This is a genomic window from Stenotrophomonas sp. YJH_SMC_120, from assembly GCF_059368675.1.
The window spans coordinates 57,672-103,257 of record NZ_JCAFRY010000016.1 but is presented as its reverse complement, the minus strand read 5'-3'; the positions used below and the strand labels follow the sequence as shown (position 1 = coordinate 103,257).

At 66.1% G+C, this 45,586-nt stretch carries 37 protein-coding genes (1 of these 37 running past the window's edge); 17 read left to right on the top strand and 20 right to left on the bottom strand.

All coding sequences use genetic code 11. The annotated features are described in order from the left end of the window. Positions 1-283: 283 nt before the first annotated feature. Entirely contained in the window at positions 284-1,261 is a 978-nt protein-coding gene (locus tag AC5P60_RS16820) for an isopenicillin N synthase family dioxygenase (protein ID WP_005410467.1), read from the bottom strand. Positions 1,262-1,414: 153 nt separating this feature from the next. Here AC5P60_RS16820 and AC5P60_RS16815 point away from each other — a divergent pair, with 153 nt between their 5' ends. From AC5P60_RS16815 to galE, 4 genes are all read left to right on the top strand, one after another. Continuing rightward, positions 1,415-3,295, top strand: coding sequence for a DUF3413 domain-containing protein (locus AC5P60_RS16815; RefSeq protein ID WP_483693302.1), 1,881 nt, complete (start codon positions 1,415-1,417; stop codon positions 3,293-3,295). Between the two features lie 18 nt (positions 3,296-3,313). Beyond that, a complete protein-coding gene (locus AC5P60_RS16810) occupies positions 3,314-4,459 on the top strand; it encodes a glycosyltransferase family 4 protein (protein WP_005410469.1) in 1,146 nt (381 codons plus the stop codon). Then, a complete protein-coding gene (locus AC5P60_RS16805) occupies positions 4,452-5,309 on the top strand; it encodes a polysaccharide deacetylase family protein (protein WP_005410470.1) in 858 nt (285 codons plus the stop codon). The genes AC5P60_RS16810 and AC5P60_RS16805 overlap by 8 nt, the downstream gene beginning before the upstream one ends. Positions 5,310-5,377: 68 nt before the next feature. Then, a complete protein-coding gene (gene galE / locus AC5P60_RS16800; protein ID WP_033834842.1) occupies positions 5,378-6,418 on the top strand; it encodes a UDP-glucose 4-epimerase GalE in 1,041 nt (346 codons plus the stop codon). Positions 6,419-6,586: 168 nt separating this feature from the next. Here the strand turns inward: galE and glmM are convergent, their stop codons facing one another. The 5 genes from glmM to trpB all read right to left on the bottom strand — a co-directional run bounded on the left by glmM (position 6,587) and on the right by trpB (position 11,834). Beyond that, positions 6,587-7,948, bottom strand: a complete 1,362-nt coding sequence (gene glmM / locus AC5P60_RS16795; protein WP_049432023.1) for a phosphoglucosamine mutase — start codon at positions 7,946-7,948, stop codon at positions 6,587-6,589. After that, positions 7,948-8,823: an acetyl-CoA carboxylase, carboxyltransferase subunit beta gene (gene accD, locus AC5P60_RS16790; RefSeq protein WP_033834844.1), complete on the bottom strand. Its 876-nt coding sequence runs from the start codon at positions 8,821-8,823 to the stop codon at positions 7,948-7,950. The genes glmM and accD overlap by 1 nt, the downstream gene beginning before the upstream one ends. A 305-nt stretch (positions 8,824-9,128) precedes the next feature. Continuing rightward, positions 9,129-9,938 (bottom strand): tryptophan synthase subunit alpha, encoded by an 810-nt coding sequence (gene trpA / locus AC5P60_RS16785; RefSeq protein ID WP_483693301.1) that lies wholly within the window; start codon positions 9,936-9,938, stop codon positions 9,129-9,131. Between the two features lies 1 nt (position 9,939). Then, entirely contained in the window at positions 9,940-10,620 is a 681-nt protein-coding gene (locus AC5P60_RS16780) for a hypothetical protein (protein ID WP_005417951.1), read from the bottom strand. Next, complete coding sequence (gene trpB, locus AC5P60_RS16775; RefSeq protein WP_005410476.1) at positions 10,617-11,834, bottom strand: tryptophan synthase subunit beta; 1,218 nt, start codon at positions 11,832-11,834, stop codon at positions 10,617-10,619. Before trpB ends, AC5P60_RS16780 begins: the two co-directional genes overlap by 4 nt. Before the next feature lie 96 nt (positions 11,835-11,930). Between trpB and AC5P60_RS16770 the strand changes: the two genes are divergently transcribed. Continuing rightward, positions 11,931-12,818 carry a LysR family transcriptional regulator gene (locus AC5P60_RS16770; RefSeq protein WP_483693300.1) on the top strand — a complete coding sequence of 296 codons (888 nt, stop codon included), beginning with the start codon at positions 11,931-11,933 and terminating at the stop codon, positions 12,816-12,818. A gap of 23 nt (positions 12,819-12,841) precedes the next feature. Here the strand turns inward: AC5P60_RS16770 and AC5P60_RS16765 are convergent, their stop codons facing one another. From AC5P60_RS16765 to prmB, 8 genes are all read right to left on the bottom strand, one after another. Continuing rightward, entirely contained in the window at positions 12,842-13,498 is a 657-nt protein-coding gene (locus AC5P60_RS16765) for a phosphoribosylanthranilate isomerase (protein ID WP_495201784.1), read from the bottom strand. Continuing rightward, on the bottom strand, positions 13,495-14,265 hold the full coding sequence (truA, locus tag AC5P60_RS16760) for a tRNA pseudouridine(38-40) synthase TruA (RefSeq protein ID WP_483693299.1): 771 nt from the start codon (positions 14,263-14,265) through the stop codon (positions 13,495-13,497). The genes AC5P60_RS16765 and truA overlap by 4 nt, the downstream gene beginning before the upstream one ends. A gap of 32 nt (positions 14,266-14,297) precedes the next feature. Further along, the gene (locus tag AC5P60_RS16755) at positions 14,298-14,660 is read right to left on the bottom strand and encodes a VOC family protein (protein ID WP_483693298.1); all 363 of its coding nucleotides are present in this window, start codon (positions 14,658-14,660) and stop codon (positions 14,298-14,300) included. A gap of 26 nt (positions 14,661-14,686) precedes the next feature. Beyond that, positions 14,687-16,747, bottom strand: coding sequence for a FimV/HubP family polar landmark protein (locus tag AC5P60_RS16750; RefSeq protein ID WP_483693297.1), 2,061 nt, complete (start codon positions 16,745-16,747; stop codon positions 14,687-14,689). A 150-nt stretch (positions 16,748-16,897) separates the two neighbouring features. After that, on the bottom strand, positions 16,898-17,926 hold the full coding sequence (locus AC5P60_RS16745) for an aspartate-semialdehyde dehydrogenase (protein ID WP_005410484.1): 1,029 nt from the start codon (positions 17,924-17,926) through the stop codon (positions 16,898-16,900). A gap of 97 nt (positions 17,927-18,023) precedes the next feature. Further along, the gene (locus AC5P60_RS16740; RefSeq protein WP_495201783.1) at positions 18,024-19,055 is read right to left on the bottom strand and encodes a 2-hydroxyacid dehydrogenase; all 1,032 of its coding nucleotides are present in this window, start codon (positions 19,053-19,055) and stop codon (positions 18,024-18,026) included. Next, a complete protein-coding gene (aroC, locus tag AC5P60_RS16735) occupies positions 19,048-20,151 on the bottom strand; it encodes a chorismate synthase (RefSeq protein ID WP_033834534.1) in 1,104 nt (367 codons plus the stop codon). Before aroC ends, AC5P60_RS16740 begins: the two co-directional genes overlap by 8 nt. Continuing rightward, a complete protein-coding gene (gene prmB, locus AC5P60_RS16730) occupies positions 20,148-21,077 on the bottom strand; it encodes a 50S ribosomal protein L3 N(5)-glutamine methyltransferase (RefSeq protein ID WP_005410487.1) in 930 nt (309 codons plus the stop codon). Before prmB ends, aroC begins: the two co-directional genes overlap by 4 nt. 123 nt (positions 21,078-21,200) lie before the next feature. Here prmB and AC5P60_RS16725 point away from each other — a divergent pair, with 123 nt between their 5' ends. Continuing rightward, positions 21,201-21,851 (top strand): SCO family protein, encoded by a 651-nt coding sequence (locus AC5P60_RS16725; RefSeq protein WP_005410488.1) that lies wholly within the window; start codon positions 21,201-21,203, stop codon positions 21,849-21,851. Further along, the gene (gene asd, locus AC5P60_RS16720; protein ID WP_033834535.1) at positions 21,848-22,690 is read left to right on the top strand and encodes an archaetidylserine decarboxylase; all 843 of its coding nucleotides are present in this window, start codon (positions 21,848-21,850) and stop codon (positions 22,688-22,690) included. Before AC5P60_RS16725 ends, asd begins: the two co-directional genes overlap by 4 nt. A 91-nt stretch (positions 22,691-22,781) precedes the next feature. Here the strand turns inward: asd and AC5P60_RS16715 are convergent, their stop codons facing one another. Next, positions 22,782-23,129: a ribonuclease E inhibitor RraB gene (locus AC5P60_RS16715; RefSeq protein ID WP_005410490.1), complete on the bottom strand. Its 348-nt coding sequence runs from the start codon at positions 23,127-23,129 to the stop codon at positions 22,782-22,784. 21 nt (positions 23,130-23,150) lie between these two features. Next, positions 23,151-24,755: a transglycosylase SLT domain-containing protein gene (locus AC5P60_RS16710; protein ID WP_033834536.1), complete on the bottom strand. Its 1,605-nt coding sequence runs from the start codon at positions 24,753-24,755 to the stop codon at positions 23,151-23,153. 121 nt (positions 24,756-24,876) lie between these two features. Between AC5P60_RS16710 and AC5P60_RS16705 the strand changes: the two genes are divergently transcribed. Both AC5P60_RS16705 and greB read left to right on the top strand, forming a co-directional pair. Continuing rightward, complete coding sequence (locus AC5P60_RS16705; RefSeq protein ID WP_495201782.1) at positions 24,877-26,379, top strand: helicase HerA-like domain-containing protein; 1,503 nt, start codon at positions 24,877-24,879, stop codon at positions 26,377-26,379. A gap of 78 nt (positions 26,380-26,457) precedes the next feature. Next, positions 26,458-26,964: a transcription elongation factor GreB gene (gene greB / locus AC5P60_RS16700; RefSeq protein ID WP_012480898.1), complete on the top strand. Its 507-nt coding sequence runs from the start codon at positions 26,458-26,460 to the stop codon at positions 26,962-26,964. Between the two features lie 157 nt (positions 26,965-27,121). Here greB and AC5P60_RS16695 read toward each other — a convergent pair whose 3' ends face one another. Continuing rightward, positions 27,122-27,958 carry a DUF3025 domain-containing protein gene (locus AC5P60_RS16695; RefSeq protein WP_483693296.1) on the bottom strand — a complete coding sequence of 279 codons (837 nt, stop codon included), beginning with the start codon at positions 27,956-27,958 and terminating at the stop codon, positions 27,122-27,124. Then, on the bottom strand, positions 27,955-29,316 hold the full coding sequence (gene rimO / locus AC5P60_RS16690; protein WP_033834538.1) for a 30S ribosomal protein S12 methylthiotransferase RimO: 1,362 nt from the start codon (positions 29,314-29,316) through the stop codon (positions 27,955-27,957). The genes AC5P60_RS16695 and rimO overlap by 4 nt, the downstream gene beginning before the upstream one ends. Positions 29,317-29,520: 204 nt before the next feature. On the opposite strand from rimO, the gene AC5P60_RS16685 reads away from it, so the two are divergent. The 3 genes from AC5P60_RS16685 to AC5P60_RS16675 are packed head-to-tail and all read left to right on the top strand — an operon-like array spanning position 29,521 to position 30,794. Next, positions 29,521-30,192, top strand: a complete 672-nt coding sequence (locus AC5P60_RS16685) for a dienelactone hydrolase family protein (protein ID WP_483693344.1) — start codon at positions 29,521-29,523, stop codon at positions 30,190-30,192. Beyond that, a complete protein-coding gene (locus AC5P60_RS16680; RefSeq protein ID WP_005410497.1) occupies positions 30,189-30,611 on the top strand; it encodes an HIT domain-containing protein in 423 nt (140 codons plus the stop codon). The genes AC5P60_RS16685 and AC5P60_RS16680 overlap by 4 nt, the downstream gene beginning before the upstream one ends. Positions 30,612-30,626: 15 nt before the next feature. Next, entirely contained in the window at positions 30,627-30,794 is a 168-nt protein-coding gene (locus AC5P60_RS16675) for a LiaI-LiaF-like domain-containing protein (RefSeq protein ID WP_005410498.1), read from the top strand. Between the two features lie 106 nt (positions 30,795-30,900). Here AC5P60_RS16675 and dcd read toward each other — a convergent pair whose 3' ends face one another. Beyond that, the gene (gene dcd / locus AC5P60_RS16670) at positions 30,901-31,473 is read right to left on the bottom strand and encodes a dCTP deaminase (RefSeq protein WP_010483020.1); all 573 of its coding nucleotides are present in this window, start codon (positions 31,471-31,473) and stop codon (positions 30,901-30,903) included. 82 nt (positions 31,474-31,555) lie between these two features. Then, positions 31,556-32,410: an iron-sulfur cluster carrier protein ApbC gene (gene apbC, locus AC5P60_RS16665; RefSeq protein ID WP_033834539.1), complete on the bottom strand. Its 855-nt coding sequence runs from the start codon at positions 32,408-32,410 to the stop codon at positions 31,556-31,558. A gap of 213 nt (positions 32,411-32,623) precedes the next feature. Between apbC and AC5P60_RS16660 the strand changes: the two genes are divergently transcribed. The 5 genes from AC5P60_RS16660 to AC5P60_RS16640 form a co-directional block, all read left to right on the top strand. Then, complete coding sequence (locus tag AC5P60_RS16660) at positions 32,624-35,431, top strand: TonB-dependent receptor plug domain-containing protein (protein ID WP_483693295.1); 2,808 nt, start codon at positions 32,624-32,626, stop codon at positions 35,429-35,431. Between the two features lie 361 nt (positions 35,432-35,792). After that, a complete protein-coding gene (locus AC5P60_RS16655; RefSeq protein ID WP_005410502.1) occupies positions 35,793-38,615 on the top strand; it encodes a TonB-dependent receptor domain-containing protein in 2,823 nt (940 codons plus the stop codon). Between the two features lie 296 nt (positions 38,616-38,911). Beyond that, positions 38,912-41,014, top strand: coding sequence for a M13 family metallopeptidase (locus AC5P60_RS16650; protein ID WP_043034822.1), 2,103 nt, complete (start codon positions 38,912-38,914; stop codon positions 41,012-41,014). A 272-nt stretch (positions 41,015-41,286) separates the two neighbouring features. Then, complete coding sequence (locus tag AC5P60_RS16645) at positions 41,287-44,382, top strand: TonB-dependent receptor (protein WP_012480906.1); 3,096 nt, start codon at positions 41,287-41,289, stop codon at positions 44,380-44,382. Between the two features lie 187 nt (positions 44,383-44,569). Beyond that, a protein-coding gene (locus AC5P60_RS16640) for a M13 family metallopeptidase (protein ID WP_049430122.1) crosses the window boundary here: on the top strand, positions 44,570-45,586 show its 5' portion. It continues 993 nt past the right edge of the window; the window shows 1,017 of its 2,010 coding nt (coding positions 1-1,017); it begins with the start codon at positions 44,570-44,572; its stop codon lies off the right edge, out of view.

The window sequence follows — 45,586 nt, the reverse complement described above, 5'->3', positions numbered from 1 at the left end:
TGGCAGGACCGTTGGCGCCATGGATGGCGCCATCGAGCCCCCAGGGGTGAGGGCGCTTTGCTTGCGAAGCACTGCTTCGCAAGCGCCCGAACGCACAGCCGCCAGCGGCTGGGCCGGTCTGGGGGTTCACGGCGTGTCCTGCCAACCCACACCGCCCCGCCCAACACGCAGAAACCCAGAGCCGCTTTGGCTTTGGACTTGCCGGCCAGCGGCCGGCACTACCGCGGGTGCAGGGTGCAACCCTGCAAAGACAAAGGCCGCCTTTCGGCGGCCTCACTTTTCTTTACTTCAGCTTGATCTCGCGCAGGCGCTCCTCGAGGAAGCCGTGGGCGGTGATCGGCTCCGGGTACCGGCTCGGATTCTCCGGGGTGATGCACGAGGGCAGCACGTCGATCAGGAAATCCGGGTTCGGGTGCAGGAAGAACGGCACCGAGTAACGCGGCTGGCGGGCCAGCTCGCCCGGGGGGTTGACCACGCGATGGATCGTCGACGGGTACACATGGTTGGTCAGGCGCTGCAGCATGTCGCCGATGTTGACCACGATGGTGTCCGCGTCCGAGGTGAACGGCACCCACTCGCCCTCATGCGACTGCACCTCCAGGCCCGCGGCGCTGGCGCCGACCAGCAGGGTGATGAAGTTGATGTCGCCATGCGCGCCGGCACGCACGTTCGGGATGTCGTCGGTGGTGATCGGCGGGTAGTGGATCGGGCGCAGGATCGAGTTGCCGAAGTTGGTCTTGTCGGCGAAGAAGTCTTCCGGCAGGCCGATGTGCAGGGCCAGCGCGGACAGCACGCGCGAACCCAGGTTGTCCAGCGCCTGGTACAGGCCGTAGCCGCGCTCACGGAAGCCCTCGACCTCGGTCGGCCACAGGTTCGGTGCCATCACGTCGCGGTACTTGGAGTCGTCGGCGATTTCACGACCGATGTGCCAGAACTCCTTCAGGTCGAAGTGCTTGGAGCCCTTGGCGGTTTCCACGCCGAACGGGGTATAGCCGCGGGCGCCGCCGCTGCCGGCCACGTGGTACTTGCGCTTGACCTCTTCCGGCAGGGCGAAGAAGGCCTTGAAGGCATCGTAGGCCGCGTCGATGTCGGCCTGCGGAATGCCGTGGTTGCGGATGCCCGCGAATCCCCATTGGCGGTAGGCCGCGCCCAGCTCGGCCACGAAGGCCTCGCGGTCGCTGTCGAAACGGGTGATGTCGAGGGTGGGGATCTGGCTCACAGCAATTCCTGGCTTGTCATTGGGTCTGGGGGGCCTGCGCATTCATGGCCCGCCTGAACATTGTGACAGATCACCCGGCGGACGCTACTCGATCCTCGGAAACAAATCGATACAATGCGCGACCTGCGCATAATTTAACGAATCCATCACGTTGGCAGCGCAAGCCCCGACCGCGCCTCCCCGACCCGACGCACCATGCCCGACGCCCCAGCCGCCATCGCCCTTCCCTCTGCGGGCCCTGCCCTTCGCTGGCGCCGGCTTGCGTGGTGGTCCTTGTTCGTCTTGGGCAATGCGCTGCTGGCGACGATGATCACCCTCGGCAACGTGCCGCTGTACGACAACCCGGGCGGCCACCAGGGCCTGGCCTATCTCGCGATTGCCCTGCCCGGGCACCTGCTCGCCTTCGGCGCGCTGGCCGGCGCGCTGCCACTGCTGCTGGGCCTGTGGCCGCGCAGCGCGCGCACGCTGAGCATCAGTGCGGTACTGCTGCAGGGCTTGTGGTTGTGCCTGCTGCTGGTCGACGCCAAGGTGTTCACTCTGTACCGCTTCCACCTCAATGCCATGGTCCTGAACATGGTGTTCGGCGGCGCCCTGCAGGACCAGGTTGCGTTGTCGTGGAAGACCTGGGTGCAGGTCGGCCTGCTGGTGGCGGCCATTTTCACCGCCGAGGGCATCCTGGCCTGGGCGTGCTGGAAGCTGCTGCCGGCCGCGCCCCGCCGGCGCAGGGTGCTGCAGGCCTGGGCGGTGGTCGCCCTGCTGATGGCGAGCGGCCAGGTGGCCACCGCCTACTACGACGCACGCGGCGACCGTGACGTGATTGCCCAGTGGAACTACCTGCCCTGGGCCCAGCCGATCACCGCCAAGAGCTTCATGCGCAGGCTGGGCGTGGTCAGTGAACAGCAGGTCGGCCTGCCCGATCCTCGCCATGCGCAGCTGCTGTATCCGCTGCAGCCACTGCGCTGCCAGAGCCCACAGCGGCCCAATGTACTGATGGTCGTGCTGGAATCGCTGCGCCACGATGCGCTTACTCCGCAGATCATGCCGAACACCTCGGCACTGGCGGCCTCCGCTCGTGTCTACGACCGCCATTTCAGCACGGGCAACGCCACCCGCTATGGCCTGTTCGGCCTGCTCTACGGCCTGCCGGGCGGCTACTGGCAAAGCATGCTTGACGAACAGCGCGGCTCACAGCTGTTCAAGGTGCTGGGCCAGCAGGGGTACGACCTGCATCTGTACGGCAGCGCGCCGATGTACAGCCCGGAATTCGACCGCACTGCATTTGCGGACGTCCGCGACCAGCTGCACCAGGGCCCGCCCGGTCTGGGTTCGGAAGGCCGTGACAGCAGCATCGTGGCCTCGCTTCAGAAGGACATCCGTGCAAGCCAGGCAGCGCACACGCCGTGGTTCGGCTTCGTCTTCCTCGATTCCACCCATGCGCCCTACCACATGCCCGCAGGCTACCCGCCGCTGGCGACCCCGATGGCGCAGGAAATCGACTTCCTCAGGTTCGGTCCGGACCACGACCCGGCCCCGGAACTGAACCGTTACCGGACCGCCGTGCATTACGCCGACAGCCTCGTCGGCACCCTGCTGGACGATCTGCGCGCGCAGGGCCTGGATCAGAACACCATCGTCCTGGTCACCGGCGACCACGCCGAGGAGTTCAACGACCTGAAGCTGAACTACTGGGGCCACAACGGCAACTTCTCCGACTACCAGCTGCAGGTACCGTTCGTGCTGCACTGGCCCGGCCAGCCCAGCGCCCATGAGACACGCACCAGTTCACATGAGGACTGGGTGCCGACGTTGATGCGCCACGCCCTGGGCTGCGAGAACGCACTGAGCGACTTCAGCACCGGCCAGGATCTGCTGGCCGAACCCGCAGGCGAGCGCGCACTGGTGGTGGAAAGCTGGTCACAACGCGCCGTCCGCCATGGCGATGCCATCTACGTGTTCGACAAGTTCGGCAACGCCACCGCGCTCGACCGGCACTACCGCCCGCTGCCGCGCCAGGCACCGGATGCCGGCGCCGTCCGTACCGCATGGGAAGCGCTGACCCGCTTCCGCAACCGCTGACCACAGAGGATGGATTCCATGAAACGCTCGCTGCGGATCCTGCATACCGAAGCTGCCCGGGGAATGGGCGGCCAGGAGATCTACATCTTCCGCCACATGCAGGTGATGCGTGCGCGTGGGCACCAGGTGTCGCTGCTGTGCCAGCCCGATGCCCGCCTGGCCCAGCTCGCGCGCGACGATGGCTTCACCGTGCATACCCTGCGCATGGGCGGCCTGGCACGGCTGCTGCGCGGCATCTGGTCGGTGTCACGCCTGGTACGCCGCGAACGCTACGACGTGGTCAACACCACCAGCCGCCGCGACGCACTGATCGCCGCGGCCGGCGCACGCCTGGGCGGCACGCCACTGGTGGTGCGCTCGCGCCACCTGATGAGTCCGGTCAATTCGTTGCTGACCTATACCGGTCTTCCGCACCGGATCATCACCGTCAGCGATTTCGTCAAGCGGCTGCTGGTCGACCGCGGCATTGCCGCCGAGCACATCGGCATCGTGCCCCCCATGGCGACGCCACCGCGCTGGGGCATGACCGAGCAGGGCGATCCCTGGGAGAACCTGCAGGCCACCCGCGCACAGGTCCGCGCCGAACTCGGTTTCGCCGAGCGCGACATCGTGGTCGGCTGCGTGGCCGTGCTGCGCGAGCCCAAGGGCCATGCCGAGCTGCTGCGCGCCATGGCGCCACTATGCAAGACCAATCCCGACCTGCACCTGGCCGTGGTCGGCGACGGCGAGCCGGTCATGGGCCGCCTGCAGGCCCTGCGCAGCGAACTCGGGCTGGAGCGCCAGGTGCACCTGCTCGGCTTCCGCAGCGACGCACACCGGCTGATGGCCGGTTTCGACATCTTCGCCCTGGCCACCCACAAGGAAGCCTCGGGGACCGTGTTCCTCGAGGCGGCGCAGGCGGCACTGCCGATCGTCTCGCATCGCGTTGGCGGCGTGCCTGAAATGCTGGTGGAAGGCAGCAATGCCATCCTCACCCGGCTGGGTGATGACGCCGCCCTCACTGGTGCGTTGCGGCTGCTGGTGGATGATCAGGAACGTCGCCGGCAGATGGGCCGCGCCGGTTGGGACTGGATCCGCAGCGCCAAGCAGTTCAGCGCGGCAGGCCACGGAGAGGCCACTGAAAACTACTACCTCCAATGGTTGAAGGAGCTGGGTCATGGCTAACGCCAGAACCGTACCGGTGCTGATGCACCACCATGTCAGCAACTCGCCGGGAATGATCACCGTATCCCCGGAGAACTTCGAGAGCCAGATCGCCTGGCTCGCACGGACCGGCTGGACCTCGCTGACGCTGGACCAGTACGCCGGCTTTCTCGCCGGGAAGCCGGTGCCGCGCAAATCGATCGTGATCACGTTCGACGACGGCTACCTGGACAACTGGGTCTACGCCCATCCGATCCTGCAGAAATACGGCATGCATGCGGTGGTGTTCGTGGTCACCGGCTGGATGCACGAAGGTCCGATCCGCCCGCATGCAGGCATCGAAGGCGCCGAGCTGCCGGCCACGCCGGAACATCGCGCCTGCGAGGACCTGATCTACAAGCAGGGCCGCAGCGACGAAGTGATGATGCGCTGGAGCGAAGCGCGTGCGGCAATCGAAGCCGGCACGTTCGAGGTCCACTGCCATACCCACAGCCACACCCGTTGGCTCAAGCGCGATGACCTGGACCGTGCGCAGCGCCGCGAAGGCATCAGCGGCGACCTGGCCATGGCGAAGCAGACGCTGCTGGAGAAGCTCGGCGAAGTCTCCGATACGCTGTGCTGGCCCTATGGTGACTTCGACGATGACTACATCGAAGTGGCACGCGAACAGGGCTTCCGCTACCTGCACACCACCCATCCCTTCGGCCGCAACGTGATTGGCGGCGATCCGGAGCGGATCTATCGCTTCGCGATCCGCAACCGGCCGGCCAGCTGGCTGCGCAAGCGCATCGCATGGAGCTACAACCCGTTGATCGCGCCGATCTTCAACGGCTTCAAGGCGCGGCAGAAGAAGATGGTGCCTGGCCCGTAGGAGGCCACGTTCATCTTGATCGCGGCAACACCCGGTTTTCGAATGGACTCCAAGGAACAGTGAAGGCAATGAACGTACTGGTGACCGGCGGTGCTGGCTACATCGGCTCGCATGCATGCGTGGAGCTGCAGCAGCAGGGGCACGGCGTGGTCATCGTGGACTCGCTGTGCAACAGCGACGCCAGCGTGGTCGAGCGCATCGGACGGATCACCGGCACGGCACCGGTGTTCGTGCAGGCTGACATCCGGGACCGGCCGCGCATGGCCGCCTTGATGCAGGAGCACGCGATCGATGCCGTATTGCACTTCGCAGCGCTCAAGTCCGTGGGCGAGTCCCAGAAGATTCCACTGCAGTACTTCGACAGCAACATCAGCGGTTCGATTGCCCTGCTCGGTGCCATGCAGGATGCAGGCGTGCAGTTGCTGGTCTTCAGCTCTTCGGCAACGGTGTACGGCAACCAGGACCACTGCCCGGTGGCCGAGACCGCTTCAACCTGTGCGATGACGCCCTATGGGCGCACCAAGCTGGTGGTCGAGCAGCTGCTTGCCGACCTGGCAGCAACGGGCCAGGACCTGCATATCGCGACGCTGCGCTACTTCAACCCGGTCGGCGCCCACGCCAGCGCGCTGATCGGCGAGCTTCCGCATGGCACGCCGAGCAACCTGATGCCCTACATCGCGCAGGTCGCCGCCGGGCTGCTGCCGGAGGTCCAGGTCTTCGGGGACGACTATCCGACCCATGATGGTACCGGCGTGCGCGACTACATCCATGTGCAGGACGTCGCCAGCGCCCACGTGCTGGCCCTGCAGTTCCTTCGCGACCAGCGGCGCAGCATCACCCTCAACCTTGGCACCGGCCAGGGCCACAGCGTGCTAGAACTGATCCAGGCCTTCGAACTCACCACCGGCGTGCGGGTTCCGTTCCGCATCGTACCGCGGCGCGATGGCGACATCGCGGTCAGCTTCGCCGATGCCTCGCTGGCGCTGCGCGAGCTGGGCTGGAAGGCGCGTCACGATCTCACCGACATGTGCCGGGACACCTGGAAGTGGCAGCGGGCGATGTCACGCGCCGCACAAGGTGCAATGCCAGAGCACCTGCCCGCGCGCTGATGCGGGCAGGACCCAGCGGTCGGAAACGCCCGTACACGACGCGTCACAAGGTGCGCAGCCGCAGCTGAACGCGATCGCGGGTCGCGCACGGTTGAGTCCCCCTCCCAGAAAAAAACATGGCCGCATACGCGGCCATGTCGGGTGCAACACGCGGGATTGCCACGCTGCTCAGGCAGCGGCTTCGCGCACCGCAGCGGACAAGCGATCGAGTGTCTCCTGCATCAGCGTGGCGTCATCGGCTTCGACGGTAACCCGCACCACCGGCTCGGTACCCGACGGGCGCAGGAACGCGCGACCGCGGCCGGCCACCGACTGCTGCGCGGCCGCCAGCGCGGCCTGCACACTGGCGGCCTGCACCGTGGCCTTGGCCGAGACATTGCCCAACCGCACGTTGACCGTTTTCTGCGGCACCCGCTCCAAACCCTTCAGCGCCTGGCGCAGGGTCTGGCCGCCGTTGCGCAGTGCCACCAGTACCTGCAGGGCACTGACAATACCGTCGCCGGTGGTCGCCCGGTCCAGGCACAGCAGGTGGCCTGAGGCCTCACCGCCAAGCACGCCCCCGCCTTCGACCAGCGCCTGGTGCACGTATCGATCACCAACGTTGCTGCGCACGAACGGGATCTGCAGATCGGCGAAAGCTTTCTCCACGCCGTAGTTGCTCATCAGCGTGCCGACCACCGGGCCGTGCAGGCGGCCTTCGTCCTTCCAGGCGCGGGCCAGGATGTACAGCAGGTCATCGCCGTCGACCGGGTTGCCCTGGTCGTCGGCCATCAGCACTCGGTCGCCATCACCATCGAAGGCGATGCCGAGATCGGCGCGGGTCTCGCGGACTTTGGCCGCCAGGTTGTCGATATGGGTGGAACCCACACCGGCGTTGATGTTGACGCCGTTGGGCTCGGCACCGATGCCGATCACCTCGGCGCCAAGTTCGCGGAACAGCAGCGGTGCGATCTGGTAGGTGGCACCGTGCGCGCAATCCAGCACCAGGCGCACGCCACGCAGGTCGAACGCGCGCGGCACGCTGGCCTTGCAGAACTCGATGTAGCGGCCGACCGCTTCGCGCGCGCGCGAAGCCTTGCCCAGCTTCTCCGATTCGGCGGTGGTGAACGGAACGTCCAGCGCCGCTTCCAGGGCCAGTTCGGTGGCGTCGTCGAGCTTCTCGCCCTGGGCGGAGAAGAACTTGATGCCGTTGTCGTAATGCGGGTTGTGCGAAGCGCTGATGACGATGCCGGCGTCCACGCCCAGCGTGCGGGTCAGGAACGCCACCGCCGGGGTCGGCATCGGCCCCAGCAGCTGTACGTCGGCGCCGGCAGCGACCAGGCCGGCCTCCAGCGCCGCTTCGAACATGTAGCCGGAAATGCGGGTGTCCTTGCCGATCACCACGATCGGCCGGCGCCCGTCCTGGCCGCGCTGGGCGACCAGGACACGGCCCAGGGCGTTGCCCAGGCGCAGCACGAAATCGGCCGAGATCACGCCTTGGCCGACCCGCCCACGGATGCCGTCAGTACCGAAGTACTTGCGGCCTCCCATCAAGCCATCTCCGGGGCCGGCTGACGGCCCAGCATTGCCAGCAGATCGGACAGGCGGTCGCGCATCTCGCGGCGGTCACAGATCTGGTCAATGGCACCATGTTCCAGCAGGAACTCCGAACGCTGGAAGCCTTCCGGCAGCTTCTCGCGCACGGTCTGCTCGATCACGCGCGGACCCGCAAAGCCGATCAGCGCCTGCGGCTCGGCGATGTTGATGTCGCCCAGCATCGCGAACGAGGCCGACACGCCACCGGTGGTCGGGTGGGTCAGCACCGAGATGTACGGCAGGCCCGCTTCACGCAGCTTGCCCAGTGCGGCCGAGGTCTTGGCCATCTGCATCAGCGAGAACAGGCCTTCCTGCATGCGCGCGCCGCCACTCTGCGAGAAGCACACGTAGGGGGCACCGATCTCGACTGCGGTTTCGGCGGCCAGCGCGAAACGCTCACCCACCACCGAGCCCATCGAGCCGCCCATGAAGGCGAAGTCGAACGACGAGGCCACCAGTGCACGGCCCTTGAGCAGACCGCGCATGGCGATCAGCGCGTCGTACTCACCCGTGTTCTTCTGCGCGATCTTGATGCGCTCGCTGTACTTCTTCTGGTCCTTGAACTTGAGCAGGTCGGTCGGCCCCAGGCGCGCACCGATCTCGGTAGTGCTGTCGGCGTCGAACAGGGCGGCCAGGCGCGCGCGCGCGCGAATCGCCATGTGGTGGCCGCACTTCGGGCAGACCTCCAGGTTCTCTTCCAGTTCCGGACGGTACAACGCGCTGCCGCAGTTGCTGCACTTTTCCCACAGGCCCTCGGGGACACTGCGCTTCTTGCTGGGGGTGTTGTCGGTGCGGATGCCGGACGGCATCAACTTGCTGAGCCAACTCATGCGGGAGGACACTTCCGTTCAGGGCGGCCCGAGGGCCGCAAAGGCGGACAGTCTAGCTCCGCTTTCCCTGCCCGTGCACCCCCTTGCCGGGCACGGAGCCGCCGGAAAAAACCATGCTGGGACGTACGTTTAGGTGCTGGGTCATGCCGGCCGCTGGCCGGCAGCCCCCTACGTGCAGACCCATGGGTAGTGCCGGCCGCTGGCCGTCAGCCCCTTACGTGCAGACCCATGGGTAGTGCCGGCCGCTGGCCGGCAGCACTGCATGTGGCCGTCAGGCAGATGCCGGCCAGCGGCCGGCACGACCGTTACGCGTCCAGCGCCTGCCGCAGCGGGGCCAGGAAGGCTCCAGCACGCTGCGCGGCCTCTTCAGCCGAGCCCGCTTCGGCCAGCACCGCCACCAATGCACTGCCGACCACCACGCCATCGGCCTGGCGCGCCATCGCCGCCGCACTGGCGGCGTCCTTGATGCCGAAGCCAGCAACCACCGGCACTGAAGCGCGCGCGCGCAGGGCCTGCAGGCGGGCACTGGCGGCATCGCTGTCCAGACGTTCGGACGCGCCGGTGACACCGGCAAAGCTGACGTAGTAGAGGTAGCCACGGGCCAGCGCCAGCAGCTTGTCGGCCCGCGCTCCGCTGGTGGTCGGCGACGCCAGCAGGACCAGTGCCAGGCCGGCTGCATCGAAGGCCTGCTGCGCTTCACCCGCTTCTTCCGGCGGCAGGTCGACCAGCAGTACGCCGTCCACGCCTGCGTCGACGGCGGCCTTGGCGAAGGCCGCGTAGCCATGGATCTCCACCGGGTTGAGGTAGCCCATCAGCACCACCGGGGTCTGCGCGTCGCGCTCGCGGAACTGCGCCACGGCCTGCAGGACGTAGCGGCTGCCAGCCCCCCGTGCCAGCGCGCGCTCGGAGCTGCGCTGGATGGTCGGGCCATCGGCCATGGGATCGGAGAACGGCACGCCCAGCTCGATCACATCGGCACCGGCCTCAACCAGCGCGTGCATGACCGGCACGGTGGCCTCCAGCGAGGGATCACCGGCAGTGATGAAGGGAATCAGCGCCTTGCGCTGCTGCTCGCGCAGGCGCTGGAAACAGGCATCGAGTCGGGATACAGGCATCTCAGGCACATCCTTCAATCAGTTCAATCGCATCGCTGGTTCCCCAGTACATCCGGGTGACCTTCCCTTCAAACAGTTCCAGGCGGATGCCCAGGTCCGAACCCGGGTCCTGCCAGGTGAGGTACTCGCCCTGGTCACCGTCGTAGGCATGCGGGCTGGATACCGGCGGCTTCGGGAACTGCGCCATGGCCTGGGCACGGGTCATGCCGATGCGCAGGCCGAATGGACCGGGCTGTTCAACCGGCAGCTCCGGGTCGTCGCCCGGCTTCAGATCAAATCGGACCACGCGGTCGTCGTCGGTCATCATCGACACGCCCGGCGGCAACCCCCTGCCGTCGTAGTACTCGCAGTCGCCTTCGAAGAACTCTTTCGCGCCCTGTGCCTTCCAGGGCCCCAGTGACTTCAGGTCCCCCATGTGCTGGCCAACCAGCACTTCGCCGGCATGGTCCAGTGCAACCGAGGCGACGGCGGGAGCGTTGTCGCCGTTGCTCTCTTCCGCAGACGGCGGATCGACGATCGGCGTACGCGCCATCGGGTCGAGGTCATCGTTGGCGGCCGGCTGCTGTGCGGGCTGCGCGGTGGCTTTGGCAGCCGGCGCAAGCACTGGCGGTTCCGGCGGCTGGCACGCGGCCAGGCCCAGCACCAGCAGAAGCACCCCGCTGTTCCGCAGCAGCGCGCTCACAGCACCAGCCCTTCGCGCGCAGCGATGGTGTGCACGTCCTTGTCGCCACGGCCGGACAGATTGCACAGCACGATCTGGTCACGCGGTCGCTCACGCGCCAGCTTGATCGCCTGCGCCAGCGCATGGCTGGATTCCAGTGCCGGCAGGATGCCCTCGGTATGCGCCAGCAGGTGGAAGGCCTGCAGCGCTTCCTCGTCGGTGATGCCCAGATAGCGTGCGCGACCGGTATCGGCCAGGAACGCGTGCTCCGGGCCGACGCCCGGATAGTCCAGGCCGGCTGATACCGAGTGGGTCTCGATGATCTGGCCGTCGTCGTCACACAGCACATAGGTGCGGTTGCCGTGCAGCACACCGGGGCGACCGGCAGCGATCGAAGCGGCGTGGCGGCCGGTGTTGATGCCGTCACCGGCGGCTTCGGCGCCGACGATCTCGACCTGGCGGTCGTTGAGGAAGGCATGGAACAGGCCGATCGCATTGCTGCCGCCGCCCACGCAGGCGGTGATCGCATCCGGCAGGCGGCCGTATTCGGCCAGCATCTGCTCACGCGCTTCGCGGCCGACGATGGCATTGAAGTCACGGACCATGCGCGGATACGGATCCGGGCCGGCCACGGTGCCGATGATGTAGAAGGTGTCCTGCACGTTGGTCACCCAGTCGCGCATCGCTTCGTTGAGTGCGTCCTTCAGGGTGGCCGAGCCGGAAGTGACCGGCACCACCGTCGCGCCCAGCAGCTTCATGCGGTAAACATTGATCTTCTGCCGCTCGATGTCGGTGGCGCCCATGTACACCACGCATTCCAGGCCCAGCCGCGCGGCAACCGTGGCACTGGCCACGCCATGCTGGCCGGCACCGGTCTCGGCAATGATGCGCTTCTTGCCCATCCGCGCGGCCAGCAAGGCCTGGCCGATGGTGTTGTTGATCTTGTGCGCGCCGGTGTGGTTCAGGTCCTCGCGCTTGAGCAGGATCTGCGCGCCACCGACGTGATCGCTCAGGCGCTGGGCGTGATAGATCGGGCTCGGCCGGCCCACGTAGTGCGCCAGGTCGCGGTCATAGGCCAGCTGGAATGCGGGATCCTGGCGCGCCTGGTCATAGGCCTGGGCCAGTTCCTGCAGCGGGCCGACCAGGGTTTCGGCAACGAAACTGCCGCCATAGCGGCCGAAGTGGCCCTGGGCATCCGGGAAGGCGTGATAGTCGGCAATGGGGGAGGCAGACATGGATACGACCGGTGGTTCAGACAGGTGGATACTCTAGCGCACGGGTCATGACCGGAAAATGGATATTATCTGGCGCATATCGTCAGGAAATCTCACATGAGCCGTTCCCTGCTGCCTCCCCTCAATGCGCTGCGCGCGTTCGAAGCGACGGCCCGCCTTGGCGGCGTTGGGCGCGCCGCGCAGGACCTGCACGTCACCCACGGCGCGGTCAGCCGGCAGTTGAAGCTGCTGGAGGATCACCTTGGCCTGGCGTTGTTCCAGCGGGCCGGCCGTGGCCTGCGCCTGACCGCTGCGGGCACGCGGCTGCAGGCAGCATGCAGCGAGGCCTTCAGCGGCATCGAAGACTGCGTGCGCGAACTGCGGCGGCCGGCAGCAGCCCCGGCGCTGGTACTGGGCTGCAGTGGCAGCGTGCTGGCGCGATGGATGATTCCACGACTGCCAGCATTGCAGGCTGCCCTGCCCGGCGTGCGCCTGCAGTGGTCGGCACTGGATGGCGGTTTCACCGAAGCGCAGGCGGCGCTGGACGCCGTGCTGCTGCTGGCGCAGGGCCCGTGGCCACGAGGTTGGCAGGTACGCGAGCTGGCGCCGGAACGGGTCGGCGTGGTGGTGGCGCCATCGCATCCGGCCGCGCAGCGCCTGCGGCATGCACCGCCGTCGGCGCTGTTGCAGGAGACGCTGCTGCACACCAGCTCACGGCCGCAGGCATGGCCGGCATGGGCACAGGCGCACGATCTGGACGTGTCGAAGCTGCAGCTGGGCACCGCCTTCGAGCACCTGTACTACCTGCTGGAAGCCGCGGTAGCCGGGCTGGGCCCGGCGATCGCACCGGAGCCGCTGGTGGCCGAAGACCTGGCCGCAGGCCGGCTGGTCGCACCGTGGGGATTTACCGCCACCGGCGGCTTCTGGGTGCTGGCGCGGCCGGATGGCCAGGCCGACGCACGCGTCGACGCCCTGGCGGGCTGGGTCGCTGGCCAGCTCAGGTAACGTGACGCCGCAGCCTCCCGGTCCTACTCCAGCACGGTGCAGTCGGCGCGGCGCACTTCCTCGACGAAGGTGCGCATCCTGTAGCCGTCCTTCATGCCCGGCTCCAGTTCGATGCCGCTGGACACGTCCACGCCCCAGGGAAGCGTGGCAAGCACAGCGTCGTAGACGTTTTCCGGGTTCAGGCCACCGGCCAGCAGGAACGGCCGGTGCAGGCCGGTCGGGATACGGCCCCAGTCGAAGGCCACGCCGGTACCGCCACCGCCACCCGGCGCATGGCTGTCGAACAGGAACCCCGCCGCGCTGGGGTAACGTAGCTGCAACGTCCGCGCATTGACCTCTTCCCGGCCCCCCATGGCAATCGCCTTCAGGTAGGGCATGTTGAAGCTGCGGCAGAAGCTCTCGTCTTCCTCGCCGTGGAACTGCAGCAGGGTTGGCCGCACCGTGCGCAGCACCTCGCGCACCTCTTCCTTGCTGTTGTTGCGGAACAGGGCCACCACATCGACCATCGGCGCGATCGCCTGGCGCATCGCGCGTGCTTCGGCTGGAGCAACCCGGCGGCTGCTCTCGCGGGCAAAGATGAAACCCACTGCGTCCACGCCCAGCTCACCGGCCAGGCGGACATCGCCGGCACGGGTCATGCCACAGAACTTGATGCGCGTGCGGTAGTAGGAGCGGCTCATAGCGTGACCTCGGCGGGCAGATGCCAGTTGTCGGGGTACAGGGGCCCAAGGAACACCAGGCCCTGCGGCGGTGCGGTGGGACCGGCTACGGTGCGATCGCGCCCGGCCAGCAGTTCGGCGATCCATTCCACCGGTTTTTCACCGCTGCCCACCAGGATCAACGATCCGACGATATTGCGGACCATGTGATGAAGGAATGCATTGCCCTGCACGGCCACTTCAATCACTTCGCCCTGGCGGCTGACCTGCAGTGATTGCAGCTCACGCCGCGCGTGCAGCGCCTGGCACTGCACGGAGCGGAACGCGCTGAAGTCATTTTCGCCGATCAGGGCCTGGCCGGCGGCGTGCATCAGCGTCTCGTCCAGCGCCCGGCGCTCCCAGCTGAGGGTCTGCCGGTCCAGCGCAGGCCTCACCTCGCGATTGATCAGGCGGTAGCGGTAGCGGCGCGCGCGTGCCGAGAAGCGGGCGTGGAAATCGTCGGCCACCGGCACGCACCAGCGCACCGCGATCGAGCGCGGCAGGCGGGTGGTGGTGCCCAGCATCCAGGCGCGCGGGTCGCGCACCACGTCGGTATCGAAATGGACGACCTGGCACTGGCCATGCACGCCGGCATCGGTGCGGCCGGCGCAGACCACCTGCAGCGGCGTATCGGCCACCGACGACAGGGCCTGCTCAAGGCTGGCCTGCACGCTGGGACCGCCCTCGCCCAGGTTCTGCCAGCCCCTGAAATCGCTGCCGTCGTATTCGACGCCAAGCGCGTAACGCATGTGCTACCTCGATATTGCGTATGGGGCGGCGCTCAGGCCGGATCGCGTTCGGACCAGACCGCCAGTTCGTTGCCACCGGGCTCGACGAACTGGAAGCGGCTGCCACCGGGGAAGGAAAACACCGGGCGCACGATCTCGCCGCCGGCGTCGCGCACGGCGGCCTCGACCGGTGCCAGTGCGTCGGCATACAGCACCAGCAGCGGTGCGCCGCTGTCGCCGGCCCGCTGCGGCTGGCCGCGGAAGAAGCCGCCCTGCAGGCGGCCATCGTCGAACGCCGTATAGTCGCTGCCGTAATCGACGAACGACCAGCCGAACACCTTCTCGAAGAAGGCGCGGCTTGCGGCCGGGTCGCTGGAAGCGAATTCAACGTAGTCGATGCGACGCTCGCGGCTCATGGCAGGATCCTTGTCGGCAGGTTCGGTCACGGCAGGCGGGCCAGCAGTTCGCGGGCCTGGGCCTGGCTGTGCAGGTCACCGCCTTCGGCGACTTCCAGCAACAGGGTGCGCGCAGTCCGCGCGTCGCCCAGATCGAGGTAGGCAATGGCCAGTTCCAGGCGCTCCTGGCCGGCACGCGGCGACCAGCCCGCGTCGCCGGCGGGCGCGGCCGCGCTCGGCGCGATATCGTCGGAATAAGAAGCGTCGACGCTGCCATGGTCGATGCTGTCGATGGCCTCGGGATGTACGGTATCCGCCGGAGCCTCGTTCTCATGCGCGTCAGCCGGCAGATCGAACACTCCGCGGAACTGCGGCTGCTGTTCGGCATGCAGTGCGTAGTCCGGCACCGCCACTTCGGCCGGCGCCTGCGGTACAACGCGTTCGTCCTGCAGCGGCTCGGCGACGACAACCTCGTCGCCGGTGGTTGCGGAATCGTCCCAGCGCGGCAGATCGGTCACCGCTTCGGGCAATGCCACCGCGTCCTCATCGCGCAGTGTCTCGGCCTGCCATTCGGCCCGCACCGCGTGCTCGGCGACGGGTTCGGCGACCACCACGTCGTGTACTTCGGTTTCGGTCGCCCAGGCAGGCATCGCCGGTTCCTGGCGACCATTGTCGGCAACAGCCGGCGACCACGAGGACTGCTCGGCCAGCGTATCCAGCGCCGCACCTGCCGGCACCGCAGCGGCCAGGCCGGCGGCATCGTCTTCCTCACGCAGCGGCGGCAGCGGCGACGGCTTGCGACGACGCAGCAGCCAGGCCGCGCCCGCCGCCAACAGCAGCACCGGCAGCACCAGCCAGTACCACGGCGTTGCCGCATCACGGGAACCCGGCGCCTGTGCCAGGCGCTGCTGCGCGGCAGCCAGGTCGTTGTCCTTCATCGCGATCAACGACTGCTGCTGCTCCTTCAGCTTCTCCAGATCAGCCACGCGCTGCTTCAGTTCACCGATCTCGGCATCGCGGGTGGCGATGTCCTCACGCGCCTGTCGCAGTTGTTCGTTGCCCAGCATGTCACCCTCGCTGCCGGCAGCGGTGCCGGTGGTTGTGCCCGCGTGCGCGGCGTCGGACGCCAGCGCCGGAGCGATCTCAAGTCGTGCCCCGTTGGCGGCAGCCGGGGAAGAAGCGTTCGCGGTTGCCGCCTTGGCGGCCGGCGCGACCGCACCCGCCGGTTGCGGCACGGTGCGCGCCTGCCGCCATTGCGCGGCGTGCTCGCGCACCAGCGCGGCGGCCTCGGCGGCATCGACAGCGGCAAGCGCATCGCTGCCCGGCATGCGCAGCACCGCGCCCTGCTTGAGCAGATTGACGTTGCCACGGATGAAGGCTTCGGGATTGGCGCGCAGCAGGGCGATCATCGCGCGGTCGCGGCTGACCTGGTTGCCACGCGCCACCGCGCTGGCGATCTGCGACAGGGTCTGACCGCGCTGCACGGTGACGCTGCCATCGACCGCCGGTGCAGCGACCGGCGCGGAGGCCGCACGCGGGCGTGCCGGCGCAGGCGCCACCGCAGGTGGCGGCGTAGTGGGCGCCTCTGCCGCTGGCACCGTTGCCGAAGCCGGTGCAGGTTCGCGCACGATGGTATTGGAGAGCGTGCCTGCCGGCGCGACGATCTCCGGCTCGGCCACGGCCAGCGCGCTGGACGGCGCGTCGACCAGCGCGGAGTACTCGCGCACCAGGCGGCCCTGGCCCCAGTCAGCTTCGATCAGGAAGCTCAGCGATGGCGTCTCCACCGGGGCCTGCGAGGTGACGCGCACCACCGCCCTGCCCTGCGCATTGCGGGTCAGCTCGAACTGCAGCTCGCTGACCAGCCCGGTCGGCCGTTGCAGGCCGACGCGTTCGAAGGTGACCGGCGAGGCCAGCGCCACGCGCAGGTTTTCCAGTTCGGACGGGTCCGCCGACACCACCGGGATTTCGGCCAGCAATGGCTGCCCCGGCTTGGACAGGACACGGATGTCTCCCAGGCCCAATGCGAGTGCCGAACTGCTGGCCAGGGCCAGCAGCGCGGTGGAAAGATAGAGGAGCGGGCGCTTTGCGCCCCTGGCCCGTTTATTCATGGGCGACACTATAAAGCGTGCGGACCGGGGTCCGCACCCACCGGAAAGACCCTTGAGGTAGTGCCGGCCGCTGGCCGGCGTGCACTCCGGCACAAGGATCACGGCAATGCCGGCCAGCGGCCGGCACTACCGGTGAGGCAACCGCTGTAATCAGCGCTGCTCGGCGGCGACCAGCTCGGCCAGCTGCACGGCATTCAACGCCGCGCCCTTGCGCACGTTGTCCGACACGATCCACAGGTTCAGGCCGCGCGGGTGCGAGAGGTCCTCGCGGATGCGGCCGACGTACACCGCGTCGGTGCCCGAGGCGTGGGTGACCGGGGTTGGGTAACCACCGGCTTCGTGACGATCCACCACTTCGATGCCCGGCGACTGCTCCAGCAGCGCGCGCGCTTCGGCGACGGTGACCTTGTCGCGGGTCTCGATCGCCACCGACTCGGAGTGGCCGTAGAACACCGGCACGCGCACCGCAGTCGGGTTCACCAGGATGCTGTCGTCGCCGAGGATCTTGCGGGTTTCCCAGATCAGCTTCATTTCTTCCTTGGTGAAGCCATTGTCCTGGAAGTCGTCGATGTGCGGGATCAGGTTGAAGGCGATCTGCACCGGGAAGCGCTGCGGATCGATTTCCTGGAAGCTCAGCAGTTGGCCGGTCTGCTTGCCCAGTTCCTCGGTAGCCGAACGGCCGCCGCCGGACACCGATTGGTAGGTGGAGACGTTGATGCGCTCGATGCCGTACTTGCGGTGCAGCGGCGCCAGTGCCACCAGCATCTGCATGGTCGAGCAGTTCGGGTTGGCGATGATGCCACGCGGACGGTTGGCGACCTGCTCCGGGTTGACCTCGGACACCACCAGCGGCACGTCATCGTCGTAACGGAAGGCCGAAGAGTTGTCGATCACCACCGCACCGGCAGCGGCGAACTTCGGTGCGTATTCCTTGGACACGCTGCCACCGGCCGAGAACAGCGCGATCTCGACACCGCTCGGATCAAAGGTGGCCAGGTCCTGCACCTTGACCTTCTGGCCGTTGAATTCGATCTCGCCGCCGGCCGAACGCTCGGAAGCCAGGACGCTCAGGGTACCGACCGGGAAACCACGCTCGGCCAGGATCGACAACATGGTCTCGCCGACCGCACCGGTGGCACCGACGACGGCGACGTGGAAACTGCGCTGTGCATTGCTCATGGGGGAACTCTCACGAAAACGGGAATGGGGAAGAAACACGCACGACAGCTGGGTTCGGGGAACCTCCTCAAGCGGGGCGCGCGGAGGTTCCCTATCGTTACCCGGTTTTTTTGCCCAGCGTCACGCGCGCGGCCATCGCCGCATCAGCGTTGATCGCGCTCGGCATGCGCGACGGGCCGCCGTCCAGGCCGAGCCCGGCAACCAGATTATCCACCGCCAGCTGTACCATCGCCGTGCGCGTGGCCAGCGAGGCGCTGCCGATGTGCGGCGTGAGCACGACATTGCGCAGCGCCAGCAGTTCGGGGCGCACCGCCGGCTCACCCTCGTAGACATCCAGGCCGGCAGCGGCCAGACGGCCTCGGGCAAGCGCGTCGGCCAACGCCAGTTCGTCGACAATGCCGCCGCGGGCGATGTTCACCAGGGTGGCTGACGGCTTCATCTTCGCCAGCGCCGCCGCATCGATGATGTGATGCGAGGCCGGGGTGTAGGGCAGCACCGTGACCAGGTGGTCGGACTCCGCCAGCAGCGTGTCCAGGTCCACGTAGGTCGCGCCAAGCGCCGCCTCGGTATCGGCCGGCAACCGCGAACGGTTGTGGTACAGCACCTTCATGCCGAACCCGTGTGCACCGCGGCGTGCGATGCTCTGGCCGATGCGGCCCATGCCGAGGATGCCCAGCGTGCTGCCATGGACATCCGCGCCCAGCATGGTCTGGAACGACCACTGCTGCCACTGGCCTTCGCGCAGCCAGCGCTCGGACTCGGTGATCCGGCGTGCAGTGGCCATCAGCAACGCGAAGCCGAGATCGGCGGTGGTCTCGGTCAGGACGTCCGGCGTGTTACTGGCGAGGATGCCGGCCGCACTGAGCGCGTCGACATCCAGATTGTTGTAGCCGACGCCGACATTGGCGATCACCTGCAGCTGCGCGGCGCCGGCCACCTGGGCCGCACCGATGCGCTCGTTGAGGGTGATGATCGCGCCGTCGGCGCGGGCCAGCTGTTCGGCGATCTGCGCGGGCGTCCAAGCGGTAACGGTGTCGGTGCTGCGCAGCTGTACGCGATCGCGCAACGGCGCGATGGCCGCCTCGATCAGCGGCTGGCTCACCCACACCGTCGGCCGCGTGTCAGCCATCGATCTGCCCGGGAATGCGCGGGGTGATCGTGCCGACATCGCCACACTGCGCGCGATGGCGCAGCGCCTGGTCCATCAGCACCATCGCCACCATCGCCTCGGCGATCGGCGTGGCGCGGATGCCGACGCAAGGATCGTGGCGTCCGGTGGTGACCACCTCGACCACGTTCCCGGCCGTATCCAGCGACGGGCCCGGCAGGCGCAGGCTGGAAGTCGGCTTCAGGGCGATCGACGCAACTACCGGCTGGCCGGTGGAGATGCCACCGAGGATGCCGCCGGCATGGTTGCTGGCGAAGCCCTGCGGCGTCAGCAGGTCGCGGTGCTCGGTACCCTTCTGCGCGGCACTGGCAAAACCATCGCCGATCTCAACGCCCTTCACTGCGTTGATGCTCATCAGGGCAGCGGCCAGTTCACCATCGAGCTTGCCGTAGATCGGCTCGCCCCAGCCCGGCGGCACGTTGTCGGCGACCACGTCCACGCGCGCACCGACCGAGTCACCGGACTTGCGCAGCGCATCCATGTAGGCCTCCAGCTCGGGCACCTGCTCGGCGTGCGGCCAGAAGAACGGATTGTCTTCCACCGCCGACCAGTCGAAACCGGCCGGGGTGACGTCGCCCAGTTGTGACAGGTAGCCACGCACGGTCACGCCGAAGCGCTCGGCCAGCCACTTCTTGGCGACCACGCCGGCGGCAACGCGCATGGTGGTCTCGCGTGCCGAGGAACGGCCGCCACCACGCGGGTCACGGATGCCGTACTTGTGCCAGTAGCTGTAGTCGGCATGACCCGGCCGGAACTGCTGGCCGATGTTGGCGTAGTCCTTGCTGCGCTGGTCGGTGTTGCGGATCAGCAGCGCGATCGGGGTGCCGGTGGTCAGGCCCTCGTATACGCCGGACAGGATCTCGACCTCATCGGCCTCGCGACGCGCCGAGGTGTGCCGGCTCTTGCCGGTGGCGCGACGCTGCAGGTCGTGGGCGAATTCGGCCGCGTCCAGCGCCAGCCCCGGAGGGCAGCCATCGATCACGCAGCCGATGGCCGGCCCGTGCGACTCGCCGAACGTGGTGACGGTGAACAGCTTGCCGAACGAATTGGAGCTCACGGGCGCTGCGCCGCCAGTTCGGTGATGCGCGCGCTGTGGGCGATCAGCTCGCGGCACTCGACCGCGAAGATGCCCATCTGGCCGACCTTGAACTCGATCCAGGCGAAGTCGACTTCCGGCAGCAGCTTGATCAGGTGCTGCTCGGATTCGCCCACTTCGCAGATCAGCAGGCCGTCCTCGCTCAGGTGCAGCGGGGCGTCGCGCAGGATCTTCAGCACCAGGTCCAGGCCGTCGTCGCCGGCACGCAGGCCCATTTCCGGCTCGTAGGAGTACTCCTGCGGCAGGGCATCGGTCTCGTCGTTGGTGACGTACGGCGGATTGGTGACGATCAGGTCGTAGTGGCGACCGGTCAGGCCGTTGAACAGGTCCGACTTGAGCAGGGTGACGTTGTGCGCCTGCAGGCGCTCCTTGTTTTCTTCGGCCAGCGACAGTGCATCGTCGCTCAGGTCGACGCCGTCCACTTCCCAGTTCGGGTAGTAGTGACCCATGGCAATGGCGATGCAGCCCGAGCCGGTGCACAGGTCCAGCGCACGGCTGACATCGCGGCCGGCCAGCCACGGCTCGAAGCCGCATTCGATCAGTTCGGCGATCGGCGAGCGCGGCACCAGGGCGCGCTTGTCGCTCTTGAAGCTCAGGCCGGCGAACCAGGCCTCACCGGTCAGGTAGGCAGCCGGGATGCGTTCGTCGATGCGACGCTGGAACAGCTCCAGCACGCGCAGCTTCTCGGCCTGCAGCAGGCGCGCCTGGCCATAGGCCGGGCCGAGGTCATGCGGCAGGTGCAGGCTGTGCAGCACCAGCTGGGTGGCCTCGTCCAGCGCATTGTCGTAGCTGTGCCCGAAGGTCAGTCCGGCTTCGTTGAAACGGCTGGTGCCGTAGCGGATCAGATCGATGATCGTGTGGAGTTCGGCGGCCGTTTCAGCGGTCATGGCGGTACTGCGGGCAAAGTGGCCCCCGATTATAGGGGCTGGCGCCCGTGGCGGCATCCGTTGCGGCGGAAACGATTCGGGCCACAGCCGGTATGATGGGGCCCACTTCGCGCGGGAGCCCCCATGTTCAATCGCAACGCCGGCATCATCCTGCTGATCGCCCTGGCGGCGGGTCTCGGCCTGCTGGCCGCCCAGCAGCTGTTCGCGCCGAAGCCGCCGGCCAATGCCCCGGCCACCGAAGCGATCACGCTGTACCCGCAGCCGCGCGAACTGCCCGACTTCAACCTGGCCCAGTCCGACGGCACCCGCCTGATCCCGGGCGAACTGAAGGGCCACTGGACCCTGGTATTCCTGGGCTTCACCTTCTGCCCGGACGTCTGCCCGACCACCCTGGCCGAGCTGGCCGGCGCACAGAACCAGTGGGAAGCCCTGCCCGACAGCCTGCGCCCACGCGTGTTGTTCATCTCGGTCGACCCCGACCGCGACAGCGCCACCCGCCTCGGCGAGTACGTGCACGGTTTTCACAAGGACACCCTGGCCGCCACCGCTGACGTTCCCTCGCTGGAGCGCTTCGCCACCTCGTTGGGCTTCGTGTTCCAGAAGGTGCCGGGCAAGCATTTCGACGAGAACCCCGAGGATTACACCGTCGAGCATTCGGCCAGCCTGGCCGTGCTCGACCCGCAGGGCCGCCTTGCCGGCCTGGTACGCCCCCCGTTCAACGCGCCGGCCATTGCCCGCGACCTGCAGAAGCTGACCGAGAAAACCGCCCCATGAGCCTCACCACCGCCCTGACGTACGCCCTGCCACACCGCCTGCTGTCCTCGATGGCGCGTTCGCTGGCGTACTCGGACGATCCGCGCGTATCGCGCTGGCTGATCGACACGGTCACCCGCAAGTTCAACGTCAACCTGGACGAAGCGGCCAACCCGGACCCGCGCAGCTATGCGACCTTCAACCAGTTCTTCACCCGTGCGCTGAAGCCGGGTGCGCGCGTGGCTGACGCCGATCCGCGCAGCCTGGTGATGCCGGCCGACGGCCGCATCAGCCAGCTGGGGAAGATCGAGGCCGGCCGCATCTTCCAGGCCAAGGGCCAGTCGTTCACCGCTGCCGAACTGCTGGGCAGTGACGAGGACGCCAAGCCATACAACGATGGGCTCTACGCCACGGTGTACCTGTCGCCGCGCGATTACCACCGCGTGCACATGCCGTGGACCGGCACCCTGCGTGAGACCGTGCACGTGCCGGGGCGCCTGTTCAGCGTTGGTCCGGCGGCAGTGAACGGCGTACCGCGCCTGTTCGCCCGCAACGAGCGCCTGGTCTGCCACTTCGACACCAGCTTCGGCCCGATGGTCAGCGTGATGGTCGGTGCGCTGCTGGTGTCCGGGGTGGAAACCGTGTGGAGCGGCGAGGAGATTCCGCACTATGGCGACCGCATCACCCGCAAGGACTACCGCGGCCAGGGCATCAGGCTGGAGCGCTTTACCGAGATGGCGCGCTTCAACTACGGCTCCACCGTGATCGTGCTGCTGCCGCCGGGCGTGGCTGACTTCGCCCCGCAGTTGGGCGCTGAAAGCCCGGTGCAGCTGGGCCAGGCGCTGGCGAAGCTGCGCTGAGGCTTCGGTAGTGCCGGCCGCTGGCCGGCATCTCCCCTGATCCAACGCGTCGAGCATTGCCGGCCAGCGGCCGGCACTACCGGTACGCGCGTTACTGCAGGGACGGGGCCGGACCGACGTCCATGCCGTCGTAGTCTTCCACGCCCTTCTCCGCGGCCAGCGCTGCGAATTCCTGGTTGCGGCGGTCAAGCGAGGCTTCGTCGTGGATCTCCACGCGCTCCACATGCAGCACGTGGAACGGCGCGTCGCCCTCTTCCGGATCCTGTTCGAACAATTCCACGAAGGTGTAACCCTGCGCCTGCAGGTGCTGCGCCAGTGCCTGCAACGGCTCGGCAGTGGAGTGCACGAAGAAGTACCCCCACAGCAACGGGCCGGTGATGTCCCAGTCGGTGTTTTCGCGGAGGTTGGCGAACAGGTTGCGGGTGTCTTCGAGGTCCATGCGGATTCCAGGGTCGGGGGATTACTTGTCGCAGCCCTGCAGCTTCAGCGTCTGGCCGTGGCGCAGGCTGTAGGCCGGGGCCTTCAGGCCATTGGCGCGGGCCAGGGTGGGCACGTCGCACTGGAACTTGGCCGCGATGGCGCCCAGGGTTTCACCCCGGCCCACCTTGTGGCTGCGCACCGGCTTCGGGCGCGCCGCCGGGCGCGGCGTGGCCACCGAAGCGACCGGCGTGGTCGGCACGCTGGTGGACGCGGCCGCATCGGCCACCGGCACCACGCCGCCCACGGCCACGCTTCCGGTGTAGCTGGTCGCGGCCGGGCGCTTGATTGCTGCGTTCAGATCGGCGGTGATCAGCGTCCGGGCCAGGTCGGCACGCGGGCCACTGACGCAGTTGCGCTGGTACAGGCCGGCGATGCGGGTGGTGGCATTGATCAGCGTGCCGGCCGGGATCCAGCCATCGGCCTCATAGCGCGGGTTGAGGTTGCGCAGCGCGCGCATGTAGCCATCGCGGGTGCCGTGGCTGCCCAGGCAGATGGTCAGTTCGTAGATGGTGGTCGACTTGGCCAGGCGCAGCGTGGCCGGCTGCGCGCTGATCTTCGGGAACTCCACGCCGTATTGCTGCGGGTGCAGGAAGATCCAGGCCGCGGCGATCACCATCGGCACGTAGTCCTTGGTCTCGCCGGGGAACTGGTTGTAGACGCTGTCGGTCCAGAAGCTCTGCCCGGCGCTCTGCTTGAACACGCGCGCGGCGCGGCCTTCGCCACCATTGTAGGCGGCCACCGACATTTCCACGTTGTTGTTCAGTTCGCGCAGGCGTTCGTTGAGGTAGCTGGCGCTGGCCTCGGCCGCACTGCGTGCATCGAAGCGGGTGTCAAAGCCGGTGCCATCCGGGCCGAGGCCGAAGCGGCGGCCGGTGGCCGGCATGAACTGCATCAACCCGGCGGCGCCAGCGCGCGATGAAGCATGCACGCGGCCATTGGACTCCTTGGCCATGATGCCGAACAGCAGCGCTTCAGGCAGGCCACGCTTCTCCCACTCCGGCCACATCACCGCACGCAGGTTCTGGTAGTTCTCGTAGCTGGTCAGCAACGCCGGGCGCATGTCGGTCAGCCAGCGGCGGATGCCGGCCTGCACCGCCGGGTTGTATTCGACCATGCTGTCGAAGGCGTGCCGCTTGTCGTTCAGCAGCGCGGCAGCGCGCGCGGCCTCCGGTACGTCGGCGGTAAGCGGGCCGATGTGGTCGGGGTCGGCTTCCAGGCGATCACCGCCCTCGTCGGCCACGTCATCGCTGGCGGCCGCGTCGGCGTCGTGCTTGAGCAGGCGCTTGTAGCTGGCCAGCAGGGTGCCCATCTGGCAGCCCTTCTGCTTCACGCAGTCGTTGAGGACATCTTCCATGTCCTCCAGCGCGGCGTCGGCTTCGTTGCTGCCCTTGGGGTCGGCATTGGCGACCAGCAGCAGCGCATCGCTGTAACGCTTCTCGGCGACGGTCATGCGCTGCTGCAGCGCATCCACCTTCACCTTGTCCCGGGCCGAAACCCGCTGCGCATGGGCGTCGGGCGCCAGGGAAACCAGGCCGGCCAGGGCCAGCAGCGGCCAACCGCGGGAAATCAGGACAGGAACGGGCATTGATGGCACTGTGTGCGAAACAGGCAGGCAGAGTAGCGGCGCCGCCAAGGTCCGGGCAAGCCGACCTTCGGACCGTCACCGCCGGCGGTTAACATTGGCTATTCACCACAAGGGCTGGACCATGGATCCGATTCTGCTCGGCAAAGGCATCACCGACGATGTGGCCGTCACCCTGCTGCCGAAACTCGGCAACCGCCACGGCCTGGTGGCCGGCGCCACCGGTACCGGCAAGACCGTGACCCTGATGACCCTGGCCGAGGGCTTCTCGCGGCTGGGCGTGCCGGTGTTCCTGGCCGATGTGAAGGGCGATGTGTCCGGCCTGGCGGTGCCCGGCACCGGCGCCGAGAACCTCCTCAAGCGCGCCGCCGAGATCGGCGTGGCCGACTACGCACCGGCCGCCAGCCCGACCATTTTCTGGGACCTGTACGGCAAGCTGGGTCACCCGGTGCGCACCACGGTCAGCGAGATGGGCCCGACCCTGCTGGCGCGCATCCTCGAGTTGAACGACACCCAGTCCGGCGTGCTCGACATCGTGTTCAAGCTGGCCGACGACCGTGGCCTGCTGCTGGACATGGACGACCTGCGCGCGCTGCTCGGCCTGGTGGCCGAGGAGCGCAAGGACATCTCCACCGAGTACGGCCTGGTCAGCGCGCAGTCCATCGCTGCGATCCAGCGGTCGGTGCTGCGCCTGGCGCAGGATGGCGGCGAGAACTTCTTCGGTGAGCCGGCCCTGGAACTGGCCGACATCATGCGGGTCAATCACGACGGCCGCGGCATGATCGGCATCCTTGCCGCCGACCAGCTGGTGCTCAAGCCGAAGCTGTATTCCACCTTCCTGTTGTGGCTGCTGTCGGAGCTGTTCGAGCAGCTGCCGGAGGTGGGCGACCTGGACAAGCCGAAGCTGGTCTTCATCTTCGACGAAGCGCACCTGCTGTTCGACGATGCACCGCCGTCGCTGGTGCAGCGCATCGAGCAGGTGGTGCGCCTGATCCGCTCCAAGGGCGTGGGCGTGTACTTCTGCTCGCAGTTCCCTGATGACGTGCCGGGCAACATCCTCGGCCAGCTCGGCAACCGCGTGCAGCATGCGCTGCGTGCATTCACCCCGCGCGACCAGAAGGCAGTGAAGACTGCTGCCGAGACCTTCGTGCCGAACCCGAAGCTGGACGTGGCCAAGGTGCTCAGCCAGCTCGGTACCGGCGAAGCGCTGGTGTCCACGCTGCAGGACAAGGGTGTGCCGATGCCGGTGCAGCAGACGATGATCGCGCCGCCGCGCTGCCGGATGGGGCCGATCACCGAGGCCGAGCGTGCCCAGGTGCGTGCCGGCAGCCCGGTCGGCAGCCGCTACGACACCGCGATCAACCGTGAATCGGCCGCCGAACTGCTGGCCCAGCGTGCGCAGAAGACTGTCGAACAGGCGCAGGCACCGGCCGCGCGTAGTCGCGAGCAGGACGAAGCGCAGGAAGGCGGTTTCGGCCAGGCGATCAAGGATGCGATCTTCGGCACCAAGCGCCGCCAGGGCATGATCGAGACCATGGCCAAGCAGACCACGCGCACCGTCGGCACCAAGCTGGGCAACCAGATCGTGCGTGGCATCCTGGGTGGCATCTTCGGCGGCAAGCGCTGATCTGCAACTACTGGGGTCGGATCCCTTTCCTGCAAAAGGATCCGACCCCATCGTTCCCCTGAAAAGAAGTCGCACCACATGTCGCGTTGGCGTCCCCCTGCAGAAAAGAGTACCGCCCTGATCACCGCCTCCGGCCACGCCCGGCTGAAGGCCGAACTGGATGACCTATGGCGTGTGCGCCGCCCGGAGGTGGTGAAGGCACTGGCCGCGGCCGCTGCGGAAGGCGACCGTTCGGAAAACGCCGAGTACACCTATCGCAAGAAGCAGCTGGGCGAGATCGACCGTCGTGTGCGCTACCTGACCAAGCGGTTGGAATCGCTACGCGTGGTCGATACCACGCCGACCGATCCGCTGGCGGTGTTCTTTGGCGCATGGGTGGAACTGGAGAACGTGGACAGCGGTGAGACCAGCCGCTATCGCATTGTCGGGCCGGATGAGACCGATGCTGGGCTGGGTTGGATCAGCATCGATTCCCCCCTGGCGCGTGCGCTGCTGAAGAAGCGGCTGGATGATGAATTTTCGGTGGAACTGCCCGGCGGCCAGTTCACCTTCGCGGTGATCAGCGTGGAATACGAACCGCTGTAGCGTCGACTGTCAGTCGACTACCGCGCCAAGCGCGGCACAAACCTCCGCAGCCGGACGGTGAACGCGCCGCGCTCCTCATCGCGGTTGATGACTCGCCGAAGCCATCTGTCGGGCGTTCACGGCCTCGGAACGAAGAGCAGTCGACTGACAGTCGACTCTACATAGTCCCGTGCAACGGCGGCGGGTACTGGCGGCCGGCCCGCAGCGGGCGGAAGTACGCGGCATCTGCATAGAAGGCGGCATCCTGTCCCTGGTGCCAGCCCGGGATTCCCGCCACCGGCAGCGGACGCAACTGCAGGGGATCGGTCACTGCCCTGCCCTCGGCGATGGCCGCGGTCACTGCGTCAACGCAGGCATCATCGACTTCGCCGTGCACCACCACGCACTTGCCGACCAGCAATCGCCCCGGCAGCAGTGCCTGCTCCATCAGCGCATGCCCGAACACCACAGCGATGGCGATGTCACCGCTCTGCCAGCATGACGGCTCGAACAATGCAGGCCAGTCATGCCGGTCCCACGCGCGCAGCACCGCCTCATCGCGCGCGCGCACGATGACGCCGGTTTCATCGAACTGGGTCAGCGCCGCCTGTGCGCGATTGCGCTGGCCGGGCGGCATGGCATCGATATGCCGGCATTGCTGCGCGTTCAATGCACGCTTCAGCTGCGGATGGGAGGCCCATACCAGCGCGTTGAACAGGTCGTGCCAGTTGCCGGCACGGGTGGCGATATGCCCCTGCGCGATGCGCGCTTCGTAATGCAGGCCGTCGGCCAGCAGCGCGGCGTCCTGTTCGACCAAGCGCTTGCCGGGCAGCGCGAGCCGCGCATCAAGTGCAGCGATGGACGGCCATGCCGCACCGTCCAGCAGATCACGGAAGTCCTGCAAGCCGGCAAACAGCGGGTGCGCGAACACCCGTGGATCGACCGCCGCACGCGGCGGCGGCATGAAGCGGCGGGCGCCGCTGCCGTCACCGGCGGCGGTCGTCGCTGCGGTCACAGCATCTTCAGGTCGAATGCCGGGCGGGTAGCGGTCGCCAGCGCGTCACCATACAGGTCGTGCTCGTCGCTCTCGGTGATTTCCACGTCGACGAACTCACCCACGCGCAGCGGCACCTGATCGGCGTTCTGGATGTGCACCAGACCGTCGATCTCAGGCGCATCGGCCCTGGAACGGGCCACCGCGATGTCACCTTCGATGGCATCGACCAGGCACTGCTGCACGGTACCGATCTTGGCTTCCAGGCGCGCGGCGGAAATCTGCGCCTGCTTCTCCATGAAACGGGCCAGGCGCTCCTGCTTCACTTCTTCCGGCACGGCATCGGGCAGGTCGTTGGCGGTGGCCCCCTCGACCGGCGAATAGGCGAACGCGCCGACACGGTCCAGCTGCGCTTCGTCCAGGAACGACAGCAGTTCTTCGAACTCGGCCTCGGTTTCGCCCGGGAAGCCGACAATGAAGGTCGAACGCACGGTGATGTCCGGGGCAATCCGGCGCCAGTTCTGCACGCGCTCCAGGGTCTTCTCGACCGCGCCGGGGCGCTTCATCAGGCGCAGGATGCGTGGGCTGGCGTGCTGGAACGGAATGTCCAGGTACGGCAGGATGCGGTTCTCGGCCATCAGCGGCACTACCTCGTCCACGTGCGGGTACGGGTAGACGTAATGCATGCGCACCCATGCATCGAGTTCGGACAGGCCTTCGCACAATGCCTTCAGTCGGGTCTGGTAGGCCTTGTTGCGCCACATCTTCTCGGCGTACTTCACGTCCACGCCGTAGGCCGAGGTGTCCTGCGACACCACCAGCAGCTCGCGCACACCGCCACGCACCAAGCGCTCGGCCTCACGCAGCACCTCGTCGACCGGGCGCGAGACCAGCTTGCCGCGCATGGACGGAATGATGCAGAAGCTGCACTTGTGGTTGCAGCCTTCGGAAATCTTCAAGTAGGCGTAGTGGCGGGGGGTCAACTTGATGCCGTAGTCGGGCACCAGGTCCACGAACGGATCGTGCTTGGGCGGCAGCGCTTCGTGCACCGCCTCCATCACGCTCTGGTAGTCCTGCGGACCGGACACCGCCAGCACGTTCGGGTACGCCTCGCGGATCTGCTCCGGGCGCTTGCCCAGGCAGCCGGTGACGATGACCTTGCCGTTCTGGTTCATCGCCTCGCCAATCGCGTCCAGCGACTCGGTCACCGCCGAATCGATGAAGCCGCAGGTGTTGACCACCACCACGTCGGCCGAATCGTAGGACGGGACGATGTCGTAGCCTTCCGAGCGGAGCTGGGTAAGGATGCGCTCGGAATCGACAAGGGCCTTCGGGCAGCCAAGGCTGACGAAGCCGACTTTGGGGTTCAGCTGGGACATGGAATCGCGGGACTCTGGGGGCCTGGGCCCCTGCCGGCATGGCAGGGGTTCCTGGGGGCCGGGGCCTGAAAGGGCGCCAGTATACCGGGGTTGGCGACCTCGCTCTGAACGGCCAGCCGCCCGATCGCGCACAGCCGCTGACACCGCGCTAACCGGCGCAGCACCGACAATGCAGTCCTGTCCCTGCAACGAGAGTAGATGACGATGGCCGAGTGGATCACCCTGGATACGCACCACGGCGCGGTACGGGCCTGGCAGGCACTCCCCGAGGGCACCGCGTGCGGCGGGCTGGTGGTGGTGCAGGAAATCTTCGGCGCCAACCCGCACATCCGCAGCGTGGCCGAGCGCTTCGCCGCCGAGGGCTATGCGGTGCTGGCACCGTCGTTCTTCGACCTGGTCGATGGACCCGAGGCCGATCCGGATGCCCTGCCCTACGACGCCGACGGCGTGAAGCAGGGGCTGGAACGGGTAGCCGCGCTGGGCATGGAACGGGCGCTGGAAGTGGTCCGCGCGGCAGCCACCCGGCTGGCCCCCTACGGCAAGGTCGGCACCGTCGGCTACTGCTGGGGCGGTACGGTGGCGATGCTGTCCGCAGTGCGCCTGGGCCTGCCTTCTGTCAGCTACTACGGTGCGCGCAACGTCCAGTTCCTCGATGAGACGCCGAAGGCGCCGGTGATCTTCCACTTCGGCGCCCAGGACAGGAGCATCCCGCCGGAGGCCGTCCAGGCCCACCGCGAAAAGCTGCCGCAGATGGCCACCTTCGTCTATCCGGCCGACCACGCCTTCAACCGGGAGGTCGGACATGCGTATGATCCAGACAGCGCCGCCCTGGCGCTGCAACGCACCCTGGACTTCTTCTCGGAGCATCTTGGATGAGCGAATTCGAACTCGATTCACGCCTGGCCACCGATAGCGTGCTGGTGGCCGAAGGACCGTTGTCGCAAGTGCGGCTGATGAACGACGAACGATTCCCGTGGCTGGTACTGGTACCGCGCCTGGCCGGGGTCACCGAGTGGATCGAGCTGGACGGCGAGCAGCAGGACAAGCTGCGCACCGAGCTCAATCGCGCCTGCAAGGCCCTGAAGGGCGCCGACGGGGTGGAGAAGATCAACATCGGCGCGTTGGGCAACATCGTGCGCCAGCTGCACTTCCACGTGATCGGCCGCCATGACGGTGATCCGGCCTGGCCGGGCCCGGTCTGGGGCAGCGGTCCTGCGCACCGCTACGAAGCGGCCGCACTGGACCAGCATGTCGCCTACTGGAAGGAACGGCTAGGATATCCGGCCCACACCTGAGCCTTCGCCGACCCGATGCGATTCAACCTCGTTGCCGCCATCCTGCTGATCCTGATCGGCCTGTTCATGCTCGCCAGCAACCTCGGCTGGACGCACCTGAACCTGTCCAAGCTGCTGCTGACCTGGTGGCCGGTGGCGCTGGTGGGTGTCGGGATCGCGATGCTGTTCGGGCGCGGAAAATAACGAAGGCGGCGCATTGCGCCGCCCTCGTTCATGCAGAGCCGAGCCATGCTCGGCTGCCCCGCCTTGAAGCCGAGCATGGCTCGGCTCCACAAACCGCCTGCAATCTTCAGGTCCGCGGCAGGGTCACACCGGTCTGGCCCTGGTACTTGCCGCCACGATCGCGGTACGACGTCTCGCAGATGTCATCGGCCGCGGCCTGGAAGAACAGCATCTGTGCAACGCCTTCGTTGGCGTAGATGCGCGCCGGCAGCGGCGTGGTGTTGCTGAACTCCAGGGTGACGTGGCCTTCCCATTCCGGCTCAAGCGGCGTCACGTTGACGATGATGCCGCAGCGCGCGTAGGTGCTCTTGCCCAGGCACACCACCAGGGTGTCGCGGGGGATGCGGAAGTACTCCACGGTGCGCGCCAACGCGAAGCTGTTCGGCGGGATGATGCATTCATCGCCGACGATATCCACGAAGCTGCCCGGGTCGAAATGCTTGGGATCGACGATGGTCGAGTTGATGTTGGTGAACACCTTGAACTCGCGCGAGCAGCGCACGTCGTAGCCGTAGCTGGAGGTGCCGTAGCTGACGATGCGCTCGCCGTTGGCCTGCTTGACCTGCCCTGCCTCGAACGGCTCGATCATGCCGTGCTGCTCGGACATGCGGCGGATCCAACGGTCACTCTTGATGCTCATGCTTTGTCCTGGGGGTACGAGGGGGCGCGAGGATTCTAGCAGGGGGCCGGGCGTCGCCGGCGCCCCTCCCCCCGCCGAGGTGCTACAGCAGCGACGACAGGATCGGGATCGACGCCCGCGGGCGCTTGCCCACTTCCTCGATCAGGCGCTGCGCGGCATGGCGGTAGGCCTGGGCCGGGACCGAATCCGGCTGGGCCACGGTGATCGGGGTACCGGCATCGCCCTGCTCGCGGATGCCGATCTGCAGCGGCAGCGAACCGAGCAACGGCACGCCGTACTGCGCGGCCATGCGCTCGCCACCGCCCTCGCCGAACAGATGCTCGACATGCCCGCAGTTGCTGCAGGTATGCACCGCCATGTTCTCGACGATGCCCAGTACCGGCACCTCGACCTTCTCGAACATCTTCAGCGCCTTCTTCGCATCCAACGTGGCGATGTCCTGCGGCGTGGTGACGATCACTGCACCGGCCAGCGGAATCTTCTGGGTCAGGGTCAGCTGGATGTCGCCGGTGCCCGGCGGCAGGTCGATCAGCAGAAAATCCAGGTCATCCCACAGCGTGTCGTTGAACAGCTGGGTCATTGCCGAGGTGGCCATCGGACCGCGCCAGATCATCGGCGTGTCCTCTTCGATCAGGTAGCCGATCGACATGGTGTCCACGCCGAACGCGCGAAGCGGTTCGATGCTCTTGTTGTCGGGGCTTTCCGGCCGCCCGGACAAGCCCAGCATGGCGGGCACGCTGGGGCCGTAGATGTCCGCGTCCAGCACGCCAACACGTGCGCCCAGCTGCTGCAGCGCGACGGCCAGATTGACCGCGGTGGTCGACTTGCCCACGCCGCCCTTGCCGGAGCCGACCGCGATGACATTGCGGATGCGGGCATGTGGCGTCAGTCCCTTCTGGACCTGGCTGGCATGGGGGCGGCGGGGGGAACTGTTCACAACGGGCACCAGCTGTATCAGGGGGAATAACCCAACATCATACAAGCTGGACGTAGCCTGACTGAAATTCAGGATTGCTACAGATTCGTGCACAGATTGTTAAGTTCATGTTACGTTCCTGAAGCACTGTTTTGGGCTGCGGAGCTGGTTTCCAGCGCGCACGATGGCGCATGCGCAGTGCCGATTTTTGTTTTTGCTCTCTATTGGAACTACATGAAATACGCAAGCAACACCGCACGTCGCAACACGCTCGCCGTCGCCCTGATTTCCGCCCTGATGGCCGCCGCCCCGGCAATGGCCCAGGACAAGGCGACCAACCTGGACAAGATCACCGTCACCGGTTCGCTGATCCCGCAGACCCAGGTTGAAACCCAGACCCCGGTGATGTCCATCACCGCCGAAGACATCCAGACCCGCGGCTTCAGCAGCGTTGCTGAAGTGCTGCAGCAGTCCTCGCTGACCACCGGCGGCCTGCAGGGTGGCCAGACCTCGGGTTCGTTCACCCAGGGCGCTGAAGCAGCCGGCATGTTCGGCCTGAACCCGGGTTACACCAAGTACCTGATCAACGGCCGCCCGATGCTCTCGTATCCGGCGCTGTACAACGGTAGCGACACCTTCAACAACATCAGCGGCATTCCGATCGACATCGTCGAGCGCATCGAAGTCCTGCCGGGCGGCCAGTCCTCGCTGTACGGCTCGGACGCGATCGCCGGCGTGGTCAACATCATCCTGAAGGAACGCATGGACGGCGGTACGATGACCGTCCGTGGCGGCACCTACACCGAAGGCGGCGGCAGCAATATCCGCTTCAGCGCAGCCAAGGGCTTCAACGCGTTCGACGACCGCTTCCACGCGCTGGTCAACGTGCAGATCGAGAACGGCAGCCCGATCTGGGGCTACCAGCGTGACATCACCAAGCAGAACAACCCGGTCGGCTACACGGCGCAGGTGCCGTCGAACGACTTCGCCGTCATCACCAATGCAGACAACAAGCTGCTGATGATGGACCCGAGCCGCTGCGCCAACGTGGCAGGCCTGTACGACGGCACCACCGTCGTCGGCAAGCGCGCGTCGGGCGAGTCCTGCGGTTCGGTGTACAGCGCCGGCTACAAGACCCTGAAGAACGGCAAGAACAGCGGCCAGTTCTACTCGTCGATGACCTTCGACGTGAACGACAACTTCCAGCTGTTCGCCGACGTGCTGTACAGCAAGGAAAAGACCGAGTTCACCTCCGGCTCCAGCGCCCTGTGGTGGGGCACGAAGTCGGTCATGGGTGGCTTCTACGACCAGGGCGCAGGCAAGGTCGTGAACCTGCAGCGCGCCTTCGCGCCGGAGGAGATCGGCGAGGGCGACTACAACAACATCCTGAACTCCGATGAGAGCCGCGCCTACCAGGTCAGCCTGGGCGGCAAGGGCATGGTCGGCGACTGGGATTACAGCGCCAGCTTCACCCGTGGCGAGTACCGCCTGGACCAGAACCGCTTCGTGCGCTGGAAGGACAAGATCGAGGACTTCTTCGGCCAGACCGTGCTGGGCCCGCGCCTGGGCACCTACACCGACCCGAAGGACCCGACCGCCACGTTCGGCATCTACAACCCGAACTACGCTGCCTTCTACTCGCCGATCACCCCGGACCAGTTCGCCAGCTTCACCGGCTACGGCACCCATCGCAGCAAGACCTGGCAGAACCTGGGTCGCGTGCAGGTGACCAACGGCTCGCTGTTCAGCCTGCCGGGCGGTGACGCCGGCCTGGCCGTCGTGCTGGAAGGTGGCAGCGAAGGTTGGGACTACTCGCCGGACCAGGCCTTCGTCGACGGCAACGTGTGGGGCACCACCGCCGTCGCGGGCGCCGGCCACCGCAGCAACTACGCGGTCACCAGCGAACTGCGCATGCCGCTGCTGGAGAAGCTGACCGTCAGCGCCTCGGGCCGTTATGACGCTTTCAAGATCGCCGACAAGACCGTCGACAAGGCCACTTACAGCATCGGCCTGGAATTCCGTCCGATCGAGAGCCTGCTGCTGCGCGGCAAGTACGGCACCGCCTTCCGTGCACCGACCCTGTCCGATGCCTTCCAGGGCATGAGCGGCTCGTACTCGTCCGGCCAGAATGACTACTACCGCTGCAGCCAGCTGGGCTACGGCCTGCGTGACGAGGCCTGCTCGTTCTACAAGAACACTTCGGTGTACAGCGAAAAGTCCGGCAACCCGGACCTGAAGCCGATCACCGCCGACGTGTGGAGCGCAGGCGTGGTGTGGGCCCCGGTGAGCAACTTCTCGCTGTCGGCCGACTACTACAACTGGAAGATCAAGAACGAGGTCAAGACCCTCAGCACCGACCAGCTGCTGCTGGCCGAGTACCAGTGCCACAACGGCCTGCCGAACAACACCTCGGCCAGCTGCCAGAACGTCACCGACTGGGTGTCGCGCGATGCCGGCGGCAACCTGACCCGGGTGTACACGCCGAAGCTCAACGTCGCCAGCCAGAACCTGGAAGCGGTGACGGTGGCGGCCAAGTACCAGCAGGATATCGGCCGCTTCGGCTCGCTGATGTTCTCCGGCAACTACACGAACATGCTGAAGCGTGAAGTGCAGCCGATGCCGGGCGCCGCCAAGCTCGACCTGCTGAGCGATCCGTACAACATGTGGTACTACGACAACTTCGCCAAGGTCCGTGGCGATCTGTCGGTGGCCTGGAACATCGCCAAGTTCACCACCACCGTGTACGCCAACTACGTCGGCAGCACCCCGAACTACCTGGCCTACACCGGCCGCAGCTACGGCTATGTCCACTCTTCCGGCGCCAAGGCCGGCAAGTGGGGTTCGTACACCACGTACAACCTGAGCATGAACTACCAGGCACAGGACGATCTGGTCCTGTCGCTGATGGTCAACAACGTGTTCAACAAGCTGCCGGAAGGCCAGCGCTACAACTACCCGGGCAACGAATCGACCCCGTTCAATGACGGCTTCTACAGCGTCTACGGCCGCCAGATCTCGGCCCAGGTCAAGTACAACTTCTGATCCCGTCGTTTTCCGGACTTCGTGTCTGGACCAGGCCCCGCTTCGGCGGGGCCTTTTTTTTCCTTCTATGCGGCATGGGGAAAGCCCGCGACGTATCGATTGTTAATATCAGTTGAATTTATCAAATATTCATTTTCCCTGCTTTCCGATAATCCGGAAAACGGCAGAAATGCCTGTGGAGAAGGGGCTTTTCACGAAGCGCGCAACCGTCCGTCACCGACCGTTACAGAACTGCGCAAGGCACGTTAAGCGTGTGTTACGTTGACGCTACGCCGCTAAACCGCATAGGCAAAGCAGCTGAACAGAATCGAAATCCCAGGAAAGGGATACACGCGTCATCACGATCACACGGAGTAATCGCATGTCTCGTCGTCGCTTCGCATTCTCGCACCACCCGCTCACCCACGCCGTCGCCTGCGGCTTGTTGCTGGCCGGCAGCAGCGCCACCGTACTCGCCCAGGACAGCAGCAAGGCCGCGACCAACCTCGACCGGGTCACGGTCACCGGCTCGCTGATCCCGCAGACGCAGATCGAAAACCAGACGCCGGTGCTGACCATCAGCGCCGAGGCGATTCAGGCGCGCGGTTTCTCCAGCGTTGCCGAAGTGTTGCAGCAGTCCTCGTTGACCACCGGCGGCCTGCAAGGCGGCCAGACCTCGGCATCCTTCACCCAGGGTGCTGAAGCGGCTGGCATGTTCGGCTTGAACCCGGGCTACACCAAGTACCTGATCAACGGCCGCCCGATGCTCTCGTATCCGGCGCTGTACAACGGCAGCGACGCGTTCAACAACATCAGCGGCATCCCCATCGACATCGTCGACCGCATCGAGGTGCTGCCCGGTGGCCAGTCATCCCTGTACGGTTCGGACGCGATCGCCGGCGTGGTCAACATCATCCTCAAGGAACGCATGGACGGCGGCACGCTGAACGTGCGCGGCGGCGCCTATTCCGATGGCGGTGGCGCCAGCTTCCGCGTGAGCGGCGCCAATGGCTTCAACAGCAAGGACGATCGCTTCCGCGCCCTGGTCAATGTGCAGTATGAAAAGACCAACCCGATCTGGGGTTACCAGCGCGACATCACCAAGCAGAACAATCCGCATGGCTACACGCGCCAGCTGCCCTCGAACGACTTCCTGGTCTTCGACGCGGATACCAATGATTTCCTGATGATGGATCCGAACAACTGCGCCGGCGTTTCCGGCCAGTTCGGCGGCACCACCATCCTCGGTACGCGCCGCGCTGGACAATCCTGCGGCTCCGCGTTCGGTGCGGGTTACAAGACGATCAAGAACAGCAAGGAAAGCAGCCAGTTCTATTCGTCGCTGACCTACGATGTGAATGACAACCTGCAGCTGTTCGGCGATGTCCTCTACAGCTACGAAACCGTCAAGTACAACACCGGTGCCGGCTACAACTACTGGGGCACGGACATCAGCATGGGTCCGTTCTTCGATCAGTCCAGTGGTCGCTATCTGGGGCTGCAACGCGTGTTCGCACCCGAAGACATCGGCGGCATTGGCTACCGCGACATCATGAATACCGACCGCAGCAAGTCCTATCAGGTCACGCTCGGTGCACGCGGCGCGATCGGCAGCAACTGGGACTACGAGGCCAGCGTCACCCGCGGCGAGTACAAGCTCAACGAGCGTGGCTATGCACGCTGGAACGACCCGATCAACAACTGGTTTGCCGACAACGTGCTGGGACCGGTGCTGGGCCAGACCGACGACGGCTACAACATCTACAACCCGAACTGGGGCGCTTTCTATTCCCAGCTGCCGCAAGGGGCCTTCCAGAGCTTCACCGGCTTCACCACCAGCCGCAGCCGCACCTGGCAGACCCAGACCCGCGCGCAGATCACCAACAGCTCGCTGTTCAAGCTGCCCGGTGGCGACGCTGGCTTTGCCGCCGTGGTTGAAGGCGGCAGCGAAGGGTGGAACTACACGCCGGACGTGCGCCTGACCGACGGCACAGTGTTCGGTACCACCTCGGTGGCGGGCAACGGCCATCGCAGCAACTACGCTGTCACCAGCGAACTGCGTCTGCCGTTGCATGACATGCTGACGGTCACCGCTTCCGGCCGCTACGACAACTTCAAGATCGCCGGCCATACCGTAGACAAGCCCACCTACAGCATCGGCCTCGAGTTCCGCCCCTTCGAAAGCCTGCTGGTCCGCGGCAAGTACGGCACCGCGTTCCGCGCCCCGTCCCTGCCCGATGCCTTCCAGGGCAAGAGCGGCTACTACGCCAATGGGTCCAAGGATTACTACCGCTGTGGCCAGCTCGGGTTCGATCCGTCCAACACGGTCGACTGCCGCTACGGCAGCGTGTCGGTGTTCGGCACCCAGTCGGGCAATCCGGAGCTGAAGCCGATTACCGCCGATGTGTGGAACGCGGGCCTGGTGTGGGCGCCGATCAACAACCTGTCGGTGTCCCTGGACTACTACAACTGGAAGATCAAGAACGAGGTCAACACCCTCAGCTCCGACCAGTTGCTGCTGGCCGAGTACTACTGCCGCAACGGCCTGACCAACACCGCCGGCGCCACCTGCGAGGAAGTGGCCAACTGGGTCACCCGTGATGCCACCGGCGCGCTGGAGGAGATCTACACGCCGAAGCTGAACGTGGCACGGCAGAACCTCGAGGCGGTCACTGCCAGCTTCAAGTACGTACAGGACATCGGTCGCTTCGGTTCGCTGCAGTTCTCCAGCAACTACACCAACATGCTCAAGCGTGAACTGCAGCCGCAGCTCAACGACCCGTTCCTGGATCTGCTGGGCAACCCGTACGCAATGTGGGTGTACGACTCCTATGCCAAGGTTCGGGCTGACGGCTCGATCGGCTGGGCGATCGACAAGTTCACCACCACGCTGTACTTCAATTACATCGGCCGCACGCCGAACTACCTGTCCTACCTGGGCCGTGGCTATGACTATGTCGATCCGACGTCCGGCTACAAGGCTGGCAAGTGGGGCTCTTACACGACGTACAACCTGAGCGTGAACTACCGCGCGATGGACAACCTGACGTTCTCGCTGATGGTCAACAACCTGTTCAACAAGGTGCCGGACAACCAGCAGCACTCCTACGCGGGCAACATCGACGTGCCGTACAACAACTCGCTCTACAACGCCTACGGGCGCGCTATCTACGTCCAGGCCCAGTACGACTTCGGCAGGAAGTAAGCACAGCCGCAGGATGGTGGGAGCCTCTCATCGAGGGGCCTCCCTGCGGAAACCGGATGCTTGCCCGCAAGGGCATCGGTGCTGCTCATCGCGCCCGGAGCGTTACCCTGAACAGCGCCTCCCATGACTGAGGCCGCCCTGAGACCCGATGTCCCGCATCGGGTCTTTTCCGTTTCTGGCCCTTGCGCCCGCCCATGACCTTCGACACCCTTGCAGGCCAGGCCGGCGGCGTATCGTTCGGCCCACGGCCGTCCCCGCGGCCCTTCCCTGACTCACTCGGCCTGGAGGCCATCAAAGTGACCCGTACTCCCAAGATCGTGCTGCTGACCCTGGCCGTTTCGGCCGCGCTGGTTGGCTGCGGCAAGAACGAAACCCCGGCCAAGGATGCCACCGCCTCCACGCCGGCTGCCGCCGAAGCCACAAACTACACGCTGGACGAGAGCAAGCTGCCGGCCTACAACGCCTTCCAGCCCAGCGACCTCGATACCAGCAAGGACGCCTGTGGCGCCTTCGGCGACTACGTCAACAGCAAGTGGCTGGCCGCCAATGAAATCCCGGGCGACCGCACCAGCTGGGGCGCCTTCACCATCCTCGACGAGCGTTCGGTGGCCGTGCAGCACCAGCTGGCCGAACAGGTCGCGCAGGTGAAGACCCCGAACCACATCGAGAAGATCGTCGGTGACCTGTGGGCCACCGGCATGGACGAGGCCAAGATCAACGCCCAGGGCATCGAGCCGCTGAAGGCCGACCTGACCGCGATCGATGGCCTGCAGGACAAGGCGGCCATCGCCAACTACCTGCGCACCAGCGCCGCCAAGGGTGACAACGTCCTGTTCGGCTTCGGCGCCGAAGCCGACTTCAAGAACTCGGCCGTGAACATGGCCTACGCCAGCCAGGGCGGCCTGGGCCTGCCGGACAGCACCTACTACACCGATGCCAAGAACGCCGACAAGCTGAAGGCCTACCAGGCGCACGTCGCCAAGGTGCTGGAGCTGTCCGGCGTCGCCGCTGCCGACGCTGCCAAGCAGGCCGAGGACGTGGTCAAGTTCGAGACCCGCCTGGCCAAGGCGTCCAAGTCGCGTGTCGAACTTTCGCGCAACGTCGAGCTGTACTACAACCCGGTCACCGTGGCCGACGCGGACAAGCTGACCCCGAACTTCAGCTGGACCGAGTTCTTCAAGTCGCAGGGCGTGGCCGCACCGGAGAAGTTCTCGCTGGCCATGCCGGCCTTCCATGAGGAAGTGAGCAAGGCGCTGGGCGACACCGATCCGTCGGTGTGGCGTGCCTACCTGCGCTTCCACACCGTGGACAGCGCCTCGCCGTACCTGGCCGATGCCTTCGTGCAGGAGAACTACGAGTTCTACGGCAAAACCCTCAACGGCCAGAAGGAGCAGAAGCCGCGCTGGAAGCGTGTGCTGGGCACCATCGAGAATGACGCCGGTGAAGCCTTTGGCCAGCTGTACGTGAAGGTGGCCTTCTCGCCGGAAGCCAAGGCGAAGATGGAAGAACTGGTGAAGAACCTGGCCGCCTCGCTGAAGGACCGCATCCAGGGCCTGAGCTGGATGAGCGATGAAACCAAGGCCAAGGCCATCGCCAAGTGGGAAACCTTCACCCCGAAGATCGGCTACCCGGACAAGTGGCGTGACTGGTCGGGCCTGCAGACCCAGCGCGACAGCTTCCTGGGCAACGTGCGCGCGGCCAACGAGTTCAACTACAAGTTCAACCTGTCCAAGATCGGCAAGCCGGTGGACAAGACCGAGTGGGGCATGACCCCGCAGACGGTCAACGCCTACTACAACCCGCTGCAGAACGAGATCGTGTTCCCGGCCGCCATCCTGCAGCCGCCGTTCTTCGATCCGAAGGCCGACGACGCACTGAACTACGGCGGCATCGGCGCGGTGATCGGCCACGAAATGACCCACGGTTACGACGACCAGGGCGCACGTTTCGGGCCGACCGGCAACATGGAAGACTGGTGGACCGCCGCTGACAAGAAGAACTTCGAAGGCCTGACCGGCAAGCTGGTCAAGCAGTTCGACCAGTACAAGGTCGACGGCCAGGCGGTGAACGGCCACCTGACCCTGGGTGAGAACATCGCCGACCTGGGCGGCCTGGCTACCGCCTACGATGCCCTGCAGAAGGCCAGCGCCGGCAAGGAAGACCCGAAGGTGGACGGCTTCACCCGCGACCAGCGCTTCTTCTTCAACTGGGCCACCGTGTGGCGCACCAAGTACACCCCGGAGAACGCCAAGGTCCGCCTGGCGACCGACCCGCACGCCCCGGCGCAGTTCCGCGCCATGGGTGCGCCGTCGAACCTGCCGACCTTCGCCGCCGCGTTCCAGTGCAAGGCCGGTTCGCCGATGGCCCGCAGCGGCGACCAGCAGGTGGTGATCTGGTAAGCCGTGAAGAGCGATCAGAACGTCCACTCAACCTGAATAAAATGTGAGTTTTTGGCGCCATCCGGCGATGTCGGAAGGCTCTTGAAGGCCCGGACCTGGTTCCGGGCCTTTTTTGTGATCGACGTCAAGCCCTTGTGCCACAAGGGCTTAGCGCAGATCTGTGAAAAAAACATTACGAATCGGTTGCGCCCATGTGAGTTCATCTGTTATTCATTGATTCAGGGGTCTGTTCAACCCCTGTTAATTTTCAATATTCACTTTCGGGGAACTCGATGAGCAAGCATTCCAAGCAGCTGCGTCGCGCGGGTCTGACTGTGGCGCTGGGCCTGTGCCTGGCGGGCGCCGCACACGCCCAATCCGTGACCGGCAACATCTATGGTTCTGGCGAGCCTGGCAGCACCGTGACCGTCCAGAATCTGGGCACCGGCTTGAGCCGCACCGTGACCGTGGACAAGAACGGCCGCTACCGTGCAGCTGACCTGCCCAACGGCAACTACAAGGTCACCCTGCAGAAGAACGGCGAGGTCGTGGCGACCCGCGACTCCGTGCAGGTGATCATTGCCAGCGGTACCGACGTCTCCTTCGGCGCGGGCGGCAATGTGCAGAATCTGGACCGCGTGGAAGTAACCGCTGCAGCTGTTCCGCGCGTGGACGTTACCCAGATCGACACCCGCACCGTGTTCACCGCCGAGCAGATCAACAAGATCGCCGTCGGCCGTGACATTGCCAGCATCGCCCTGTTGGCACCGAGCGTGGTGTCCAACTCCGCCTATACCGCCAATGGCAATACGGTACCGAGCTTCGGTGGTGCAGCCTCCTCCGAGAATGCCTATTACATCAACGGCTATCCGGTCACCAATCCGCTGACCTCCATCGGCTTCACCACGCTGCCCTTCGATGCCCTGGCCCAGCAGCAGACGCTCACGGGCGGCTATGGTGCCGAGTTTGGTCGCGCCACCGGTGGTGTGGTGAACGTGGTCACCAAGCGCGGCTCCAACGAGTTCCATGCCGGTGCGTACACCTACTGGAGCCCGGAATCGCTTCGTTCGGACCCCAAGGACCTGTACTTCCCGAATACGGGCTTCTACGGCGATGACAACGCCGACCCGACCAAGCGCACCGACGGCAAGCTGTACCAGACCCGCAAGAAGTCCCAGAGCTGGACCCAGAGCAGCGGCATCTATGCCAGCGGCCCGATCGTGCAGGACAAGCTGTTCTTCTACGCAAACGTCGAACTGACCAAGCGACAGGGTGAAGGCGTGGCCTCCACATCGCAGGCAGCGGCGACCACCACCAATGCATGGCAGGAGTACGAGTACGAGTACCCCCGCTGGGCTGCGAAGATCGACTGGAACATCACCGACAACCATCTCCTTGAGCTGACCGGTGTATCCGACGTCACCAAGTACTACAGCGATGGCTACACCTACGACTACGCCACCGGAACCCCGGGCAACGTCCAGAACGCAGGCACCTACAACGAAGACAAGGCACGTCTGTACGTCGGCAAGTACACCGGCTACCTGACTGACGACCTGACCATCTCGGCCCTGTACGGTACGCAGAAGGTCGATCACAGCCAGTCGCCCTGGGGCTACAACCCGGCGTGCCCGCGCACCTCGTCTTCGGCCACCACGCGCGCACCAGGCATTCCGGCTGCCAACTACGCAGGTTGCTGGACTGCGGCTACCGTCAACGTCCCGGGCGCCTATGACGAAACCAAGGGCTTCCGCTTCGACGTCAACTATCGTCTGGGCAACCACGACCTTCGCGCGGGTCTGGACAACATGGAAGCGGAGTCGTTCACCGGTAGCGAATACGGTGGCGGTTTCGTCTGGGTCTACTCGCGCACCAACAACCCGAACGCCGCCATTGACGCCTCCCATGGCGTAGGCTCCCCGGCCGCAGCCGGCGGCCTGGGCAACCAGGGCTACTACGTGCGCCAGCAGTACTACACCCAGATTGCTCAGGTGAAGACCAAGCAGAGCGCGCAGTACATCGAAGATCGCTGGCAGGTTACCGACAACCTGTTGCTGCAGCTGGGCCTGCGCAACGAGACCTTCAAGAACTACACCAGCGCCGGTGAGGTGTACGTCAAGCAGGACAACCAGTGGGCTCCGCGCCTGGGCGCTGTCTGGGACGTCCATGGTGATTCGACCCTGAAGCTGTTTGCCAATGCCGGCCGTTACCACCTGGCACTGCCGAACAACGTCGCCGTGCGCGCCGCTTCCGGCTCTCTGTACACCATGGAGTACTTCACCTACACCGGCGTCGCCGCCGATGGTACGCCGACCGGCCTGGTGAACGTGCCCGTGGACCAGAGCAAGGGCTACACCTGCCCCGGCAAGCCGAATGCAATCTCGTCCAACCTCGAATGCGGTGACGCTCCGGATCCGCGCACCGTGGCAGCCGTGAACCTGAAGTCCCACTATCAGGACGAGTACATCATCGGCATGGAGCAGGTGCTCAACAGCAACCTGACCTGGGGTGCGAAGTTCACCTACCGTGACCTGAAGAGCGCAATCGACGATACCTGCACACCGGCGCTGGGCGGTGGCTGCTTCATCTTCAATCCGGGTGAATCCAACACCTTCTGGCAGGAGCAGGCAGACGGCAGCTTCGAGCAGGTGACCTATTCAGCAGCAGAGCTGAACCTGCCCAAGCTGAAGCGTCGCTACTACGCACTGGACCTGTTCCTGGAAGGCTCGATCGGCGAGAAGTTCAACGGCAAGATCAACTACACCTTCTCGCGCAACTACGGCAACACTGAAGGTCAGCTGGCTTCCGACCTCGACACCGGTACCGGTGGCCAGACCGACGTGTCGGCCACGCAGGACTGGGACCTGCCGCAGCTGATGGTCGGTGCAAACGGCCGACTGCCGAACCACCGTGCACACCAGATCAAGGCATTCGGCGCGTACCAGATCAGCGAAGAATGGCGCGTGGGTGGTTCGTTGCTGATCGATTCGGGTCGTCCGCGTTCCTGCACCAGCTTCTACCCGACTGCAGACCAGGGCCTGTACAACGGCGCCTACTATCACTTCTGCGGCCTGGCAGGCAGCGGTACCGCTCCGGGCTCGGCAGGCTACATCCCGCCGTCCAGCGACTACGCTTTCTCGGCACGTGGCAGCAAGGGTGACACGCCGTGGAACTACACCCTGAACCTGTCGCTGGCTTACACCCCGCTGTGGGCTGACAAGAAGCTGACCCTCCAGGCCGACGTACTCAACGTGCTGAATCGCCAGGAGCCGACGTTCTACTACAGCAATTACGCAACCGATCGCGTGACGCCGGATCAGCGCTACAACCAGCCTCTGGGCTACACCGCACCGCGTCAGGTTCGCCTGTCGGCTCGTTACGACTTCTAAGCAAGTCGAGCGAATGTTCCACTCTTGGGTGTGGGGTCGTCTGCACGGCCCCCAGCCATCTCTCCTCCCCCTGCTTCGGCAGGGGGATTTTTTTATCCGGAAGGTTGCATTCCCGGTCCCTCATCCCGGGCAGCTTCCCGGCTTGCTATAGTGCGCGCGCCCTCAATCCATCACGGATTCGTTCCACATGCCCAATTTCCGTCCGCTTGCCATCGCCTTGGGCATCAGCCTGGCGACCCTGGTCCCGACCCATGATGCGTTCGCCGCCGCCAAGAAGAAGGCCGCGCGCGCCCCGGCCGTCAGCGCCCAGTGCAGCGACTTCTATGACGCCACCAACGCAGGCTGGCTGAAGGCCAACCCGGTGCCACAGACCGGTGCCACCACCGCGCTGGGCCAGCTGGTCGACCGCAGCCGTCAGCAGCAGCGTGAACTGCTCGACGCAGCCATGAAGGCGCCGCAGGGCAACGTGCAGAAACTGCTGGGCGACTTCTGGGCCAGCGGCCTGGACGAAGCCGCCGTGGAAGCCGACGGATCCAATCCGATCGCCCCGCTGCTGACCCGCATCAACGCGATCAAGAAGGCCAAGGACGTGCCGGCCTCGATCGCCGCGCTGCACCAGGTCGGCATCCCGGTGGCCTTCAACTTCGGCCCGGACGTGGACCTGAAGGCGCTGGACCGCCACATCGGTTACTTCATGCAGGGCGGCATGGGCCTGCCGGACCCGGCGTTCTATACCCGCACCGACGCCGACACCGTTGCGCTGATGGGCCGCTACCGCAATTACGTCAAGCAGATCCTGGCACTGACCGGCACTCCGGCCGCCAAGCTGGATGCCGAGTCGCAATCGGTGATCGCACTGGAAACCGAACTGGCGCGCAACGCGCAGTCGCTGGCCGGCATCAACAACCCGTTCAACAACTACGCGCCGATCTCCACCAAGGAGCTCAACAGCCGCTACCGCAACCTGCAGCTGGATGCCTTCCTGAAGGCCCAGGGCGTGGACGACGACCTGGTCTCGCTGGCCGACCCGGGCCTGTTCAAGCAGCTCGATGGCATGGTCACCAAGCTCAAGCCGGACCAGTGGAAGGCCTACCTGCGCTGGCGCGTGGGCGACTCGATGGCGCCCTACCTGTCCAAGGCCTACCGCGACGCCGAATTCGAATTCCGCGGCCGCGTGCTGCGTGGCGAAACCCTGCCGCCGCAG

What these genes read in the sequence shown, in the direction of transcription:
- AC5P60_RS16655 (WP_005410502.1), top strand. Translation starts at nt 35,793, where the DNA reads ATGTCTCGTCGTCGCTTCGCATTCTCGCACCACCCGCTCACCCACGCC.
- AC5P60_RS16750 (WP_483693297.1), bottom strand. Translation starts at nt 16,747, where the DNA reads ATGAATAAACGGGCCAGGGGCGCAAAGCGCCCGCTCCTCTATCTTTCC.
- AC5P60_RS16715 (WP_005410490.1), bottom strand. Translation starts at nt 23,129, where the DNA reads ATGGACCTCGAAGACACCCGCAACCTGTTCGCCAACCTCCGCGAAAAC.
- galE (WP_033834842.1), top strand. Translation starts at nt 5,378, where the DNA reads ATGAACGTACTGGTGACCGGCGGTGCTGGCTACATCGGCTCGCATGCA.
- AC5P60_RS16765 (WP_495201784.1), bottom strand. Translation starts at nt 13,498, where the DNA reads ATGAGCCGCTCCTACTACCGCACGCGCATCAAGTTCTGTGGCATGACC.
- AC5P60_RS16645 (WP_012480906.1), top strand. Translation starts at nt 41,287, where the DNA reads ATGAGCAAGCATTCCAAGCAGCTGCGTCGCGCGGGTCTGACTGTGGCG.
- AC5P60_RS16770 (WP_483693300.1), top strand. Translation starts at nt 11,931, where the DNA reads ATGAGCCGTTCCCTGCTGCCTCCCCTCAATGCGCTGCGCGCGTTCGAA.
- AC5P60_RS16675 (WP_005410498.1), top strand. Translation starts at nt 30,627, where the DNA reads ATGCGATTCAACCTCGTTGCCGCCATCCTGCTGATCCTGATCGGCCTG.
- AC5P60_RS16710 (WP_033834536.1), bottom strand. Translation starts at nt 24,755, where the DNA reads ATGCCCGTTCCTGTCCTGATTTCCCGCGGTTGGCCGCTGCTGGCCCTG.
- AC5P60_RS16685 (WP_483693344.1), top strand. Translation starts at nt 29,521, where the DNA reads ATGGCCGAGTGGATCACCCTGGATACGCACCACGGCGCGGTACGGGCC.
- AC5P60_RS16820 (WP_005410467.1), bottom strand. Translation starts at nt 1,261, where the DNA reads ATGCGCAGGCCCCCCAGACCCAATGACAAGCCAGGAATTGCTGTGAGC.
- rimO (WP_033834538.1), bottom strand. Translation starts at nt 29,316, where the DNA reads ATGTCCCAGCTGAACCCCAAAGTCGGCTTCGTCAGCCTTGGCTGCCCG.
- AC5P60_RS16745 (WP_005410484.1), bottom strand. Translation starts at nt 17,926, where the DNA reads ATGAGCAATGCACAGCGCAGTTTCCACGTCGCCGTCGTCGGTGCCACC.
- AC5P60_RS16815 (WP_483693302.1), top strand. Translation starts at nt 1,415, where the DNA reads ATGCCCGACGCCCCAGCCGCCATCGCCCTTCCCTCTGCGGGCCCTGCC.
- dcd (WP_010483020.1), bottom strand. Translation starts at nt 31,473, where the DNA reads ATGAGCATCAAGAGTGACCGTTGGATCCGCCGCATGTCCGAGCAGCAC.
- AC5P60_RS16755 (WP_483693298.1), bottom strand. Translation starts at nt 14,660, where the DNA reads ATGAGCCGCGAGCGTCGCATCGACTACGTTGAATTCGCTTCCAGCGAC.
- AC5P60_RS16810 (WP_005410469.1), top strand. Translation starts at nt 3,314, where the DNA reads ATGAAACGCTCGCTGCGGATCCTGCATACCGAAGCTGCCCGGGGAATG.
- prmB (WP_005410487.1), bottom strand. Translation starts at nt 21,077, where the DNA reads ATGACCGCTGAAACGGCCGCCGAACTCCACACGATCATCGATCTGATC.
- AC5P60_RS16680 (WP_005410497.1), top strand. Translation starts at nt 30,189, where the DNA reads ATGAGCGAATTCGAACTCGATTCACGCCTGGCCACCGATAGCGTGCTG.
- greB (WP_012480898.1), top strand. Translation starts at nt 26,458, where the DNA reads ATGTCGCGTTGGCGTCCCCCTGCAGAAAAGAGTACCGCCCTGATCACC.
- truA (WP_483693299.1), bottom strand. Translation starts at nt 14,265, where the DNA reads ATGCGTTACGCGCTTGGCGTCGAATACGACGGCAGCGATTTCAGGGGC.
- AC5P60_RS16740 (WP_495201783.1), bottom strand. Translation starts at nt 19,055, where the DNA reads ATGGCTGACACGCGGCCGACGGTGTGGGTGAGCCAGCCGCTGATCGAG.
- trpB (WP_005410476.1), bottom strand. Translation starts at nt 11,834, where the DNA reads ATGTCTGCCTCCCCCATTGCCGACTATCACGCCTTCCCGGATGCCCAG.
- accD (WP_033834844.1), bottom strand. Translation starts at nt 8,823, where the DNA reads ATGAGTTGGCTCAGCAAGTTGATGCCGTCCGGCATCCGCACCGACAAC.
- AC5P60_RS16805 (WP_005410470.1), top strand. Translation starts at nt 4,452, where the DNA reads ATGGCTAACGCCAGAACCGTACCGGTGCTGATGCACCACCATGTCAGC.
- glmM (WP_049432023.1), bottom strand. Translation starts at nt 7,948, where the DNA reads ATGGGAGGCCGCAAGTACTTCGGTACTGACGGCATCCGTGGGCGGGTC.
- trpA (WP_483693301.1), bottom strand. Translation starts at nt 9,938, where the DNA reads ATGCCTGTATCCCGACTCGATGCCTGTTTCCAGCGCCTGCGCGAGCAG.
- asd (WP_033834535.1), top strand. Translation starts at nt 21,848, where the DNA reads ATGAGCCTCACCACCGCCCTGACGTACGCCCTGCCACACCGCCTGCTG.
- AC5P60_RS16660 (WP_483693295.1), top strand. Translation starts at nt 32,624, where the DNA reads ATGAAATACGCAAGCAACACCGCACGTCGCAACACGCTCGCCGTCGCC.
- AC5P60_RS16705 (WP_495201782.1), top strand. Translation starts at nt 24,877, where the DNA reads ATGGATCCGATTCTGCTCGGCAAAGGCATCACCGACGATGTGGCCGTC.
- AC5P60_RS16725 (WP_005410488.1), top strand. Translation starts at nt 21,201, where the DNA reads ATGTTCAATCGCAACGCCGGCATCATCCTGCTGATCGCCCTGGCGGCG.